The sequence below is a fragment of the Neobacillus sp. S1115 genome, assembly GCF_055385565.1.
The window spans coordinates 1,445,001-1,502,671 of sequence record NZ_AP038275.1 but is presented as its reverse complement, the minus strand read 5'-3'; the positions used below and the strand labels follow the sequence as shown (position 1 = coordinate 1,502,671).

General features: G+C 39.4%; 52 protein-coding genes, 1 tRNA gene and 2 pseudogenes (1 of these 55 only partly in view). 20 read left to right on the top strand and 35 right to left on the bottom strand.

What is annotated here, in order from left to right:
- Positions 1 to 520, bottom strand: the 5' portion of a protein-coding gene (gene nagA / locus ACZ5B7_RS07360) for an N-acetylglucosamine-6-phosphate deacetylase (RefSeq protein ID WP_464493272.1). The gene continues 680 nt to the left of window position 1, outside the view; 520 of the gene's 1,200 nt are visible here — the first part of the coding sequence; the start codon lies at positions 518 to 520; its stop codon lies beyond the left edge, outside the window.
- Between the two features lie 253 nt (positions 521 to 773).
- Here nagA and nagE point away from each other — a divergent pair, with 253 nt between their 5' ends.
- Complete coding sequence (gene nagE / locus ACZ5B7_RS07355) at positions 774 to 2,666, top strand: N-acetylglucosamine-specific PTS transporter subunit IIBC (RefSeq protein ID WP_464493271.1); 1,893 nt, start codon at positions 774 to 776, stop codon at positions 2,664 to 2,666.
- A 562-nt stretch (positions 2,667 to 3,228) separates the two neighbouring features.
- Here the strand turns inward: nagE and menC are convergent.
- The 9 genes from menC to queG all read right to left on the bottom strand — a co-directional run bounded on the left by menC (position 3,229) and on the right by queG (position 14,654).
- Entirely contained in the window at positions 3,229 to 4,335 is a 1,107-nt protein-coding gene (menC, locus tag ACZ5B7_RS07350) for an o-succinylbenzoate synthase (protein ID WP_464493270.1), read from the bottom strand.
- 95 nt (positions 4,336 to 4,430) lie between these two features.
- Complete coding sequence (locus ACZ5B7_RS07345) at positions 4,431 to 5,915, bottom strand: amino acid permease (protein ID WP_464493269.1); 1,485 nt, start codon at positions 5,913 to 5,915, stop codon at positions 4,431 to 4,433.
- Between the two features lie 15 nt (positions 5,916 to 5,930).
- Complete coding sequence (locus ACZ5B7_RS07340; protein ID WP_464493268.1) at positions 5,931 to 7,085, bottom strand: amidohydrolase; 1,155 nt, start codon at positions 7,083 to 7,085, stop codon at positions 5,931 to 5,933.
- 19 nt (positions 7,086 to 7,104) lie between these two features.
- Positions 7,105 to 7,953, bottom strand: a complete 849-nt coding sequence (locus ACZ5B7_RS07335) for a MurR/RpiR family transcriptional regulator (RefSeq protein ID WP_464493267.1) — start codon at positions 7,951 to 7,953, stop codon at positions 7,105 to 7,107.
- A 189-nt stretch (positions 7,954 to 8,142) separates the two neighbouring features.
- A complete protein-coding gene (yhbH, locus tag ACZ5B7_RS07330) occupies positions 8,143 to 9,312 on the bottom strand; it encodes a sporulation protein YhbH (protein WP_213116799.1) in 1,170 nt (389 codons plus the stop codon).
- Positions 9,313 to 9,574: 262 nt separating this feature from the next.
- Complete coding sequence (locus ACZ5B7_RS07325; RefSeq protein ID WP_423801349.1) at positions 9,575 to 11,470, bottom strand: PrkA family serine protein kinase; 1,896 nt, start codon at positions 11,468 to 11,470, stop codon at positions 9,575 to 9,577.
- A 319-nt stretch (positions 11,471 to 11,789) separates the two neighbouring features.
- Positions 11,790 to 12,263: a tRNA (uridine(34)/cytosine(34)/5-carboxymethylaminomethyluridine(34)-2'-O)-methyltransferase TrmL gene (trmL, locus tag ACZ5B7_RS07320; protein ID WP_464493266.1), complete on the bottom strand. Its 474-nt coding sequence runs from the start codon at positions 12,261 to 12,263 to the stop codon at positions 11,790 to 11,792.
- Between the two features lie 60 nt (positions 12,264 to 12,323).
- On the bottom strand, positions 12,324 to 13,217 hold the full coding sequence (locus ACZ5B7_RS07315) for an amidase domain-containing protein (protein WP_464493265.1): 894 nt from the start codon (positions 13,215 to 13,217) through the stop codon (positions 12,324 to 12,326).
- A gap of 306 nt (positions 13,218 to 13,523) precedes the next feature.
- Positions 13,524 to 14,654 (bottom strand): tRNA epoxyqueuosine(34) reductase QueG, encoded by a 1,131-nt coding sequence (gene queG / locus ACZ5B7_RS07310; protein WP_464493264.1) that lies wholly within the window; start codon positions 14,652 to 14,654, stop codon positions 13,524 to 13,526.
- A 107-nt stretch (positions 14,655 to 14,761) separates the two neighbouring features.
- Here queG and ACZ5B7_RS07305 point away from each other — a divergent pair, with 107 nt between their 5' ends.
- Positions 14,762 to 15,433 (top strand): B3/B4 domain-containing protein, encoded by a 672-nt coding sequence (locus ACZ5B7_RS07305; protein WP_423801345.1) that lies wholly within the window; start codon positions 14,762 to 14,764, stop codon positions 15,431 to 15,433.
- 63 nt (positions 15,434 to 15,496) lie between these two features.
- On the opposite strand, the gene ACZ5B7_RS07300 is transcribed toward ACZ5B7_RS07305, so the two are convergent.
- Positions 15,497 to 15,570 (bottom strand) — tRNA-Gly (locus ACZ5B7_RS07300).
- A gap of 263 nt (positions 15,571 to 15,833) precedes the next feature.
- On the opposite strand from ACZ5B7_RS07300, the gene ACZ5B7_RS07295 reads away from it, so the two are divergent.
- Positions 15,834 to 16,796 (top strand): NAD(P)H-dependent glycerol-3-phosphate dehydrogenase, encoded by a 963-nt coding sequence (locus ACZ5B7_RS07295; RefSeq protein WP_464493263.1) that lies wholly within the window; start codon positions 15,834 to 15,836, stop codon positions 16,794 to 16,796.
- A gap of 138 nt (positions 16,797 to 16,934) precedes the next feature.
- Here ACZ5B7_RS07295 and ACZ5B7_RS07290 read toward each other — a convergent pair whose 3' ends face one another.
- The 7 genes from ACZ5B7_RS07290 to ACZ5B7_RS07260 all read right to left on the bottom strand — a co-directional run bounded on the left by ACZ5B7_RS07290 (position 16,935) and on the right by ACZ5B7_RS07260 (position 24,665).
- Positions 16,935 to 17,867, bottom strand: a complete 933-nt coding sequence (locus ACZ5B7_RS07290; RefSeq protein WP_464493262.1) for an alpha/beta hydrolase — start codon at positions 17,865 to 17,867, stop codon at positions 16,935 to 16,937.
- 498 nt (positions 17,868 to 18,365) lie between these two features.
- A complete protein-coding gene (locus ACZ5B7_RS07285; protein ID WP_464494451.1) occupies positions 18,366 to 20,075 on the bottom strand; it encodes an FAD-binding dehydrogenase in 1,710 nt (569 codons plus the stop codon).
- 153 nt (positions 20,076 to 20,228) lie between these two features.
- Positions 20,229 to 21,644, bottom strand: a complete 1,416-nt coding sequence (locus ACZ5B7_RS07280; protein WP_464493261.1) for a DUF4179 domain-containing protein — start codon at positions 21,642 to 21,644, stop codon at positions 20,229 to 20,231.
- Positions 21,637 to 22,176: a sigma-70 family RNA polymerase sigma factor gene (locus tag ACZ5B7_RS07275; RefSeq protein ID WP_378585410.1), complete on the bottom strand. Its 540-nt coding sequence runs from the start codon at positions 22,174 to 22,176 to the stop codon at positions 21,637 to 21,639. Before ACZ5B7_RS07275 ends, ACZ5B7_RS07280 begins: the two co-directional genes overlap by 8 nt.
- 329 nt (positions 22,177 to 22,505) lie before the next feature.
- Positions 22,506 to 23,498: a zinc-dependent alcohol dehydrogenase family protein gene (locus ACZ5B7_RS07270; RefSeq protein ID WP_464493260.1), complete on the bottom strand. Its 993-nt coding sequence runs from the start codon at positions 23,496 to 23,498 to the stop codon at positions 22,506 to 22,508.
- A gap of 76 nt (positions 23,499 to 23,574) precedes the next feature.
- A complete protein-coding gene (locus tag ACZ5B7_RS07265; protein ID WP_464493259.1) occupies positions 23,575 to 23,955 on the bottom strand; it encodes a PaaI family thioesterase in 381 nt (126 codons plus the stop codon).
- 332 nt (positions 23,956 to 24,287) lie between these two features.
- Positions 24,288 to 24,665: a RidA family protein gene (locus ACZ5B7_RS07260; protein WP_464493258.1), complete on the bottom strand. Its 378-nt coding sequence runs from the start codon at positions 24,663 to 24,665 to the stop codon at positions 24,288 to 24,290.
- Between the two features lie 261 nt (positions 24,666 to 24,926).
- On the opposite strand from ACZ5B7_RS07260, the gene ACZ5B7_RS07255 reads away from it, so the two are divergent.
- The 4 genes from ACZ5B7_RS07255 (at position 24,927) to ACZ5B7_RS07240 (ending at position 26,659) form a co-directional block, all read left to right on the top strand.
- Positions 24,927 to 25,853 (top strand): EamA family transporter, encoded by a 927-nt coding sequence (locus ACZ5B7_RS07255; RefSeq protein WP_464493257.1) that lies wholly within the window; start codon positions 24,927 to 24,929, stop codon positions 25,851 to 25,853.
- Positions 25,854 to 25,943: 90 nt separating this feature from the next.
- The gene (locus ACZ5B7_RS07250; RefSeq protein ID WP_464493256.1) at positions 25,944 to 26,090 is read left to right on the top strand and encodes a hypothetical protein; all 147 of its coding nucleotides are present in this window, start codon (positions 25,944 to 25,946) and stop codon (positions 26,088 to 26,090) included.
- Positions 26,091 to 26,381: 291 nt separating this feature from the next.
- The gene (locus ACZ5B7_RS07245) at positions 26,382 to 26,504 is read left to right on the top strand and encodes a YjcZ family sporulation protein (RefSeq protein WP_213141186.1); all 123 of its coding nucleotides are present in this window, start codon (positions 26,382 to 26,384) and stop codon (positions 26,502 to 26,504) included.
- A 38-nt stretch (positions 26,505 to 26,542) separates the two neighbouring features.
- The gene (locus ACZ5B7_RS07240; protein WP_464493255.1) at positions 26,543 to 26,659 is read left to right on the top strand and encodes a YjcZ family sporulation protein; all 117 of its coding nucleotides are present in this window, start codon (positions 26,543 to 26,545) and stop codon (positions 26,657 to 26,659) included.
- A 184-nt stretch (positions 26,660 to 26,843) separates the two neighbouring features.
- Here ACZ5B7_RS07240 and ACZ5B7_RS07235 read toward each other — a convergent pair.
- Positions 26,844 to 26,948 (bottom strand): annotated as a pseudogene (locus tag ACZ5B7_RS07235) (LUD domain-containing protein); the annotation flags it as partial.
- Here ACZ5B7_RS07235 and ACZ5B7_RS07230 point away from each other — a divergent pair.
- Both ACZ5B7_RS07230 and ACZ5B7_RS07225 read left to right on the top strand, forming a co-directional pair.
- Positions 26,910 to 27,525 (top strand): annotated as a pseudogene (locus tag ACZ5B7_RS07230) (L-lactate permease); the annotation flags it as partial. The pseudogenes ACZ5B7_RS07235 and ACZ5B7_RS07230 overlap by 39 nt on opposite strands.
- Before the next feature lie 140 nt (positions 27,526 to 27,665).
- Entirely contained in the window at positions 27,666 to 28,823 is a 1,158-nt protein-coding gene (locus tag ACZ5B7_RS07225; RefSeq protein WP_464493254.1) for a pyridoxal-phosphate-dependent aminotransferase family protein, read from the top strand.
- Between the two features lie 194 nt (positions 28,824 to 29,017).
- Here the strand turns inward: ACZ5B7_RS07225 and ACZ5B7_RS07220 are convergent, their stop codons facing one another.
- From ACZ5B7_RS07220 to ACZ5B7_RS07205, 4 genes are all read right to left on the bottom strand, one after another.
- A complete protein-coding gene (locus tag ACZ5B7_RS07220; protein WP_464493253.1) occupies positions 29,018 to 29,647 on the bottom strand; it encodes a class I SAM-dependent methyltransferase in 630 nt (209 codons plus the stop codon).
- A gap of 194 nt (positions 29,648 to 29,841) precedes the next feature.
- Positions 29,842 to 31,011 carry a M20 aminoacylase family protein gene (locus ACZ5B7_RS07215; RefSeq protein ID WP_464493252.1) on the bottom strand — a complete coding sequence of 390 codons (1,170 nt, stop codon included), beginning with the start codon at positions 31,009 to 31,011 and terminating at the stop codon, positions 29,842 to 29,844.
- Positions 31,012 to 31,033: 22 nt separating this feature from the next.
- Positions 31,034 to 32,284 carry a diaminopropionate ammonia-lyase gene (gene dpaL / locus ACZ5B7_RS07210; protein ID WP_464493251.1) on the bottom strand — a complete coding sequence of 417 codons (1,251 nt, stop codon included), beginning with the start codon at positions 32,282 to 32,284 and terminating at the stop codon, positions 31,034 to 31,036.
- Positions 32,277 to 33,539, bottom strand: a complete 1,263-nt coding sequence (locus ACZ5B7_RS07205; RefSeq protein ID WP_464493250.1) for an allantoate amidohydrolase — start codon at positions 33,537 to 33,539, stop codon at positions 32,277 to 32,279. The genes dpaL and ACZ5B7_RS07205 overlap by 8 nt, the downstream gene beginning before the upstream one ends.
- Positions 33,540 to 33,720: 181 nt before the next feature.
- Between ACZ5B7_RS07205 and ACZ5B7_RS07200 the strand changes: the two genes are divergently transcribed.
- A complete protein-coding gene (locus ACZ5B7_RS07200) occupies positions 33,721 to 34,611 on the top strand; it encodes an AraC family transcriptional regulator (protein WP_464493249.1) in 891 nt (296 codons plus the stop codon).
- Positions 34,612 to 35,258: 647 nt separating this feature from the next.
- Here ACZ5B7_RS07200 and ACZ5B7_RS07195 read toward each other — a convergent pair.
- Together ACZ5B7_RS07195 and ACZ5B7_RS07190 are read right to left on the bottom strand one after the other, a co-directional pair.
- The gene (locus tag ACZ5B7_RS07195) at positions 35,259 to 35,708 is read right to left on the bottom strand and encodes a hypothetical protein (protein ID WP_464493248.1); all 450 of its coding nucleotides are present in this window, start codon (positions 35,706 to 35,708) and stop codon (positions 35,259 to 35,261) included.
- A 324-nt stretch (positions 35,709 to 36,032) separates the two neighbouring features.
- A complete protein-coding gene (locus ACZ5B7_RS07190; RefSeq protein WP_464494450.1) occupies positions 36,033 to 36,926 on the bottom strand; it encodes a DMT family transporter in 894 nt (297 codons plus the stop codon).
- A 214-nt stretch (positions 36,927 to 37,140) separates the two neighbouring features.
- Between ACZ5B7_RS07190 and ACZ5B7_RS07185 the strand changes: the two genes are divergently transcribed.
- The gene (locus ACZ5B7_RS07185) at positions 37,141 to 38,010 is read left to right on the top strand and encodes a LysR family transcriptional regulator (protein ID WP_464493247.1); all 870 of its coding nucleotides are present in this window, start codon (positions 37,141 to 37,143) and stop codon (positions 38,008 to 38,010) included.
- A gap of 199 nt (positions 38,011 to 38,209) precedes the next feature.
- Here the strand turns inward: ACZ5B7_RS07185 and ACZ5B7_RS07180 are convergent, their stop codons facing one another.
- Complete coding sequence (locus ACZ5B7_RS07180) at positions 38,210 to 38,710, bottom strand: arsinothricin resistance N-acetyltransferase ArsN1 family A (protein ID WP_464493246.1); 501 nt, start codon at positions 38,708 to 38,710, stop codon at positions 38,210 to 38,212.
- 118 nt (positions 38,711 to 38,828) lie between these two features.
- On the opposite strand from ACZ5B7_RS07180, the gene ACZ5B7_RS07175 reads away from it, so the two are divergent.
- The 3 genes from ACZ5B7_RS07175 (at position 38,829) to ACZ5B7_RS07165 (ending at position 40,453) form a co-directional block, all read left to right on the top strand.
- Complete coding sequence (locus ACZ5B7_RS07175; protein WP_213141197.1) at positions 38,829 to 39,275, top strand: MarR family winged helix-turn-helix transcriptional regulator; 447 nt, start codon at positions 38,829 to 38,831, stop codon at positions 39,273 to 39,275.
- Between the two features lie 68 nt (positions 39,276 to 39,343).
- Complete coding sequence (locus ACZ5B7_RS07170; protein WP_464493245.1) at positions 39,344 to 39,553, top strand: hypothetical protein; 210 nt, start codon at positions 39,344 to 39,346, stop codon at positions 39,551 to 39,553.
- Between the two features lie 33 nt (positions 39,554 to 39,586).
- Positions 39,587 to 40,453, top strand: coding sequence for a permease (locus tag ACZ5B7_RS07165; RefSeq protein WP_464493244.1), 867 nt, complete (start codon positions 39,587 to 39,589; stop codon positions 40,451 to 40,453).
- A gap of 231 nt (positions 40,454 to 40,684) precedes the next feature.
- Here the strand turns inward: ACZ5B7_RS07165 and arsC are convergent, their stop codons facing one another.
- The 3 genes from arsC to ACZ5B7_RS07150 are packed head-to-tail and all read right to left on the bottom strand — an operon-like array spanning position 40,685 to position 42,565.
- Positions 40,685 to 41,107 (bottom strand): arsenate reductase (thioredoxin), encoded by a 423-nt coding sequence (arsC, locus tag ACZ5B7_RS07160; RefSeq protein WP_464493243.1) that lies wholly within the window; start codon positions 41,105 to 41,107, stop codon positions 40,685 to 40,687.
- 26 nt (positions 41,108 to 41,133) lie between these two features.
- The gene (arsB, locus tag ACZ5B7_RS07155) at positions 41,134 to 42,189 is read right to left on the bottom strand and encodes an ACR3 family arsenite efflux transporter (protein WP_464493242.1); all 1,056 of its coding nucleotides are present in this window, start codon (positions 42,187 to 42,189) and stop codon (positions 41,134 to 41,136) included.
- A gap of 28 nt (positions 42,190 to 42,217) precedes the next feature.
- Positions 42,218 to 42,565 (bottom strand): ArsR/SmtB family transcription factor, encoded by a 348-nt coding sequence (locus tag ACZ5B7_RS07150; protein ID WP_464493241.1) that lies wholly within the window; start codon positions 42,563 to 42,565, stop codon positions 42,218 to 42,220.
- Between the two features lie 372 nt (positions 42,566 to 42,937).
- Between ACZ5B7_RS07150 and ppsA the strand changes: the two genes are divergently transcribed.
- On the top strand, positions 42,938 to 45,538 hold the full coding sequence (gene ppsA, locus ACZ5B7_RS07145; protein ID WP_464493240.1) for a phosphoenolpyruvate synthase: 2,601 nt from the start codon (positions 42,938 to 42,940) through the stop codon (positions 45,536 to 45,538).
- A 29-nt stretch (positions 45,539 to 45,567) separates the two neighbouring features.
- On the opposite strand, the gene ACZ5B7_RS07140 is transcribed toward ppsA, so the two are convergent.
- Entirely contained in the window at positions 45,568 to 46,032 is a 465-nt protein-coding gene (locus tag ACZ5B7_RS07140) for a hypothetical protein (protein WP_464493239.1), read from the bottom strand.
- A 140-nt stretch (positions 46,033 to 46,172) separates the two neighbouring features.
- On the opposite strand from ACZ5B7_RS07140, the gene ACZ5B7_RS07135 reads away from it, so the two are divergent.
- The 3 genes from ACZ5B7_RS07135 (at position 46,173) to ACZ5B7_RS07125 (ending at position 49,177) form a co-directional block, all read left to right on the top strand.
- The gene (locus tag ACZ5B7_RS07135) at positions 46,173 to 46,601 is read left to right on the top strand and encodes a VOC family protein (protein ID WP_464493238.1); all 429 of its coding nucleotides are present in this window, start codon (positions 46,173 to 46,175) and stop codon (positions 46,599 to 46,601) included.
- Between the two features lie 1,116 nt (positions 46,602 to 47,717).
- Entirely contained in the window at positions 47,718 to 47,900 is a 183-nt protein-coding gene (locus ACZ5B7_RS07130) for a hypothetical protein (protein ID WP_464493237.1), read from the top strand.
- Between the two features lie 107 nt (positions 47,901 to 48,007).
- Positions 48,008 to 49,177 carry an MFS transporter gene (locus tag ACZ5B7_RS07125; RefSeq protein ID WP_464493236.1) on the top strand — a complete coding sequence of 390 codons (1,170 nt, stop codon included), beginning with the start codon at positions 48,008 to 48,010 and terminating at the stop codon, positions 49,175 to 49,177.
- Positions 49,178 to 49,488: 311 nt separating this feature from the next.
- On the opposite strand, the gene ACZ5B7_RS07120 is transcribed toward ACZ5B7_RS07125, so the two are convergent.
- On the bottom strand, positions 49,489 to 50,370 hold the full coding sequence (locus tag ACZ5B7_RS07120) for a LysR family transcriptional regulator (RefSeq protein WP_464493235.1): 882 nt from the start codon (positions 50,368 to 50,370) through the stop codon (positions 49,489 to 49,491).
- Between the two features lie 130 nt (positions 50,371 to 50,500).
- Between ACZ5B7_RS07120 and ACZ5B7_RS07115 the strand changes: the two genes are divergently transcribed.
- Positions 50,501 to 51,724 (top strand): YbfB/YjiJ family MFS transporter, encoded by a 1,224-nt coding sequence (locus tag ACZ5B7_RS07115; RefSeq protein WP_464493234.1) that lies wholly within the window; start codon positions 50,501 to 50,503, stop codon positions 51,722 to 51,724.
- Positions 51,725 to 52,378: 654 nt separating this feature from the next.
- On the opposite strand, the gene nadR is transcribed toward ACZ5B7_RS07115, so the two are convergent.
- Genes nadR through ACZ5B7_RS07100 form a run of 3 tightly spaced genes read right to left on the bottom strand, consistent with a single transcriptional unit; the run spans position 52,379 to position 54,933 of the window.
- Positions 52,379 to 53,407 (bottom strand): multifunctional transcriptional regulator/nicotinamide-nucleotide adenylyltransferase/ribosylnicotinamide kinase NadR, encoded by a 1,029-nt coding sequence (nadR, locus tag ACZ5B7_RS07110; protein WP_464493233.1) that lies wholly within the window; start codon positions 53,405 to 53,407, stop codon positions 52,379 to 52,381.
- Positions 53,404 to 54,102, bottom strand: a complete 699-nt coding sequence (gene pnuC, locus ACZ5B7_RS07105) for a nicotinamide riboside transporter PnuC (RefSeq protein ID WP_464493232.1) — start codon at positions 54,100 to 54,102, stop codon at positions 53,404 to 53,406. Before pnuC ends, nadR begins: the two co-directional genes overlap by 4 nt.
- 60 nt (positions 54,103 to 54,162) lie before the next feature.
- Positions 54,163 to 54,933: an NUDIX domain-containing protein gene (locus ACZ5B7_RS07100; RefSeq protein ID WP_464493231.1), complete on the bottom strand. Its 771-nt coding sequence runs from the start codon at positions 54,931 to 54,933 to the stop codon at positions 54,163 to 54,165.
- A 202-nt stretch (positions 54,934 to 55,135) separates the two neighbouring features.
- Here ACZ5B7_RS07100 and ACZ5B7_RS07095 point away from each other — a divergent pair, with 202 nt between their 5' ends.
- Positions 55,136 to 55,891 carry a vWA domain-containing protein gene (locus ACZ5B7_RS07095; protein ID WP_464493230.1) on the top strand — a complete coding sequence of 252 codons (756 nt, stop codon included), beginning with the start codon at positions 55,136 to 55,138 and terminating at the stop codon, positions 55,889 to 55,891.
- 82 nt (positions 55,892 to 55,973) lie between these two features.
- Here ACZ5B7_RS07095 and ACZ5B7_RS07090 read toward each other — a convergent pair whose 3' ends face one another.
- Entirely contained in the window at positions 55,974 to 57,155 is a 1,182-nt protein-coding gene (locus ACZ5B7_RS07090) for a NupC/NupG family nucleoside CNT transporter (RefSeq protein WP_464493229.1), read from the bottom strand.
- Positions 57,156 to 57,671 lie beyond the last annotated feature (516 nt).

Here is a 57,671-nt window from a genome sequence, read left to right as displayed (position 1 = left end):
CATTGGATTGTTCTTGCCACTCTCTTAATAATGAGAGATTTGGATCTATGATGTATTGGGTAGGCTGTGCTCCTGCCCGGCTAGCATTGACAAACGGCCCTTCCAAATGGATCCCAAGAATTTCTGCCTGGCCTTTATCCGGTTGATTGGAAATATAATCACCAGCATTGATAACGGCTTTTTCAATTTGTTCTGGTTCCTGAGTCATGGTGGTGGCTAAGAAGCTTGTTGTTCCTTCACCAGGCAAAGACGACGCCATGTTGTCCAAGGCTTCTTTTGTTGCATCCATCGTATCGGCACCGTTCACTCCATGGATATGGACATCAATGAATCCCGGTACCGCAATATAATTGGCTGGAACCTCAATTATTTCAAAGTTTTCTTCATTGGAAAGATCCTCTAATCTCCCAACTTCGATGATGTGGTTATTTTCAATTTTTATATATCCTTTTTCAATAATGCGATCTTCTGTATAGATTTTTATATCTTTAATTAAGATAAGATTATCTATTGGGTTCATTTTCATTACTTCCTTTCAGATTCTCACTTAATATTAGCATTACTTTTTTCTAGTTGTCTATACCAATTTTTATTAAGGAAATAAACCAGAACGTACCCATCCTTTATAAACATTGATTTATCAAGTATTTTAATAATTTTAAAAAATAACACTTTTAAATTGGTATAGACATCTATAATCAACCGGTGGTATATTTGTACACGAAAAGCGCTTTCAGCTAAGATTATCTTTTGACAAAAGGAGAGAAAACATCATGTTAGGCTTTTTACAACGAATTGGTAAAGCACTCATGCTCCCTATCGCCGTATTGCCGGCAGCGGGATTGCTGCTCCGTTTTGGGCAGCCGGATTTATTGGATATACCGTTCATTGCAAATGCAGGGAATGCCATCTTTGCTAACCTTGCTTTGATATTTGCGATTGGGGTCGCAATGGGATTTGCTAAAGATAATAACGGCGCCGCAGCATTGGCTGGTGCCATTGGGTATTTAGTTTTAACAGAAGGAACAAAAGCAATCGATAAAACCATAAATATGGGTGTCCTTGGAGGGATTCTCACAGGGATTATCGCGGGACTGCTTTACAATCGCTACCGTGATGTGAAGCTTCCTGAGTGGTTAGGATTCTTTAGTGGCAGACGTTTTGTTCCGATTATTACATCCGTAGCGATGGTCATTTTAGCGGGAATTGCTGGGTTTGTTTGGCCGCCGATCCAGGATGCGATTAATGGCGTGGGCAACTGGATTATTGGCTTAGGCGCTGTTGGTTCCGGTATTTTCGGATTCTTAAACCGCCTGCTTATTCCTTTAGGTTTGCACCATGTATTAAATAGCTTATTCTGGTTCCAGTTTGGCGAGTTTCAAGGCAAGGCCGGGGATATTGCCCGCTTCTTCGCAGGCGACCCAACAGCTGGGGGATACATGACCGGATTCTTCCCAATTATGATGTTTGGACTTCCTGCAGCAGCATTTGCCATTATTGCTGCGGCTAAACCGGAAAAGCGAAAAGCAACTTCCGGGATGTTTATCGGCCTGGCGTTGACTTCATTCTTAACTGGTATTACCGAACCAATAGAATTTTCTTTCATGTTTATCGCACCACTTCTTTACGGAATTCACGCTGTCTTAACAGGGTTGTCCATGTGGATTACTTCCCTTTTAGGAATTAGGGATGGGTTTACTTTTTCAGCAGGTGCGATCGACTATTTGTTAAATTTCAATATCGCTGAAAAACCTATCTTGTTATTAGTTGTCGGCCTTGTTTATGCTGTTATTTATTTCGCCATTTTCTATTTCTTAATTAAGGCACTTGATATTAAAACACCAGGACGTGAGGACGAAGCTGCGGAAGAAATTTCAGAAGCCCCAACTGTCACAACTGCTCGCGGCGACAAATATGAAACAATGGCCTACCATTTCATCAATGATATCGGCGGCCGCGAAAACATTACAACGATTGATAACTGTACAACCCGCCTCCGCTTAAATGTGAAGGATATGGATAAAGTTAACGATTCTGCCTTGAAGGTGCATGGTGCTAAAGGGATCATGAAATTGAATAAAACGAACCTTCAGGTTGTTGTCGGCACCGAGGTTGAATTTGTGGCTGATGCCATGAAGAAAATGGATATGAATGTGGTAAATATCGATAAAAACGTTGATGATAATACACCAGTAGTTTCAAACGGTCACCAGCCGCTGACTGATAAAGACTTTGTGATGCCAATTGAAGGGGAAATCATCCCGCTATCCGAGGTTCCTGATCAGGTATTCTCGCAAAAAATGATGGGTGACGGCTTTGGCATTGTGCCTGCCAACGGGGTTGTTGTTTCACCTGTAGACGGGAAAATCATGAATGTGTTTCCAACCAAACATGCGATTGGCATCAAATCGAAGCAAGGTTATGAAATCCTTATTCATGTCGGTTTAGACACGGTAAATTTAAAAGGTGAAGGATTTAACGTACTAGTTCACGAGGGCCAGCAAGTAGTAAATGGTCAAGAGATTCTGAAGTTTGATTTGGATTTTGTTAAGAAATCCGTACCATCTGTTGTAACACCAGTTATCTTTACAAATTTAACAAAATTAAATGTGAAGAAGCTTGGAAAAGCAGAACAAGGTAAGAGCGGGATCTTATCAATTGAATAGAAAATAAAAGGCTGTCGAAAAACTTTCGATGGCTTTTTATTTTTGGCTTTTCAATATATTGATTTCTCGATTCTTTTTAAAAAGTTCGGATGATGGCGGCCCATCTTATCCCCTCATTCTATTAAGCCCCTCATGAGGATATGAAGGACATAATCGAAGCAATCTTAGAGGGAAATGTCCTCGCATTACCACTTATTTGGATATACTTTCCGATTTGGTGTGGTTACTTTCCAAATGGGGAGAAATACTTGCCATATTCATGATTTTATTTACACTTTTTAGCCATATACTTACCGGAATACCTGATTTACTTTCCAAACTTATTTTTCAGGGGGAATTCACCTCAAAAAGCCAGGCGGTGAGCCTCGCTCAGGTAACATATGAGATCTTAAAAATACCTTTTTAAAATTTAATCGCTTGATTTGAGGATATACTAGCCAACTTGTGACTTTTACTCGCCCAAATCAAGATTTTACTCGCCAACCCCTAACTCCTTTAAATAAAAAATTGCCGAGAAAAATCTCGACAATCTGAATCGCCAGCCCAAACCTATCGATTTCTATCATCGATATGTCTTGCTATATAAAGTATATTTTTTAACTTTATCCATGCTAACTTCATATCCCATTCCAGGTGTAGTTGGTACGGTGATCGTTCCATTTTCAGCAATGACCTCCGGCTCAATGATATCTTCTGCCCAGTAAAGGGATGAACCGGCTGTATCCCCAGGAAGGGTAAATCCAGGCATGGAGGTCATAGCGATATTGTGGGCCCTGCCGACACCTGCTTCGAGCATACCGCCGCACCAAAGCGGGACATTCCGCTCTAGGCAGTAGTCATGGATTTTCTTAGCCTCCGTTAAACCGCCGACACGGCCGACCTTTACATTAATAATTTTACAGCTTCCTAATTTCAAAGCCTTCTTTGTATCCTCGAGTGAATGGATGCTTTCATCAAGGCAAATTGGCGTTTTTAAGTTGGCCTGCAATTCAGCATGGTCAATAATATCATTGTACGCCAAAGGCTGCTCAATCATCATAAGATTATAGTCATCCAGAGCTTTTAGTAAATTCATATCCTCTAATGTGTAAGCGGAATTCGCGTCCGCCATGAGCGGGATCTCCGGGAAAACTTTACGAACCTTATCAATTAATTCAACATCCCAGCCCGGCTTAATTTTTAACTTAAAGCGTTTGTAGCCTTCCGCACGCCGCTGTTCAATGACATCCAATGTTGCCTCAATGGAATCCTTGATGCCGATACTCACGCCCACATCGATTGTTTTTTTCGTTCCTCCGAGCACACTTGCCAGCGATGCATTTTGCTCTCTAGCATATAAATCCCAAACAGCCATATTCAAGCATGCCTTCGCCATATAGTTACCACGAATATGAGCAAATTTCTCAGAAAGTTCATCTGGATGGTGAATTTCACTATTTAATAAAATCGGAATCAGAAAATCCTCCAGCATGTGCCAGTTGGTTTTGACTGTTTCTTCATTATAATAAGGAGTCGGCATAGCCACATTCTCAGCCCAGCCAACAAGCCCATCCTCATTCATGATTTCAACAAGGATAAAATCTTTATCATACTCAGCCCCGAAACTTGTTACAAATGGATAAAGAAGATCCATTTTTAAATGACGCAGGATTACTTGTTTTATTTTCACCTAGTGCCCCTCCTCCATTGATATGTATATCCTTCATTATTTCATAATTTTTCAAAAAGCCAAACCGCCGGAATCCGGCAGTTTGGCAAGCAAATTTATTCGCGGCTGAAATCACACTCTTGAAGTGGAACCATTTTCGATTTCTTCGTGATTTTATAACTTAAATAACCCAGGATAAATAATGGCAATCCAATGTAGGAAACAGCAATTCCATACCAGTCAATCTTGTCGCCAATAAAGGCGCCATAGTTGGTGCCGAGCATCGCGACTAAACATAATGCTGTCGCCAAAATTGGGCCTAATGGGAACCATTTGGCGATATAAGGCAAGTCTTTCATATCTCTGCCTTGGGCTTTATAAGCTTTTCTAAACCGGTAGTGAGTTATGGAAATAGCTAACCATGAAAGATATCCTGCCAAACCTGCAGCATTTAATAACCAATTATAAACCGTTCCGTCGCCAAACAGGGACGTAAGGAAGCATAACATTCCGACTAACGTAGTCAAATAAATGGCGTTAACCGGTACGCCGCCTTTATTTACTTTTTTCAAAAATTTTGGTGCTTTGCCTTCCTCAGCAAGCGTCCAAAGGACACGAGAGCCTACATATAAAGAAGAATTTCCTGCTGATAAAACTGAAGTTAGAATAACAGCATTCATAGCCGCAGCAGCAAACGCAAATCCAGCGTGTTTAAACACTAGTGTAAACGGACTGACTGCAATATTTTCCAAATCGCCGCCTAATAAATTTGGATCTTTGTAACTGATTAAAGCACCAATAACAAAAATCGCGAGAACATAGAACAAAAGAATCCGCCAAAAGATTTGTTTGATGGAACGCGGCATATCTCTTTCCGGATTTTCACTTTCACCCGCAGCAACACCGACCATTTCCGTTCCTTGGAAGGCAAAACCGACTACCATGAAAACACTGAAGATGGCAAACAGGCCGCCTTTAAATGGTGCTTCCCCTTTTGTGAAGTTTTCAAATCCGCCAGTATGACCGCTCATGATTCCAAAAATCATTAATAAACCAATGGCGATGAATACAATAATCGTGACAACCTTGATTAGTGAAAACCAGAATTCTGCTTCTCCATATCCTTTAACAGATAAAATATTTAAGGCAAAAATAATAGCTAGAAAACTTGCACTCCATACGATTCCCGGTGTATTAGGAAACCAGTATTTCATGATTAATGCAGAGGCAGATAACTCCAAGGCAAGAATGATTGCGTTATTGTACCAATAGTTCCAGCCGACCGCAAAGCCAAGAGCGGGGTCCACAAACCTTGCTGAATAGGTCGAAAACGATCCGGAAATCGGAATAAGGGCTGCCATTTCAGCCAAGCTGGTCATTAGGAAATAAACCATAATTCCAGCAATCATATAGGCTGCAAGCGCACCGCCAGGACCAGCATCATGTATGGTTGCACCACTTGCTAGGAACAGGCCGGTACCAATCGTCCCGCCGATGGCAATCATCGTTAAATGTCTGGTTTTGAGCTTACGTTCTAAATGTTCTTTTCCTCGGGGTGAAGTTTGAACAACAGCATCTACTTTACGAGCAGTATTTTGCATAAAACACCTCTTTTTTTAGTATTCTTCTAAAGCAAGCATTATGGTTCTTGTTAAGATTTTCGCTCCATAATGCAGTGCATCTAATTGAAAAGTCATCTTTGGATGATGCAGGCCGGGAGCAAGGCCACAGCCCAATCCAATCATTGTAGCAGGAAGCCCTGGATTTTTCACTGTGTAAAAATGGAAGTCCTCACCCCCTTGAGAAACACAGACAGGCACAACCTGATGTTCCCCGAGAATATCCTTGATAGCGTTTTCAGCAAACTTCATAGCTTGATCATTCTTAATAGCTGCAGGAACATACTCTTCCATCTTCCACTGAACAAAAGCACCTGTTTCCTCCATTACTTGCTCCATGATTTCATGAGTCCGTTGTGTTAGTATATCCATAACCTCATTGGACTGGGCTCTGGCATCAATGGTAAAGCCCGCCGTTTCCGGAATTACATTAGATGATTCGTTATCAGTGTGAAGCTGTGTCATTTTGATGGAATAAGGCAGCTTTGTTTCAATCTTAATCTCCTTAAGCTTCTGGACTATCAGCGCCGCAGCTTCAATGACATTGATCCCGTCTTGCGGACGTGCCGCATGGGCTTGTCTGCCTTTAATCGTCCCTTTCACTGTCCCCGCAGAACCGTGGATAATCACAGGTGATGCATGCGAATAAGGAACCTCAAATTGCGGGCGCAGGTGAACGCCAAATAACAATTTAACCTGTTCCAGTGCACCGTCCTCCATCATCTGAAGGGCACCTTCTCCTTTTTCTTCAGCAGGCTGAAAAATAAATCTTAGCGTATGCTTCGGTTTCATACCACTCGCAGCTAACGCCAAGGCAGAATAAAGAACCATCGTACTATGGGCATCATGTCCGCATGAATGATTGGCCTTTACCACACCATCCACTTCCTGCAGAAGCGCGTCCAGATCTGCTCTTAAAGCGATTATTTCGTCCGATTGTCCGGGAATCTCGGCGACAATTCCGTAATGAGTAGGAAACGTCTTGACGAGAAGGCCTGCATTTTTCAGGCGGTTCACTAAATATTGTGATGTTTTTTGCTCTTCCCAGCTCGGCTCCGCCACTATATGTAAATCGTGATAGGTTTGAACTAGTAATTCTTTGTTCTGTTCAATATAATCTATTGGATTCATGATCGACATCTCATTTCTCATTTCTGTTTCTGCTCGTGAATTATTCACTAAAAACATTAAAATTTGAATACATTTCTTCCAATTTTTGCTGATGGGCCCGAATCCGCTCCTGGTCTTTTTCATGAATGCCTTCAATAATTAAATCAACTAAGCTAATGACCGATGCAATCGAATTGCTTCCCGTCTGGACATTTTCTTCAGTGGTCAAGACAATATCGGAAATTCTTCCAATTGGGGAAAGCATCCGGTCTGTCACCGTAATTAAGCATATTCCTTTTTCCGCCACATACTCAGCCAACTTTATGGTTTGAGTGGAGTACCTTGAGAAGGAAAATACGACAACAACAGAATCTTTGGTCAGATTAGATAATTTCTCGATAAAATCCCCTGTTGGAGAGCATAAGTTTACATGGTCTCTAATTGAACCAAGCATATAGGAAAACCAATAGGCCGCAGCATGGGAAAGCATATGCCCGGCGATTAACACTTGATCTGCCTTTATAAGCGCATCAACCGCTTTCCAAATCTCCTGGACATTTCTTCTATTAATCAATTGTTTTAAAATCTGAATCTCGTTTAAGATGACTCTCTTAAAAGGGTCACTAGAGCCAATCGGCATAATGGTCTGCTCGCCAATGGCAGCTTGATTTTCGCGGAGCAGCTCTTCTTGAATGACAGCCTGCATCTCACTAAAGCTTTCAAAGCCCAATGCATATGAAAGGCGAATCACTGTGGTTTCACTCACTGCTGCTTGACGGCCGATTTGAAAGGCCGTTTTAAAGGCAGCTTGGTTAAGATGTTCAATCAGGTAGTTAGCCACTTTTTTTTGACCTGTCGACAAATCAGGGAATTTTTCTTTAAGCCTTTGTTGAAATGATTGTGAGTCCATTTCATCACCTCACTGGAAAATGAAGGTAATCCTTCATTTATATTATTTGTTGCAGGAAATCCTTTATTTAAGATTACACTATCACAAATTCGTCAAAATTCAAAGAAGAATTTCAATTGTTTAGATAATTCAAAAACCCACAATATCTCGTTGCATAACAAAAGGCAGGTGTCTGGCACCTGCCTTTTGTTATGCAAATACTTCGTTCTCCTCTTTTTGGAAGAAACTTTTCATCGCGTGGAATACGTCTGCTTTCTGCTTGAGGATATAGTGGCGGAAATGCTCATCTTTGATGTTTTTGTAGGCGGACATTAGAGTAGAGTGACGGTTGTATTGATTAACTTCTCCATAGCCAAACATATTGGATACTTTCATTAATTCCTCCACCAGCTTTACGCAGCGCGCGTTATCTGATGTGAGATTATCTCCGTCTGAAAAGTGGAATGGATAAATATTATATTTGCGTGGATTGTATTTCGTTTCAATAATCTCAAGAGCTTTCCTGTATGCAGAGGAGCAGATTGTACCGCCGCTTTCCCCTTTTGAGAAGAAGTCTTCCTCAGATACCACCTTCGCCTCGGTATGGTGGGCAATAAATTCAATTTCAACCGTTTCATATTTTGTCCGTAAGAAACGGGTCATCCAGAAGAAGAAACTGCGTGCCATATACTTTTCCCATATTCCCATCGATCCGCTTGTATCCATCATCGCTAGCACCACAGCCTTAGAATCCGGCTTCACCACTTCATTCCAAGTTTTAAATTTCAGATCTTCCTTATAAATAGGATGGAATGCCGGTTTCCCGCTCATCGCATTTCTCTTAAAAGCAGTCATCATCGTCCGCTTTTTATCGATATTGCCCATCAGCCCTGTTTTTCGGATATCGTTGAATTCAATATTTTCAACGAGATGTTCCTGGTCTTCTTTTTTCTTTAAATTAGGCAGCTCCAATTGCTTGAAAAGGGCTTCTTCAAGCTCCATTAGAGAAACCTCCGCCTCGAAATAGTCCTCTCCCGCTTGGTCTCCGGCACCCTGCCCTTTGCCTGGACCTTTTTGGCCACTGTTTGATCCGTCACGCGCCACAACGTCCCCTACTTGACTCTCACCGTCACCTTGGCCCACGTGTTTGTTTTTATCATAATTATATCGAATTTTATATTCGTCCAAAGAACGTATCGGAATTTTTACCACATCTCGACCGTTAGACATGATAATACTCTCTTCTGTAATAAGATCTGGTAAATTATTGCGAATAGCCTCTTGGACTTTTTCTTGATGGCGCTGCTGGTCATCGTGGCCTTTACGGTGGAGGGACCAATCTTCTTTCGAAATCACAAATTGATGGTTATTGACTGACATTGAAAACCCCTCCTTAATGAAATCTTTCAATTAATCACACATTTTTATCAAATAACATACAATAACGCGAATGAAAAAATGAAGAGAAATATGGATTACTTTATCCTATGCAGAAAAGGAGAATAATTTACAAATTATTTTGACAATTGGTTCATTCGCCTATGAAAATGGACGAGCTACTTGTTCCCATCGTCTTCTCTGGGACTTTTCTATGAAGTGAAAAAAACAGACTGGCAGAATAACATCCACCAGTCTTTTACCCCTACCTATTTAACAAACTGCCGACATACCGTAATAGTTCATTTGCGGATGTTGAATTGTAGCCATGCTCATCAATCAAGCGGGCAACAACCTCGTTAATTTTCTTCAGCTGCTGCTCATCCGGCGTTTTGGTTGAAGTCGTAATCTTCACGACATCCTTCAGGTCGGCAAACAGCTTCTTCTGGATCGCTTCACGGAGACGGTCATGGGAATTATAATCGAACCGTTTCCCCTTCCTTGCAAAAGCAGAAATACGAATTAAGATTTCCTCACGGAAGGCCTTCTTTGCATTCTCCGAAATGCCAATTTGTTCTTCAATCGAACGCATCAGCTTTTCATCCGGATTGATTTCTTCCCCGGTTAATGGATCGCGCAGCTTGGCTTTGTTGCAATAAGCCTCGACGTTGTCGAGATAATTATCCATCAGCGTTTTCGCAGACTCTTCATAAGAATAAACGAATGCTTTTTGAACTTCCTTCTTCGCAATATTATCATACTCTTTACGTGCTAAAGAGATATAATTCATATATCGCTCGCGCAGTTCAGCGGTAATCGATGGATGCTGGTCAAGACCATCCTTTAATGACCTTAACACATCCAAGGCATTTATTGATGGCACTTCTTTTCTTATAATGGTGGAGGAAATTCGGTTGATGACGTAACGAGGGTCAATTCCGCTCATTCCTTCATCCGGATATTCCTTCTTAAGTTCATCCACATCGGCGGAATTAAAGCCTTCGACACTTTGGCCGTCGTAAAGGCGCATTTTCTTAATGAGATCAATATCGCCTTTTTTCGGTTCCTTTAATCGGGTAAGAATCGTAAACATGGATGCTACCTTTAACGTATGCGGTGCAATATGAACATCGGAAACATCACTTTCGCGGATCATTTTTTCATAAATACGCTCTTCCTGGGAAGCCTTTAAGTTATACGGAATTGGCATGACGATAATCCGTGAATGCAAGGCCTCGTTTTTCTTGTTCGAGATGAAGGAGCGGTATTCGGTTTCGTTAGTATGGGCGACAATAAGCTCATCGGCACTGATGAGCGCAAATCTTCCCGCTTTGAAATTCCCCTCTTGTGTTAACGATAATAAATGCCAGAGGAATTTCTCATCACATTTCAGCATTTCCTGGAATTCCATCATCCCGCGGTTAGCCTTATTTAATTCCCCATCAAAACGGTAAGCACGCGGGTCAGACTCTGAACCAAATTCAGCGATTGTTGAAAAATCAATGCTTCCTGTTAAGTCGGCAATATCCTGAGACTTTGGATCAGATGGACTGAAGGTTCCAATCCCGGTTCGCTTATCTTCGGAGAAAAAGATTCTTTCTACCTGAACATCTTCAATCCGGCCGCCGTACTCCTGCTCCAAACGCATCATATTGAGCGGCGATAGATTTCCTTCAATCCTGATTCCATATTCATCAAAGAAATCCTGCCGTAGATGATGAGGAATTAAATGGAGCGGATCCTCATGCATCGGGCAGCCTTTAATGGCAAATACCGAACCGCGATCGCTATGGGAGTATTTTTCTAATCCTCTTTTTAACATCGTTACAAGAGTAGATTTTCCTCCACTTACCGGTCCCATTAACAGTAAGATCCGTTTCCTGACATCGAGCCTTTTGGCAGCTGGATGGAAGTATTCCTCCACCAATCGCTCTAAGGCTTCTTCCAAACCGAATAACTCATTGCTAAAGAAATTATATTTCTTCGTCCCGCTAACTTCTTCAATTCCTGCATCCTTAATCATATTATAAACTCGAGAATGCGCAGACTGTGCAACCCATGGCTTTTCCTTTAACAATTCCAAATAATCAGCAAACGTTCCTTCCCAGCGAAGTTTCTCTTCTTCTTCTCGGTACCTCTCGATTTTTTTTAGAATGTCCATAAGGCCCTCCCCCTGTAGTTGATCAGAGACGATTAATATACTCTATGCACCTTAACAATCGAACATGCGTAACCAAGACGTATTACTCTTTTCTTTTTCTTTTTTTTCATGAACTTGCCCTTTTCATTTTTAGAAGTTAGGCTATAATAATTATATGTGTATAAAATGAAAACTTGATTAAAGAAGGGGGATATACATAATGGGTACTTTTCTAATCATTTTAGTTATGATCGCATTTTTGTCAGCTATTTTCACTGCAGGATTCAACGATAAACCAGGCTCGAATAAATAAAAAAGACTGCTGCGGCAGTCTTTTTTTTTATTTAAGGTTTGGATAAATTTGCTGGCGCAGTGCTTCATAAATGAGGATCGCTGCGGTATTGGACAGATTTAATGAACGAACCTTGTCATTCATCGGAATCCTTAAGGTTGCGTCCTTATTTTTTTCAATGACCTCTTTTGGGAGACCGATTGTTTCACTGCCAAAAATAAAATAATAATCTTTAGTGGTGTCGCTATAGTCAAAGGTTGTATGCGGCTTCGTTCCGAATTTCGTTACATAATAAAATTCGCCGCAGGCATTTTTTTCATAAAATTCATCTAAAGAATCGTAGTAAACCATGTTAACAAATCCCCAATAGTCTAGCCCCGCTCTTTTCAGCATTTTGTCTTCTAAAGAAAAACCTAATGGCCCGATTAAGTGTAAGTTAGTATTGGTGGCAGCACAACTGCGTGCAATATTCCCGGTGTTGGATGGGTTTTCTGGCTGGTATAGGACAACGTGCACTGACATGAATTTCACCTCTTAAAAAAACTCTAAAAGGTATTATACCACTTTTTCAAGAATTAGACCTTAGCCGTCAATGATGGCATAAAACTTATACTTAATATTTGGCGTATAGGCGGAGGAATCTTCATATGCCCAGTACCGCATCCGGCTGTTGTACGTATGAGCATTCACGAGTGGCATCCCGTACGCATCCCTGCCGGTTACAATCGTATTATGATTAAACCTGCCGTCTCCTTCAAAATCATAACAAATGATATCTCCCAATGTTAGTTGATCGGGGCTTGATACCTCTTGTGCTCTTAACCCAAGCTTGGATTGCGCGAAATACATTTTGAGCGAGTGGGCCACTGCCCAGCTGTAGCTCCAATTTTGATTTCTTAGCCACCAGCCTGTGCCGCGGTTTGGAAAGCCCCGCATTGGCGCTTCCCCGGCATGAAGGCATTGCGAGATAAAGTTGGTACAGTCGTTTTCAAATTTTTTATAGGCGGGATTGTAGCTGTTCCACCAGCGCTCCGCGTATTGGACAGCTTGGAGTCGGTTGTATTGGTAGCTGATTCGTTCTTCATTGGGTTCAGGGAGCTCGGCTTCGGATGGGGGCGGGTTTTCGTGTTGGTACTCCTGGTATAATGGCGGGTGGATTTCTTCATCCATAATTAAGGCCCCGTGATAAAACTTTGCCATTCTTTCTTCTGTCTCTTCCTCTAGATATAGACTTCCTTTTTGTTTGATTAAATATTGATAATGGGCAAGGTATTTCACCTGCTGGAAATCGTCTTCATCGGCGGTGGTAAGAATTTTTCCGGACGCTTTCACCTTGACGATTTCCGCTGACCTTTTCGAAATAGTTTCCCGTTTCTGCTCAGCTTTTGAAAAAAAGTCTTTGGCATTTCGTTGGTTCGGATTGGCAACGAATTGCTGGACCCTGAACTCAAAAAGCTGCTGAAGGGCATCTCGCATTTGGCTGTTCATCTCCTTTCACTTTCATACATATGAAAGGAAGCGGGATTTAACATCAAAAAGAGCGAAACCGGTATTTGGTCCCGCTCTTTTTATTGTTACTGTTTTGGTACATATTGTTGTTTTTGCTCCTCTGCGACTAGTCGCATACTTTTTTCGATCGTTGGGGCTCATAGAAAGGATATATGCGACCGAACCACTGATTTGTTCATGTGTTCGGTCGCATACAGCGAGGCAATAAGTTATTCCTTCTTACTTGGAGCAGTTTTTATATTCGGGAAGCAACAATCTTTTAGAAAAGAGCCTTTATTTTAAAATATTCAACCCTTTTTCAATCTCACACCGCACTTCGATATCTTCTTCCTGATCAAACGCTTTTACTAATGCTGCCTCTGCAGCGTCCCCGCCAATTTTACCAAGCGCCCAGGCCGCAGTCCCTCTTGCAACGGAACTCGCCTCGTTTTCTAGAACCTCAATTAGGTCGGCAACTGCGGTCTCATCCTTAAAATGGGCCAGCGCAATCATGGCATTCCGTTGAATCGGCTTCTTCCCTCTCCAGGATCCTGCCAGATAGCCAAAGCGATTTTTAAATTCGCGATTGCTTAATTTTAAAATTGGCTTCAACAAAGGTTTAACCGCCTCTGGGTCCGGCTCCATTTCAACATGAAAATGAAAGTTCTTACCTTTGTTATGCGGGCACGCGGTCTGACAGGAATCGCAACCGTAAATACGATTGCCGATTTTGTCGCGGAACTCATCAGGAATAAACCCCTTCGTCTGCGTTAAAAAAGAAACACAACGCTGCGCGTTAATCTGTCCGCCTTGAATCAATGCTCCAGTCGGACATGCCTCCAAACACTTCGTGCAGGAACCGCATTGATCTTCGACAAGAGAATCCGGTTCAAATGGAATACTCGTAATCATTTCGCCTAAATAAACATACGAGCCGAACTCTGGGGTAATAATGGCACAGTTTTTTCCGCTCCAGCCAATTCCCGCCCGCTCGGCGACAGCACGGTCGGAGAGCTCGCCTGTATCGACCATCGATTTCAGCTGCGCTTCCGGTAGCTTCATTAAAATAAACTCCTCAAGCTTCTGAAGTCGGTCTTTAATAATATGATGATAATCTTGACCCCACGAAGCGCGGGCATAAATCCCTCGCCGTTCTCCCTTTTTACTCTCCACACGGTTTGTCATCTTTGAAGGGTAAGCTAACGCGATTGAAATAATCGACTGAGCACCATCCATAATTAATGCAGGAGTGGTCCGTTTTTCAATATCCGGCTCTTCAAAGCCTGATTGATAGCCCAGTTCCTGCTGGCGGATTAATCGGTTTTTCAATTCCGTGAATGGGTCAGCAGTAGTAAAACCAATTTTATCGATACCGATTTCTTTGCTGTAAGCTATGACTTCTTGCTTAAATTTTCGAACGTCCATTGGTTTAACCTCCCTTCACACGTTTTGATCTATAAAAAAGTTGTTTAATTATTATCAGCCATCTATCTATGATAAACTATTTTAAGGAAATTTTGGAGGTGGAAACGTTGGAAATTCAGGTTTCAACAGAGTTAACAGAACTGATACCCAATTTTAAAGTCGGGGTAATTGAATATAGCAATATAACAGTAGGCGAATCACCACAGATGTTAAAGGGGCGGCTTCAGCTTTTTCAGGAATCGATTTTCTTTGAGTTGGAAGAAAAGAATGTCACTGACCTTCCCGGAATCCAGGAATGGCGGAATGTTTTTAAGAAGACTGGGAAGGATCCGAACCGTTATCGCCATTCGGCAGAAGCTTTGTTCAGGAGAGTAAAAAAGCAAAATTACTTTGCGTCCGGTCAGAGTGCGGTTGATTTATATAATTTTTTCTCACTGCAATATCAAGTGCCGATTGGCCTTTATGATAGGGATTTATTGGAGGAACCGGTAGAAATTCGTATCGGAAGAGCGGGCGAGGAATATATAGGATTAAACGGCAGAAGCAATTCTCTCGAGCGGCTTATTTTAACATCTGATGCAAACGGACCGTTTGGAAGTCCTTTTGTCGATTCTGAGAGAAGCGCAGTCACCACTGCAACTAAAAATGCTGTGCAAATCATTTACCTAAGACCATCAACAGATATGGAAAACGCCAAAAAGCTGACGGAGTCCTTAATGAACATGTTTGTCCAAATCCATGGCGGAGAAGCTTTCTATCGGATTCTTGGGAATTCTTGAGGAAAAAATAAAACGCAGCGCAACGTTCTTTGTGAAACGGTACACTGCGTTGGCTACTATGTATGGAGCGGGTGATGAGAATCGAACTCACAACAACAGCTTGGAAGGCTGTGGTTTTACCACTAAACTACACCCGCATATCAAAAAGTGTGAAATATTTATTAACAAATCCGACCTTTATAATATTACATATTTCACAAACTATCGTCAAGAGAAAAACACGAATTTTGTCGAATTTTTTTCAAAGGTGATGAATAGAGACTCTGCTTAGCCAGTGCTAGGCGATTCAAATCTTGCCTTCGCATGGGCTTTGAGATGATGAAGAGTAATGATGATTCAAGAGATAGAAGGGCAATTTTAAAAGAGAAAATGATGAATTTAAAAAAATGAGGGTGAAATATTGAATATCACAGTTTTAGGTTGTGGACGTTGGGGGACCTTTTTGGCTTGGTATGCTAATAAAGTTGGACACAATGTTATGTTATGGGGGAGAGAAAGCTCCAGAAATTTTATAGGATTAAAAGAAACTCGAAGAAATGATTATCTTTCTTTACCAGAAGATTTAGAACTAACTAATTCATTAGAAAAAGCAATATCATTTGCAGAAATCATAATTATTTCCATTAGTGCACAAGAATTACGTTCATTTGCAAATCAATTAAGTACATTAAATACAATACAAGGTAAAACAGCTATTTTGTGTATGAAGGGTTTAGAAGCTAATAGTGGAAAAAGACTTTCCCAAGTATTTGGAGAAGAGGTTGGAAGAAATGTAAATACTGCAGTATGGGTTGGACCTGGGCACGTACAAGATTTCGTGAGTAATATACCAAACTGTATGGTTATCGGTTCTGACAATATTGAAGTAACCAAAAAAATTGTCCAAGAGTTAAATAGTGATTTAATTAGGTTCTACTATGGGCAAGACCTTATTGGGAATGAGATTGGCGCTGCAGCAAAAAATGTGATGGGTATAGCAGCAGGAATGTTAGATGGGTTAAATTATAGCAGTTTAAAAGGTTCACTTATGGCAAGGGGAACAAGGGAAATCTCTCGGCTTGTTAGAGCAATGGGAGGAAATGATGTAACTGTATATGGATTAAGTCATCTCGGAGATTTTGAAGCAACGTTATTTTCTGAACATAGTCAAAATAGAAAATTCGGTCAGTCATTAGTAGAAGGAAAAGAGTTTGGAAAATTAGCAGAAGGTGTTGCAACTGTAAGGGCATTGATAGAATTATCCAAGCAGTATGACGTTCAACTCCCAATTTGTAACGCGCTATTTGAGATCATATTTGAGAATAAAAATGCAGAAGAAACATTAAAAGATTTATTTTTAAGACCTGTAAAATTTGAGTTTTAGAGAATGCGAAATGGCTCAGTATAGTTGGACTGAGCCATTTCTTTTAGTACAAAACACGGTACAAATTGGTTTACATATTCGGCTGGATTTTCAGGTTTTGCGATAGGGAACGGAACCCGTTACTATATTGTGGGCCATTTAAATATGTTCATTAATCCAGTTCACAACGTCCGCGTAAACTTCGTCCCTATTGAGCTCATTCAGAAGTTCATGACGGGCATCTTCATATAATTTATAGCTTACATCAGCCATACCGGCCTGTTTATAGGCATGATAAGTTTTGATTACACCTTTAGAATTCGCACCAACCGGGTCCTTACTTCCGGAAATAAGGAAAATTGGCAGCCACGACGGAACAGACCTAATGTTTTCGGGTTTGTTGATAGTTTCCAAGCCGAGAAGCAGATCATGGAAAAAGCCGCTTGAAAAAACACCGCCGCAATACGGATCAGCCAAATATAGATCAACCTCTTGTTCATCCCTGCTTAACCAATCAAACTCGGTCCTGGCTGGACGAAACGCTTTATTATAGCTTCCGAAGGTTAAATTATTCATCAGAGGACTAGGCGCCCTATCACCTTTCGTTCTTTTCTCCCTGGAAGCAACCATTTTGCCGATTTTCCCAAGAAGACCTGGGTCTCCGCCTGTGCCGGAAAGAATCACGCCAGCAAGTCTATCCCCCAATATTTGAATATAGCGTCTTGATAGAAAAGAACCCATACTATGCCCGAATAAAAAAATCGGCACATCAGGATTTTCTTTTTTGATGATGGTTGTCAGGGTTTGGATATCTTGAACAACCTTTTCAAACCCCTGCTCTTCGGCAAAATATCCGATACTGTTTGTCTTATTACCGGTTCTGCCGTGGCCGCGGTGATCGTTTCCGTAGACAAATATATTGTTGGAAACCAATTCCCTTGCAAACCTGTCGTATCGCATAATATGCTCGGCCATACCATGTGCCAGCTGCACGATGGCTCGAGGCTTATCCTCGCTCCCCTTCACCCACTTACTTGCAAAGATTTCCACGCCATCAGTTGATTGAAAAGAAAAACCTGTCTGCACAACCACCACAACCACTTCCATTCTTACAATAATGATAAAAAAAGAGACCCACCCAATTACAGCATAGCAATTGTGTGAATCTCCAGTTCTCCGACACTTTGATTAACTTAACAAGAATATATAAGAGGATTTAAAATTTGTCAACGCTTTCTTTAATTTAACATGCAATCGTCAATTCAGTTATATGAACCAGCTCCACGTTATATAAAGAGTCTATTTCTTTAATTTCGCAATAACCGGAAGTATACCTGTAGATAATCTCATAATCTTTTCCCTTATATCTAACATGCGTATTTTGATTCAATAGACTCACCTCAATAAAATTTATTAATTTAGTTATATAACTTTTTTAGAGAAGAAACTATGAGCCATTTTTACAAATTTTTTAATGCAGCTATTACTTTTGTAGTATTTTTGGTGAAAAATAATTGAACATGTCGTTGTTCATGCAAAAAACGACTCTACTTTTCAGTAAAGACGTTCCTATCCTTCTATTCTATTAATCTATTTCAATTCTGCAGCAATGGATCTTCCCGCAACACGGCCGGTGAACAGACACCCACCCAAAAAAGTCCCTTCAAGGGCACGATAGCCGTGGACACCACCGCCGCCGAATCCGGATACCTCACCGGCAGCATATAGGCCGGGAACAGGATTGCCCAATTCATTCAATACCCTTCCTGATAAATCCGTCTGCAAGCCGCCAAGTGTTTTCCGGCTGACGATATTCAAACGGACGGCAATCAGCGGGCCGTTTTTCGGGTCAAGGATTTTGTGCGGCGGTGCCACACGGATTAACTTATCACCAATATAATGACGCGCTCCGCGCATTGCTGTAATCTGAAGGTCTTTGGTAAATTTATTATCGATTTCCCTGTCACGTGCTTTTATTTGGCGTTCGATATCCGCGAAATTCAATAAATTTTCTCCTGTCAGGTTATTCATCCCTTTGACCAGGTCAGCCAAGTTATCTGCGATGACAAAGTCCTCCCCTTTGTCCATAAATGCTTTAACTGGAGCAGGCGCATCGCCAATTGCTCTCCCTAACACCTTACGAATGCTTTTTCCCGTTAAATCTGGATTTTGTTCCGAGCCGGATAGGGCAAATTCCTTTTTAATGATTTTTTTCGTTAAAATAAACCAAGAGTAGTCATAGCCTGTCTTTTTGATGGCTTCAAGGGTGCCCAATGTGTCAAATCCCGGAAAGTTTGGTGCCTGAAAACGCTGACCGCGAGCGTCCAGCCAAATGGAGGAAGGCCCCGGCAGAATCCGAATACCATGCTTGTTCCAAATCGGATTCCAATTCTTGATGCCCTCCGTATAATGCCACATGCGGTCGCGGTTGACAATGCGGCCGCCCGCTTCCTCGGTAATGGCGAGCATTCGGCCGTCAACATACGCCGGGACGCCTGAAAGCATTTGTTGAGGAGGCTCGCCAAGCCTGCTTGGCCAATTTTTCCGAATCAAATCATGGTTGCCACCAATTCCTCCGCTTGAAACTAATATGGCTTTGGCTCTGTATTCAAAGCTGCCTGCAACTTCCCTGCTACTGTCCTCCCCGCGGGCGGCGGAACTAGGGACAAGAACAGACCCACTTACGCCTGTAACAGCACCATTACTTGTAATCAGATCGTCTACCCGGTGGCGCGGCTGGAACTCCACTAGCCCATTTTTCATGTGCACACGGACACGGCGTTCAAATGGCTCGACAATACCGGGACCGGTTCCCCAGACGATATGGAAGCGCGGCACGGAGTTCCCATGCCCATCTGCAAGGTAGCCGCCGCGTTCGGCCCAGCCAACAACCGGAAAGAAGCGAACCCCCATTCTGTGTAGCCAAGCGCGCTTTTCCCCCGCCGCAAAATCAATGTAAGCTTCTGCCCATTTTCGTCCCCAATAATCTTCATCGTCTTCCCGGTCGAATCCCGCCGCTCCCAGCCAATCCTGCCGGGCTAGCTCTTTAGAATCCTTGATCCCCATCCGTCGCTGCTCAGGGGAATCGACCAAAAATAAACCACCGAACGACCACCAAGCCTGTCCACCCATCGAGGTATCGGGCTCTTGGTCCAAGAGCAGCACTTTTTTCCCGGCATCAGCGATTTCCGCCGTTGCTACTAGTCCGGCAAGTCCGGCCCCTACCACAATTACGTCGAACTCCATTCCGCTTTCCTCCATCTCCATCCAACGCCTATTTAAATTTTCAGATAATGATATGTTACCACCTTTTTATCATTTTTTTAATCATCATCAGAAAATTTGTGGAGATGATAACTTAATAGAGAGATCTTACTGTTAATTCTATTTGGCTATCAATGTAGAATTCCACTCGTCAACTATCTGTTCCACAAAATGAGTTACTTTCATTGTTTATTCATTCCCCACTGGAAGTACAACAGTAAATGGTTTTAAATCCTTAGATGGGACAAAGCTTGAAAAATCAAATAGCAACATTGTGTTTTCCAGTTTAAAGTTCTCAATCTTTTCTTCTCCATTTAAGTCGAATGTGGATTGGAAGTGTGCTGTTGCCTTATCAACCATTTTTACTTTATTAAAGGGAATACCATGGTTTTTAGGAGGCCAAGGATTTTCCGGGTCAATCTTGGTTAAATATTCTTTATCCACCAACCAAAAAAGGTACTCCAAATTATGGTTAATTGTTTCAAGTTGACCTTGACTCAAATTCTTCGGAAGCCCTGTAAATTGATAATCGATTACCAATTTCTCACCTTTTTGAGTAATATCATTTACCTGCAGGCCAAAATTGAACCGTGTGCTTTTTAAGGTGAAAGATTTACTATTCAAAAGATGTTGTACTTTTGGATCTGCTGCCGATAACCGAGGATAAAAGGTAAGTGAAGTAATATCTGAATGGAGTTTGGTCATCTCTGTCCGAACGGTACTATGATATCCATCTTCTTGTTTCGATTCCTCGAGATATGTTGGGTTTTCAAACCTATATACTTTTCCTTTATTATCAACTGCTTTTGATAGATTAATTACATCACCCTTGTATTTCTCCACGGTCTCATAAATAAGCGAAGATGATGCTTTTGCGGTAAGAATCTCCTTTATACGGATTTTGACCTCATCTTTCGGGTAACCTTGCTCATGATTAATAACAAGTGTACGATTTTTTTCTTGTTGAATGGGAATTTCAAAATTCCATTCACCTTTTATCCCATTGATATTATGAATCGTTATGGGAAGAGTAAAATTCTCCTTCAATGATTTATATGGATAGTCCATTTTCCATTGAAAGTTATATCCATTTTTCACTTTCTTAATGTTATTTGACCCTCCACGCAGCCAAGGGTCATGATCCCCTTTATAGTGCTCGAAGTTCATATCAAAGCTTACTTCCCCTTTTTCGTTCCCCCCCTTTTCAACATCTTCATCTACAAATCCTGTAATTGATACCACATTGCCATCAAAGTAAGCGCTGGTCAGTTTTACAGTTACCCCATTTTTTGTAAGTGATTGGTTTAGTTCAGTAACTGCATCCTGGTTAGCTAATTCCACGCCGGTGGAATCATTAAATTCTTGAAAAATCCCACCAATTAAAGGAGTTTTAGCTAATACTCTATTCATGGTAGGATTAACAAATCCTGAGGCAACGGTGATTCCAAGAAGAGCAGCAGCTGTCGCCACACCTGCAAGAACCCTCTTTTTCTTTGCCTTTTCCCTATTGCCCTCCTTGTTTATCCCTTTGGAAATGGCGCTAAATACTTTTTCTTTGGGCACAGGTATTTTCTCTATTGCTGTTTTGAGTTCCTTGTTATCCATGGCATTGGTCCTCCTCATTTTTAAAGGATTTTTTTAACTCCGCTTTGCCTCTGCTTAAATAGGTTTTTACAGTACTCTCTGGAATTTCCATGACACTGCTAATCGCTTTTATCGAGTAATCGTAATAGTAAAATAAGATAATCACAGTACGGTAATTCTCTCTCAGCTGCTGAATGGCGTTAAGCAGCTGTATTGATTCTTCAATGTTTGGATGTACCTGCCCCGGCAGGTTTGACAATATCTCATCACTCAAAGGAACAACATTGCTTTTTCTCTTTAGGACATGTCCCGAACATCGTATGACAATCCTGGTTAGCCAGGTCATAAAATACTCCGGATTTTTTAACGAATGGATAGATGTAAAGGCCTGATAGGTTGCTTCTTGGACAACATCCAACGCATCTTCTTCGTTATGTACATAAAGATAGGCAGTACGGTAGATTCTTTCATAATGTTGTTGAACTAACTTTTCAAAGGCGCTTTTATTACCTTTGATTGCTTTTTTAACTAGCCGGTGGCTTTCTATTTCCATCTTATTTAACCCCCTTTACTAATTAGTGGAATCTATAAACAAGAAAAGTTTCAAAAAGTTAAAGTATTTTCCAAGAAAAGCATATCATGCAATTAAAATCCTACGTTCAAAACAAATAAACAGAAACCATTTTGGGTTTCCGCCTTCTATCGCAAAACGGGAATTTACTGCTTAAAATGTAAAGTAAAATGAATATCCATTTGCACCGTATTTGCGGTGCTTTTTGTTTTCAAAAAAATAGCCCAGCTCCATATGGAACTAAGCTATTCCCTGTATTTCTTTTGGAGTTTATTTAACCAAAGCTACCCTTATAATGAACAAGAATGAACTCAGTAACTTGTTAAAAATACTTTCCCTTTTGTCTTATTAGAAGATTCAACAGCGTCAATTGCCTTTTTGACATCCGACAAGTCATACTTAGAATCGACCATCATCAAACATAACTTTTTTCCATCTATTAGCCGGATTAAATGATTAAACGTTTCTTGCCATTTTTTTGCTGAGACATTTTTATTCCAATTCCGTAAATGAAACATATTCGCATTCACTTTTGCTTGGTTTACAATATCGGCCCAATTTACTTGTATCCCCGATAAAAGACCGATTGTTAAAAACTGTCCATTAGGGCGGATACTAAAAGCTAATTCATTACCATCCGTACCCCCAACAGAATCAATGGCAGCATCTGCACCCATTCCACTTGTTAATTCCATAACGGTTTCATTTAGATGACTTATAGAGGTATCGATCACATTAGAAGCACCGAGATGAAGTAATTCCTCTGTATACTTATTATTTCTAGTCACTGCAATCAATTGAAAACCTAAAATCTTTGATAATTGAGCAAAAATATGCCCAATAGAAGAACCACATGCGTTAACCAATAAAACATCATTTGGTTTTAATTTTAAAACTTCCGTACAAACCACCCACGCTGTAACGGGATTGATATACATTTGTGATGCAGTAAAATCATCAATAGAATCAGGTATAGGAACGGCAAATTCTGCTGTTGTCTTAACAAACTCTTGCCATGTACCTTCCCCACGCAAAGGTAAAACCCGTTTACCAATAAGGTTTTTTGAAACTAAAGGACCCACATTCTGTACAATCCCAACTCCTTCATAACCAGGAATATTTGGTAAAGAAATTCGATGAGAATACGCCCCTCTTATTGGAATTAAATCAGAAGGATTGATAGGTCGTGCCAACATTCGAACAAGAACCTCATTATCTTTTGGTGGTTCAATGGTTCTATATTCGATTTTTAACACATCTTTAGGACTGCCGAATTCGTAGAAATTAATATATTTTGCCTCCAAAACAATATAGGCTCCTTATATAAATTAGAATTATTTAATTATAGTTTTTTGTTGGAACCCGTTAGCCACAGCAAGCTTATTTTAGGTTTGAACGAAATAGGATTGCTCTAGATTTAGCTACAATTTCTTGTTTATCGTTATAAATCGAACACTCCGTATGAATTAAAGTTTTGCCCTGTTTTTCAATTTTGGCATTTGCCATCAAGTATGTACCAGTGGCGGGTTTCATAAAAGAAACATTTAAATCAACGGTGACAGCTTGTTGTATCCCGTCTTCAGTTGCTGGTATCAAGTTTGATACGGCTACATCAGCCAAAGAAGAAATGATACCACCATGTATAACCCCCGCACTATTAATGAATAGATCCTGAACCGGCAATATGATTTGCAAATTATTATCATCAATCTTTTCGTATTTCAAGCCTAAAAATTCGTCAAATGGCTGTCTTATAAACATCTGGTACACCTCTTGAATTAAACTGAATATTAATTTCACTGTGTTTGAAAAATAACCGGAAAAATTCCTCTTAAATCTGGAAATACCCGTATTTCCCTAAAAATAAAGGAAGTTTTTCCGGTTATTTTATACTAATCTTTGAATTTTGTCTTATTTGGAGCAGTTAACCGGAATTTCTCCGCTTATATCTCCTTCTTAAGCCTCCACTATATACATTAGCCGGAAATTCTCCGCCTATAAATCTCATACCTACACGAAAACCAAAAATGAATAATAACGAGTCATTTTTAAAAAAATACACACTTGATAACACACTTTTAACTCTAGAAATCTTATCTTCTAGCTATCATCTCGATTTCAATTTGTGCACCAAGAGGCAGGGATGACACACCTATAGTTGTACGAGCGGGATACGGCTCAGAAAATTGTTTAGCATAAACTTCATTCATTGCTGTGAAATTATTCATATCCGTTAAGAAAACATTCACTTTTTCAACATGATCTGGAGTTAAACCTGCTGCTTCCAATACATTGAAAAGATTTCTAAAACATTGATTTGTCTGTTCAATAATATCACCTTCTACAAGCTTTCCAGTCTGTGAATCTACTGGGGTTTGCCCAGATAAAAAGATTAAATCACCTGCTTCAATTGCATGTGAGTATGGACCAACAGCAACCGCTCCAGATGCACTAAAAGCCTTTCTTGACATACAAAACTCCTCCTTTAGATAAAAAGAAAAAATAAGTATATGAAGAAATTGTAAGTTATATGGAAGATATAAGCAATAAAACCGTCCTTCCAAGCAATGTCTGCAAATGCCCATTTGGCATTATAAAACAAGTGTTAAAAACAACCTCAACCTTTTTAAACAATAGTTTCTATAATAAACAAACGTTTGTAAACTATTCCATTATATACTATACTTTTAAAAAGTAATCTTATAGATTACAAAAATTGGAGGAGGTAGAATATGAGGAAGTATCTGCACCCTCTCTTGGTTATAATAGCCGCGAGTAGTTATGGTGTCGTTTCAACAATTATAAAACTGGCAATGAACAGCGGTTTCTCAGCCTCGGAAGCTGTTACAAGTCAATTCTTTATCGGTTTTTGCATTGCTGTGAGTATTTATTTCCTGACAAGCAGAACAAAAATAAGCTTTAAAGGTATTAAAATGCTTATCTTTGCAGGCATTTTAACTGGGTTGACAAATATTGTATATGGACATTCTCTTAACTATTTACCAGCTTCTTTGGCAGTTGTTCTCCTATTTCAATTTACATGGATCGGTATGCTGATTTCCTGTATAACAAAGCGTCAGCTGCCCACTCGAATTGAATTTATTTCTATACTATTATTGGTTTTGGGGACCATACCGGCAGCCGGTTTAATTGATGTTGATTTAACGAAAATACCTTTACAAGGGTGGATATGGGGGTTAGCAGCAGCCTTTTGTTATTCACTATTTTTATATGTAAACGGCCGGACAACCGCAAGGATGAATACCTCAGGCCGTTTGGTGTTTGTTTCTTTCTTTGCTTTTATGATGTCTGCTGCATTTCAATCTCCAGAGATTATTTGGAATGGTACTTTGTTTAACGAAGGACTTTGGATTTATGGTTTGGCACTAGGGTTATTTGGCATGATTATTCCGGTGTTTTTATTTACTATTGCCGTTCCTAAAGTTGGATTAGGCATGACATCCCTTTTGAGTGCTATTGAATTGCCAATCGCCGTGATGGTATCAGTGATCTTACTAAGCGAAACTGTGAGCACGATACAGATAGCGGGGATCGTAATTATCTTTCTTGGTATAAGTTTACCAACCATGTTAACTGGAAAATTATTGTTAATGAAAAATAAAATTGCAAAACAAAAGCAAAAAATAAATCTTACTTGACTGGTGAATTAAAAAAACACATTAGTTAAGGTAAATCGATTTTTATTTTCAAGGGAAAAGTTGGACATATTATCCCTAGGAGGTGATAAGGTGGCTGACAATAAGAAAACTTCCAAACACCTAGAAAGTGACAGTAAATTAGATCGATACGAAAACGACGATCGACATAATGATAATGCTAGGACAGCAACAGCTTTTGAACCAGTAATCCCAAGAATTGATACAGAAAATCTTTAACAGTAAGTTTCAAACATTTGAAATGGCATACCGAATAACAAATTAAAACTACACCTATCAACGCTTGGCTCTAGACCCAAGCGTTATTCATTCCCCAGTTAATCCAATATTTGTCCATGGTTCTGCCAAAACATGGACAAACACGACCATAAATTTTGGGATATTTTAAGTTCACTAAAGCACTCTTTCCCTTTCTTAATAACAATTTCAGAAAAAAATGGATGAAAGCCTTTCCCGCTTTTTTATTTTCAACATACCTTATTACTACCGAAAAGTAAGGGAGGTATTAGGATGGCTGATGGTGCAGGATACGGCGGAGGGTTTGCGCTGATTGTGGTATTGTTTATCCTTTTAATTATCGTCGGTGCTTCTTTTGTCGGCGGATACGGTGGCTATGGCGGCTTTTATTACTAAGTCCGTTTATTAATTTCTATGAAAGGGGGAATTTTATAATGTTAGGATATGGAGGATATGGCTATGGCGGTTATGGTTACGGAGGCGGCAGCTTTGTTTTAATCGTTGTATTGTTCATTCTTTTAATCATTGTTGGCGCATCTTGCTTTTATTAATTAGATTAGAACTCCCCTAAAAAAATTTAGGGGTTTCTAAAAATACAAAAGGTCAACTCTCCGGACGAATCGAAGAAGTTGACCTTTTGTTTGCTATTTTATTTTGTCAAATAGACATTTGCACCTATTACATAGAAAACAAATAGGAGCCGTGTCCATCTAATGAACGACCCCTCATCAAAAATTATAAATCATTAATCACAATATAAGTAGCCTTTATCGGACCATGTACGCCGACAACCAGATTCAACTCAATATCGGCCGAGTTACTTGGGCCGGGGCTCCAGTTGCTGCTGTTTACAAGCTGGAAATTCTCGGGGCAGCAGGAACGGCCATTTTAATAGCAGCTATTCTTACTAAATTTATTGTTGGAATCTCATGGAAAAACTGGATTCTAACATTCGGTGAAACTTTAAATGAATTAAAGTATCCAATTCTGAGAATGCTTCTGTTGTCGGATTTGCCTATATTACTAATGCATCCGGAATGACCACAGCGCTAGGAATGTCTTTGGCCAAAACTGGATCGGTTTTGTTCCTTTCTTCTCACCATTCCTTGGCTGGCTGGGAGTGATTATAACAGGTTCGGATACATCAGCCAACCTGCTGTTTGGGAATCTGCAAAAGATTACAGCTACTTCTATTGGAATGGATCCTGTGCTTGCACTTGCCGCGAATTCGTCCGGGGGAGTAACCGGTAAAATAATATCGCCGCAATCAATAGCAGTTGCCTGTGCAGTTGTTGGACTAGCCGGAAAAGAACCAGATTTGTTCCGTTTTACAATCAAACATAGTATTTTCCTAGTCGTTATTATTGGAATCAACGTTTGGCTGCAAAATTCAGTTCTATCCTTTATGATTCCTTAAATATTGAAAATGCTCGAAAGGCTCTTCCCTTATAGGAAGCAGCCTTTCGAGCATTTTCAAAAGAAAAAGACTTTCATATTTGCTTTATTTTAATTGGAGTACTATTAATATTTATATAAGGTTATATTGGAGGAAAATGTATGTATTCAAATATTTTAAGACATCCTGGACCAACTCCTATTCCGAAGAAAGTACAGCTTGCGATGAGCCAAGATATGATGAGCCACCGCAGTCAAGAATTTGTACAGCTATATCGGGAAACAACAAAACGTGTGAAGCCTGTTTTTGGAACAAAGCAGGATATTTTACTCATCCCATCGGGTGGTGCCGCGGCATTAGAAGCTTCAGCTGTAAATACTGTCTCTACTGGTGAAGAAGTGGTTGTTATTACCGTCGGCGCTTTTGGAAATTATTTCGTTTCTATTTGTGAAAAATTTGGCTTTCATGTACATAAGCTGGAAAAACCTTGGGGTGAAGCTTGTACACCGGAAGAACTTGCTGAGTTTCTAAAGCCCCTATCCAATATTAAAGCTGTCTTCGCTACTTATAACGAAACTTCTACAGGGATTTTAAACCCAATTGACAAATTAGCAAAGATTGTACGTTCCCGAACTGACGCGCTATTTATTGTTGATGGCGTCAGCTGTATTGGCGGAGCACCTGCGGAAATGGATCAATGGGGTGTTGATATTTTAGTAACAGGGTCACAAAAAGCAATGATGCTGCCTCCTGGGCTCGCTCTTTTAAGTATTAGTGACCGTGCATGGAAAGTAATTGAAGAGAATAATACACCTTCATATTACTTAAATTTATTGAGCTATCGTGAATGGGCAGAGAAAGGGATGACACCTAATACGCCTGCTGTTTCATTAATTTACGGTCTTTCTGCTGTATGTGATTTGATTGAGGAGGAAGGCGGATTTGCGCAAACAGTGGCACGGCATGAACTTATGAAAAACATGGTTCGCGAATCTATGAAGGCTCTTTCTATTGGCTTGTTGACGTCCGATGAGTATGCTTCGCCGACGATTACAGCTATTCTTACTCCAGAAGGATTGGATCTCGGGACATTTTTAGGCCATCTGAAGAAGAAATACCATCTTGATTTTGCTGGAGGGCTTGGTCACCTGCAAGGTAAGCTGTTCCGATTTGGGCATATGGGTTACTGTTTCCCAAGCGATATTCTTCAAGCGGTTTCTCTATTGGAAGCAGGATTGCAGGATTTCAACTACACCTTTGAACCAGGCGCTGGAGTTATTGCTGCACAAAAAGTGTTCTTGGCTGCCAATTTGAAATAAAAGTTGACTAAAATTAAATTTAGCCTTGTCAGAAAAAACAGTCAAGCATATCTTAATGTATGCCATAGCTTTACAAGCATATGAATTACCTACCCATTAAGAAGGAAGTCTCCGCCCAAGACTTCCTTCTTTTTATATTTTTCCTAAGGAAATTTTTTCACTTTGTCTTCTAAAAATATAACATCTTGCTCTAATTATAGTCCTTTTTGACATTTAACCATTATAAATTTAAATGGAGGCTTGTTTTCCATCTTCTTATGTGGCTCAACAATTTCTGAAGTTTCTATCAGTCCATATTTTCCAAACTCTTGTTTGACCGAGTCAGCATCATAAAAAAACATTTTTACCCCATCTTTTGTCTCGAAATAATCTTTACCTAGTTGTTGACCCTTTCCATACATGGGGGCTTCTTTGGAAATCGTGGTAAAAATCATATATCCGTTTGGCTTTAACTGATTATAGCAATCATTAATAAACTTCTCTCTCTCACTTTGATTCAATAAGTGAATAAGGGCATAACAAAATATACCATCATAAAGTTTGTTTTCAAAAGGCATATCAGTTACTGAACCATGAAAAATGCTAAAATGAAGCCCATTTTTCCTTGCCAAATCAATAGCTGTTTTTGAAATCTCAATACCTGTTACATTTATTCCGTTATCAATAAAAACCTTTGCATTCCTGCCATATCCAATACCGGGAATCAATATATCCTTCACTTTCTTTTCAAGGAAGAAGTCCTTTGTCACGATGGCGGAGTCTGCAGGTTCAAATCCCCACATCATTTGATTTTCTATAAAACTTGATTCCCAAAATTCTGTCATACCTCAGGTCTCCTTTACAAATATTGACCATTCATATATTCTCGAAATTATATCAAATTTCGACATTAATTTAAAATATAGCCAATTCAATATGGCCAATGCTTGATTTTATTGAATCGGAACCCCTTGAGCGATTTCAAAAAATGCAAAAGGTCAACTCTCCGGACCATTCCGAGAAGTTGACCTTTTGTTTGCTATTTTACTTTTGGCAAGCGGACTTTAATTAACTCTGCAAAATATTCCGCTCCAATTGTAAGGATCTTATCATTGAAGTCATAGCTTGAGTTATGAAGTGGAACATTGCCGATTCCTTCAGAATCGTCACCATTTCCTATAAATACAAAACAGCCAGGGATTTTCTGCAAAAACGCACCAAAGTCTTCAGAAGCCGTCCACGGTTGACAATTTTCATCCACTTTATTTTCGCCAACCACATTTCGAGCTGCTCTTACCGCAACATCAACGCACTCTGCCCAGTTAACCGTCGGTGCGAATTCATGGGTATATTCAAATTGGCATTCTGCCCCATTCATTTTGCAAATCCCCTCACTAATCGTCCGCATCCGTTCTTCCAGCAACTTTTGAACCTCTGGCGTATAACTTCTAGTATCGCCCTTAATCACTACATTTGTAGGAATTGCATTTCGAATCCCGTCCGTTATAAATTCAGTACATGAAATGACAGCAGGAACATTTGGGTTCATATTTCGGGAGATAATGGTTTGCAAAGCAAGAACAATTTCAGACGCAATGACGATTGGATCTTTACCCATATGCGGACTTGAAGCATGTGAGCCTTGTCCCTTAATACGGATGACAAAGTTATCCTCACTTGCCATAATTCCGCCCGCACGTGTTGAAATGGAACCCACAGGCATGCCTGGCATATTGTGCATGCCATAAATCTCATCTACTGGAAAACGTTCAAAAAGTCCGTCTTGCATCATGGCAAAAGCACCTTTACCAATTTCCTCCGCAGGCTGAAAAATAAACCGAACTGTCCCGTTAAAATTTTTGCGCTCCGTTAATAACTTGGCTGCACCCAATACTGTGGCCATATGTCCATCATGACCACACGCATGCATTTTACCCGGATTCTGGGAGGTATATGAGTGTTGCCCCACTTCAGTTAGATTAAGAGCATCTATATCTGAGCGAATACCGATAATACCTTTCCCATCGCCCACTGTATGATTAGCAACGATTCCAGTACCGCCAATATTTCTATGAACCTCTAATCCCATATCTGTTAGTACTTTAGCAAGAAATTCAGAAGTATGTTTTTCTTCAAAAGCACTTTCAGGATACGTATGAAGATAGTGCCTCCACTCAGTAAGCTGTTTTTCAAAATTTCCATTCATCATATTCATTTCACCCTCTCAATCATTAAACCGATGGATAGGCCCCATCCCATACTACTTTTCTATAATGATCTGGATCCGTGTCACCTTCTGTGCTGATAATAAGAATTTTCGAATTTTGATTCAGATTCAATGTTTCTTTCATAGCATTGAGCGTTAAATTAACAGCCACTAGACTAACTAATCCCATACCAACTGCACCAGATTCGCCTGAAACAATATGAGGGTCACCACCCAACGGATTTGCAAGAATTCGCATTCCTCGTGCGGCCACATGATCCGGACATGAGACAAAGATTTCAGCATAATCTTTTAAAACACCCCAAGAAGTGGTACTTGGTTCCCCACACGCTAAACCTGCCATAATCGTATACAAAGCTCCGGTTACGGAATGTGGTTTCCCATCACCCACATTAATAGATTGGTATAGACAATCAGCTTTATCTGGTTCGACTATAACTGTAATAGGGCGTTCCTCTCCAAATTTCTCTACTAGATATCCGAGCATACTGCCAGCAAAAGAACCCACTCCAGCTTGTAATAACACATGGGTCGGGCGGTCTTGACCAGCTTCAGCAATCTGCTCCACTGCTTCATCCAGGAGCGTTCCATACCCCTGCATAATCCAAGTTGGAATCTTTTCATATCCATCCCAGGCCGTATCCTGTACCAAAACCCAGCCATTTTCTTCCGCTTTCTGGCGTGCCAGCCTAACTGTATCATCATAGTTAAGATCCGTTATAAAGGCCTCTGCTCCTTCTTTCCTAATATTGTTTAATCTAATTTCTGAAGACCCTTTTGGCATCAATACGACTGATTTTTGTCCTAGCTGGTTAGCAGCCCAAGCAATTCCTCTGCCATGATTCCCATCCGTTGCTGTTACAAACGTAATACTCCCGAGTTTCTCTTTCACTTCATTACTTCTTAGTTTTTCAAAAGAAAGCTCTGAGATATCGACATTTAATTTCTCTGCTAAATATTTACCAACTGAATAGGAACCACCTAGCACTTTAAAAGCATTAAGTCCAAATCTATAGGATTCATCCTTCACCCATATATGGCTTACACCTAATTGTTTGGACAACTTATCTAAGCTGTGAAGTGGAGTTACTTTATACTCTGGGAAACTCTTATGAAAGTTTCTTACCTTTTCCACAACTTCAGGGTTCATAAATGCTGCAGATGCCTTCTCAGTATCTGTTTTTCTCGCATTTTCATTTAGAATATATTTAATCTCTCCAGGTGCGTTTTTTGTTGTAATTACTTCTTTAACCATTTATAAGTTCCTCCTTTACTGCAAGATTACTAACTACGTCGAACAAAACATTAGTTCCAGCAACCAAATCAGTATCTTTTGTATACTCCTTAGGATTATGACTAATACCGTCGATGCTCGGAACGAAAATCATGGCTGTAGGGCAAATGCGAGCCATCATTTGAGCATCATGTCCCGCGCCGGATGTCATTCGTCTTGATCCGAGTCCGCGTCCGCCTGCAGATTGCTCTATCAATTTAACGATTGTTTCATCAAAAGTTACTGGTTGAAAACGTACCAATTGATCAGATGTAATGGATACTTCTTCCGATGCCGCCAGTTCTTTGAGATAGCTGGCAAGCTCTTGCTCTTCCTCTTTCAATCGTTGCTCGTTTGGATCACGCAAATCCACAGTGAAGGTGGCCAATGATGGAATGACATTAACAGCATTTGGCTTAAATTCAATAGTTCCAACCGTTGCAACAGTTTGCCCATTTGAAGCGATCGCCCGATCACGTAAATAAGTGATTACACGCGCGGCCGCAAGTCCTGCATCACGCCGCATATCCGTTGGCGTAGTGCCAGCGTGATTGGCAACACCTTCAATCGTAATCCGCTGCCAAGAAATGCCTTGAAGATTCTCGACCGCACCAATTGGAATCCCCACTTTATCAAGAATTGGACCTTGTTCGATATGAAGCTCAATGTAAGAGTGTGGCGTTAAAAAGCCAGGCTCCTTCGTACCAGCATAGCCAATACGTTCAAGTTCCTCCCCCAAAATGGTGCCATCCGTACCTACCTGTGCAAGCGCCTCATCTGCTGAGAGCCCGCCAGCATACACAAGAGATCCCATCATGTCCGGCTGATAGCGCACTCCTTCCTCATTGGTAAATGCTGCGACTGCAATTGGACGAGATGGAATAAAACCTGTCTCCTGTAAAGTGTTTATTACTTCAAGCCCAGAAAGAACTCCATAGCATCCATCGTACATCCCTGCATTAATGACTGTGTCAATGTGCGAACCTAGCATAATGGGTGCTTCATTTCTATTTTCGGTACCACACCAGATACCAAAGATATTGCCGATTCTGTCGATTTCAACTTCCAATCCAGCTTCCTTCATCCAAGTGACTAATTGGTCACGGCCAGCCTTATCTGTGTCTGAAGCAGCTAATCTTGTTCGTTTGTTATCATCGTCCAGACCAGTTCGGCCAAGTTCTTGTAAGCGGTTAAGTAAACGTTCACTATTGATTGATAGATTTAACTTTGAAATCATGTTCATTTCCCCTTTTCAACATGTAAAGTTTGTTTAGAAACAACTTAAAACATATTGGCAATTTTGCTGATGTTTGGTGAATCACATTTTAAAATATAATTATAATCATATGGTAATTGAATATTTGCTATAAAAATACTAAAATTGAATAGAAAAATATAAGAATATTGAGGTGTTTGCTATGCAAATGAAAAACTTCATGATTGATGAAAGCTTAAAAGAGCTAACCAAACACCATACAGTCGTTATGCCAATTGCATGTTATAAAACCACAATTAATCAAAATATCCATGGCTATATTCCTCTTCATTGGCATGACGAGATTCAGTTTGTGTTAATCGTAAAAGGGGAAGCAACTTTCCTGGTGAATGAAGATTGGATAGAGGTTCGAGAAGGTGATGGACTGTTTATCAATAGTGGATGCCTGCACATGGCACAGGAAAAGGATCGCTCGGGTTGTGTCTATATTTGCTTAAATCTGTCACCCTATTTTGTTTTGTCACAAGAACTCTATCCTACTTATGTAAAACCTTATATTCAAGCGACTAATTTACCCTACTTATATATAGATGCAAATGAGATTTGGGGAAAAAACATTTTAGATGCCATTTTAAAAATCTATCAATGTATTGAGCAAAAGTCCCAATACTATGAAATAGATATATCATTAAGGCTGCCATTCATTTGGAAAAATTTAATCGATAATGGTTTTAAACTAGAATTTGTTCAGACAGAAATAGTAAAGAGTCAAAGAATGAAGCAAATGTTAAGCTGGATTCAACAGCATTATACAGAAAAAATTATGTTAGAGGATATTGCAAGGGCAGGTCAGCTGAGCCGTTCTGAATGCTGTCGATATTTCAAGCGATTTCTAAAATGTACACCATTAAATTATGTGATCGATTATCGTATTCAAAAAAGCTTATATCTACTGCAGCAAGATGATTCGAATATTACGGAAGTTGCCTATCAAGTTGGTTTTAATAGTACAAGTTACTTTATAAATAAATTCAGAGATTCGATGAACATGACTCCTTTAGCATACAAGAAAAATAAAATGCATAATGACTAAGCATGCTAGTACTTAAAAAGGAATTCTCTGCCCAAAACTTTCCTTCTTCAATATTGTGTATACCGACCTAGGCTCTGGCTTTCCTCGTTATTCGGGTGTTATGAACTTTTCATAACGACCGGGACTCTGACTTTCCTCGTCGTTCGGGTGTTATGAGCATTTTATAACGACCGGGACTCTAGCTTTTCAAACCGTTCGGGTGTTATAAGCCTTTTATAACGACCGAGACTCTGACTTTCCTCGTCGTTCGGGCGTTATGAAGCCTTTTATAACGACCGGAACTCTAGTTTTTCATACCATTCGGGTGTTATGAGCCTTTTATAATGACCGGGGCTCTAGCTTTTCAAACCGTTCGGGTGTTATGAACCTTTTATAACGACCGGGACTCTGACTTTCCTCGCCATTCGGGCGTTATGAAGCCTTTTATAACAACCGGGACCCGGCTTTCCTCGCCGTTCGGGTGTTATGAGCCTTTCATAACGACCGGTGCTCTGACTTTCCATGTTGTTCGGGTGTTATGAAGGCTACATGCGACTGGACCACTGATTTTTTCAAGATTTGGAGCTCATAGAAAGACTGCTTAGAAAAGAGCCTTTTTTATAGTCTGCGCTTCATCAGGCTTCCTAAGAACACTCTTTCAGCCATACTCATTGCTCTCCAATAAACAATTCTTCTTGTTCACAAAAAGATTCATAGAGGCTGCTAATTTCCGGTTTGGTAATGGCTTCCGAGTCATATTGGATAAGCGGGCGAACCTCGACCTCTTTTAGTTCGGAAAAAAGACAGTCTATGATTGGTTTCCCGCTTTTTTGCAGGTTATATTTCCCCCAGTTTTTAATCGCGAGTTCTCTTGTTTCCGGATTGTAGCGAATCAACTTGTGATGCTTGATAAATCGTTCCATTAATGAATGAACACTCTCAATCGAATAGCCCAAATAAAAAGCCATTTGTTTTTTCGTAATGCGATAGATGCCAATTTGAGTCGTTTGCGGATTTGTCAGAAGATATAAATAGAAGTATTTGTCCTCCGGTGTCATCTCTTCCATTACAACCGGATTGTTCCAAAAATCAATACGCACCATTCTATACTTTCCCATCAACAACCACCATCCTTGCTTTTCATAAAATCCAATATCTATTTAGGGTTTTATGAGGAAGCCGGATAGGATGTTTTTTATAACTATGTGAATGTTTTATGACTTCTGGGTTAAATCTTTGCTGGGTTCTGTTTCCCATCGAAAACTTAAAAATTCAAATCAAAATGTATACGAATTTGTACTATGTTTTGCATCTGTATTTGTTAATAAAAAGAAAATGGCCCAAGTACGTTTAAACCGAGCCATTTTCTTTATTTTAATTTAATTTGCTTTTCCAACTAAAGGTGACGTTACTTTAAGTACACTTCTACACAATTTTTAACTTTATTCAGCCGGTGTTTTCAATAATTGATTTGAACAGTTGGTTGATCTAATTTCACTAACAAATGTAGAGCCTAATAGCAGTACACCACCAAGCATTTGAACAATTGTCATTTGTTCTTGCAGGATAATGGCAGAAATCAATATAGCTACAAATGGATCGACATAACTGAGCATAGCTATACTCTGTCCTTTCAATCCTTCCATACCAGAGAAAAATAACCAAAACCCGATTCCTGTATTGATAATCCCTAAAATTAAAATAAAAGGAATGGAAGAGCTTGATACTTCAAAGATACCAAAGCCGGAAGTCCAGAAAACATATGGCATTAGAAGTAAAGTGGTTGTTCCAAGCTGAATGATGGTCAGCTCTAACTTTCCCATATCTTTAATAAATTTATTTAGCAGCAATAACGCAGCATAAAATGCAGCTGCGATTAATCCAAAGGAAAGTCCAAGAAAGTCGTCTGCTCTCGATGCTCTCAGGCCTTCTACTACAATCATTAACATTCCTATGATCGCTACACCAATACACACAGTTTTCTTGATGGATAATGGTTCCCGAAGTACAAAGGGAGAAAGAATCATCACAAATACAGGTGCAAAGTAATAACCTAGCGTTGCATTGGCAATTGTCGTATGGTCATATGATTGATAAAGAAAAATCCAATTTCCTCCCAATGCAATACCTGAAAGAATCAAAAATAAAGCATTAGATTTAACAAAATTCCATGATATTTTTTTCTTAATCACGAACAATATTAACAGTAAAAATAAACTTCCTATGAAACTGCTTAGTAAAGCTCTTTCGCTCGAAGATAGATCAATGTTTCGAACAACCAAACCAATTGTCCCGAAAATAATCATTGATAATATAAACTGAATTTTAGATTTCATCATCTACTCCTACGAAACATAATTCGCAGATTCTGAGACTTGTAGCTGTCTGGTGCTTTTTCCATAACATCACTCATAAAAAACATCGTTCAACACCTTTCCCTTTCCTAACTTGAATAATGAATAGGAAAAATATATCATAATCACAAACATTACAAAAACGAATGTTTATCATGATATATATGACAAAATCAGATGGGACGAGGAAAAAGATATGAATATCCAAAAATATATGGCATTTATTAAAGCAGTAGAATTGGGTAGTTTTACAAAAGCTGCCGAAATATTGGACTATTCACAGTCTGGGATTAGCCGTATGATTAACGATTTAGAAAAGGAATGGGGGATTTCTCTTTTTGAAAGGGGACGTGCCGGTATCAATTTAACCTCGGATGGTTTAAAGTTGCTGCCCCAATTAAAGCGGATTTGCAATGAGTATGAAATCTTAATGAGGCAGATCGAAGAACTAAATAATATGGAATCTGGGATGATTCGAATTGGGACATTTTCCAGCGTAGCATCTCATTGGCTCCCTAATATTATTAAAATTTTTAAGAAGGATTACCCAATGATAGATTTTGAATTTCTGCTTGGTGATTATACAGAAATTGAGAGCTGGATCCTAAATGGGCGTGTTGACTTTGGATTTTTGCGGCTTCCAACAAAAGCAGAACTAGAAACAATCTTTTTGGAACAAGATCGTTTGCTGGTAGTAATACCACATAATCATCCTTTTGCTAATTGCGAAAAGTTTCCCATCAACGGCTTACTGAACAGTCCGTTTATGCTGTTAGAAAAGGGGGCAAAAGCAGAAATCTCCGAAATTTTTGAGAGACACGATATTTCACCAAATGTTAATTTTACAACATGGGATGACTATGCCATTATGTCTATGGTGGAAAATGGGCTAGGTATCAGTATATTACCAGAATTGATATTACAGCGTATTCCTCACAAGATTATAGCAAAAGAGCTGGAGGTTCCTGCTTTCAGGAATATTGGTGTTGCTATGAGAGAACAAAAATCACTTTCCCTTGCGTCCAAGAAATTTTTAGACTATTTATCATATAGGAACATCAAGTGAATGAGTATGATGGACTCAAATTGTTAAAACACACTTGACAGCCTGTTTGAAATATTTCAAATCATGGGTTCGCACCTTTACGCTGGTCCGAACCCTTTTATGATACTGAAGAAAATATTCAGACAGACATCAATGCATGTTTGTTTCTGAAAATCCAAATCATAATTCCCAGGCACCGGTATTTGATAAACTTACAGTTTTACTCAAAAACCTTTTCCATGATCATCACATCCACAAAACGACCATCTAATTTCCCCTGATTCTTAAATACACCAACTTCGCGATAACCTTTTTTTCTATAAAGCCCTTGCCCAAGATTATTAAAGGGAAATGTGAATAAAACAATTTTGTTAAAGTCATTTTTAATCGCAGCCTGTTCAATTTCATTAAGCAATACGGAACCAACCCCTTTTCCCCTGTAATCCCGTCTAATATAAATGGATAAATCAGCGACACCAGCATAAGCACACCGGTTGGAATAAGGATTTAATGATGCCCAGCCAATAACCTCATCGGCTTGTTCCGCAACTATTACTGAAAAACGTTCGGTATGATTTTTAAACCATTCCCTCATATATTCAATATCTTTCTGGTCTTCTTCTAAGGTTGCAATCCTGTCCTCAATACCCTGATTATAGATATTTAATATCGATTCTAAGTCACTTACTGCTGCCAGCCTTGTCTTTAACCCTGTTTTCATGATAATCCCCCTAGAAATGAATGGCTAAAACCATTATATAAAAAATTTTCCATTTTTAAAAGAAAATTAGTTGCAAATTGCAAATTATTAGTATATAAATAAATCAGAGGTGAAAATTATGGAAAATGTTAGAGAACTGTTCCAGGTTATGACAAGGCGGTTTGGTCTTTTAAATAAAAACTGTTGTCAGGTAGGCGGAGCTGAGATATCCCTCGTCCAAAGCCATATCCTTTATGAATTACTTCGCCGGGAAAAGCCTTCGATGCAACAGGTTGCGGATACGTTAGGGATGGATATAACCACCTTTAGCCGGCAAATACAAACGCTAGTAAAAATGGAACTGGTTGTGAAATCACCTCTACCTGAAGATAGACGTGTTTCTCAACTAACCCTAACAACACAGGGAAAGTATGTTGCTGCGAAGATTGATGCAGACATGAACCAATATCTTAGCGAAGTATTTTCAAATATGAGCGAGTTTGAACAAGAAATGGTCATCAAATCAGTTAAACTGTTAAATGAAGCAATGTCACAATCTACTGTTTGTTGTAAACCGTTAATTTGAGCAAGATCCACTTGCTCTTTTATTAAAAATTAATACTTGCAATTTGCAAGTAAAAAGGAGATGGCAATATGTATTTCAATGAAATGGAATTAAAAGTTTATTATGAAATGAAAAAAGAAGAGATGGAGAAAGCTGTGCTGGCTAGCCGGTATTCGAAAAATAGTCCAACGTCAAAACTCTATAGAAATTTCTTAAATATGTTTAAGAAAAACCAAAAGGCTGTGCCAAAACGAGATTGCTGTGAAATTAAAATCCAAGAAGTATGCTGCGGAAATTAAAAAGAATGCTGTTTATAAATAAGGAGGTTGCTTATGTGGTCCGAAGTGTTTCATAGTTTTCTATCCATTGCATTAGAATTAACTTTATTGTTTATTGGAATCTCTTTTCTCATCAACCTATTACAGGGGTTCATTCCCTATAAAAAGATGGAACAGTTGATGGAAAAAAGCCACCCATTGGTAAGTGCTTTTGTCGCACTAGGGTTCGCCTTTATCACGCCGTTTTGTTCCTGTTCAACCATACCAGTTGTTGTTAATCTACTCAATAAAAAAGTGCGATTTGGTATTGTCATGATATTCTTATTTTCCTCCCCAGTTCTTGACCCGACCATCATCACATTGATGACAGCTGTACTCGGAGTAAAAGTTGCCTTTGCTTACACAGTCATAACATCCATCCTCTCCGTCATTATTGGTTTCACTTTAGAAAAGTTTGGTTTTGAAGAACAGATAAAAAATGTCGTAGTAAAAGGATACCAGGAACCGGATAAGAAATTTCAGCTAAAAGCGGCTATAGTTGAAACGCTGCACCTTATGAAAAGCGTGTATCCTTATTTGCTAATTGGTGCATTTATAGGGGCATTCATTCATAGCGCCGTTCCAACAGGTTGGATCTCTACATTTATGGGAGGTGATAAGTGGTGGCTCGTACCGATTGCTGCGATTATTGGTATTCCACTCTATATAAGACTTTCAACTATGATCCCAATATCCCAAATCATGATTGCCAAAGGGATGGCTTTGGGGCCAGTGATGGCTCTCATGATCAGTTCAGCAGGTGCAAGTCTACCAGAGCTAACTTTATTAAATAGCATCTTCAAAAAGAAACTCGTATTTGCCTTCGTTGGTTCAGTCTTTACGATGTCTACTTTATCAGGATTTCTATTTTACATTATTTAAGGGGGATATTTAAACATGAGTATTTTTAAAAGTCTTTTTCAAAAGAAAGAAAGTTCCTGCTGCAATGTTAAGATTGAGGAAGTCAAAGAAGACACTAATGTTCAATCACAAGATGTACAAAAAAGCAGTTGCTGTAAATAAGCTAAGTTAAAAATTGCTTGCAGACAGAATACGGCATTCACACACATTTTAAAGCCAGGAAGGTAAATCCCTCCTGGCTTTTATTCAATCTTACTCCCCTGTTTCGGAAAAACGCTTAATTCTATCACCGATTTCATCACGTACTCTTTGGAAAAATGCCCACTTTTCTTCATCTGTTCCTTGTGCTTTTGCTGGGTCATCAAATCCCCAATGTACTCGTTTGACGCTTGGTGGTGTTACAGGGCATTTATCAGCAGCATCACCACACAGGGTTACGACTAAATCCGCACTGTTTAGATAATTAGGTTCGATTATGTCAGAAGTATGCTTGGAAATGTCAATCCCAGCTTCCTTCATGGCTTTTACAGCATTTGGGTTTAATCCGTGCGCTTCTATACCAGCACTACGTACTTCCCACTCTTCACCTAAATAATTTTTTGCCCACCCTTCTGCCATTTGGCTGCGGCAAGAGTTTCCTGTACATAAGAAGTAAAGTTTCTTTTTATTTTCCATGTTGAAAGCCACCTTTATTATTATTGTTAGGCTGCGTGTTCTTTAAAATATTTTCGTTTAAACCATAATGCCACATTGACTAACGCAATCATGACCGGCACTTCCACAAGTGGTCCGATTACTGCTGCAAAGGCTGCGCCAGAATGGATCCCGAAAACACCAACCGCCACAGCTATTGCTAATTCAAAGTTATTGCTTCCGGCTGTAAACGCAAGTGTTGTTGTAACGGGATAGCTCGCGCCAATTTTTCTTCCCATGAAAAAGGAAACAAAGAACATCACAACAAAGTAGATTAATAATGGGATTGCTATCCGAACCACATCCAGCGGCAGACTTACAATAACGTCACCTTTTAAAGAGAACATAAGAATGATCGTAAATAGCAATGCAATTAATGTGATGGGACTAATCTTTGGAATAAACACTTTTTCATACCATTGTCTTCCTTTAGCTTTAACTAATGTGAAGCGAGTAATCATACCAGCAATAAATGGAATTCCAAGATAAATGAAGACGGATTTCGCTACCTCTGCAATCGTAATGTCAACAACCGCCCCTTGTATTCCAAACCACTCAGGAATAACGGTCACAAACACATAGGCATAAACAGAGAAGAATAGCATTTGGAAAATAGAATTGAATGCCACTAAACCAGCTGCATATTCTGTGTCCCCTTTTGCAAGGTCATTCCATACGATAACCATGGCAATACACCTGGCTAAACCAATCATGATAAGTCCTACCATATACTCTGGCTTATCCGGCAGAAAGATAATGGCCAGCAAAAACATAAGAATGGGTCCAATAATCCAGTTTTGAACAAGCGATAAAGATAGTACCTTCACATCTTTAAAGACCCGGCCAATCTCTTCATACCTAACTTTTGCTAACGGTGGATACATCATTAAAATTAAGCCAATCGCTAATGGAATGGATGTAGTCCCTACCTGCAAATTATTCAAACTGTCTGCAAATCCTGGAAAAATGAATCCTAATCCAATTCCTAATGCCATCGCAATAAAAATCCACAGCGTTAGGTATCGATCCAAAAAGGAAAGACGTTTTTTCCCCGTGTTACTCATGATCTACACTTCCTTATTTAATTAAATGTTAACAACCACAACGAAGTGTGGGATTGCTTTTTTTAATAATTTCAATTTTATCTTTCAGGTCTGGTACATGTTGCAAAATATTTTCTATAAGTCCATAAAGCTCATTTTCTGGGTTCAAGGAATAATAAATCCATTGACCTCTTCGTTCTTCTTTAACAAGTCCTGCATCCTTTAATTTGCGTAGATGCTGGCTGATGGATGGTTGACTCGTGTCAAATACTTCTTGCAATTCACAAACACAACACTCCCGTTGTTTTAAAATCCCAACAATGGTTAACCGTGTTTTATCCCCTAATATTTTTAAAAAGTTGGCAGTTTGTTCAATTCCAATAGTTGATTGTAACATTAAATACACCTCCTAATTTTTTATATAGGTAAATAACTATTTACTTATTTATTGGTTAAATTGATATATAACTATTCGCTTATATATTAGATTAATAAACATGTTAATTCAAGTGGTTAATTGTAAAGTTATTGTAAATATCTTATATTGATACAAGGTTTTTTTGGGAAAAAAGCAGATTTTAGTCAAGTGCTAAAAGGTATATAACTACTTTCGAGGGGATGAACCGGGGCATTAGGTTACTGGGTATTTTTTAAATATAAACTCTCCCTAATTTAATTATAACATCTAAAAAATGGTTATTATAGACTGTTTATTCTTATTTATGACTGCTAAAATCAATAGAACATTACTGGTTGGGAGAGATGTAGAATGAATTCTTTGGTTCTCGGTTTTCAGGAAATGGACAAAACGCAGCATTTGCTCGTTGGCGGTAAAGGAGTAAATTTAGGGGAATTATCAAAAATTCAAGGAATACAAGTACCCGAAGGATTTTGTGTGACAACAATTGCCTATCAAAAAGCCATCGAACAAAACGAAACGTTTCAAGCATTGTTGGATCAACTAACACGGCTAAAAGTAGAGGATCGAAAACAAATTGGAGAAATCAGCATGAAGATACGACAAATCCTTATGGAAGTTGAAATTCCTTTCGATGTTGCGTCCGCCGTTGCTCACTATCTCTCCCAGTTTGGCGAAGAACATGCTTATGCAGTTCGTTCTAGTGCGACTGCTGAAGATTTACCACATGCCTCCTTTGCCGGACAACAAGACACCTATTTAAATATCATTGGAAAAGAAGCCATCCTGCATCATATCAGCAAATGTTGGGCTTCCCTATTTACAGATCGTGCGGTAATCTACCGGATGCAAAACGGATTTGACCACAAACAAGTTTATATATCCGTTATCATTCAACGGATGGTATTCCCACAGGCTTCAGGGATATTATTTACCGCTGATCCGATTACTTCTAACCGAAAGCTTCTGTCTATCGATGCCAGTTTTGGACTCGGAGAAGCACTGGTCTCTGGCTTGGTATCTGCGGATTGTTATAAAGTACAGGAAGATAAAATCGCAGATAAGATGATTGCAACGAAAAAACTGGCTATCTATGGACGAAAAGAAGGCGGAACAGAGACACAGCCAATCGGTCCTAAGCAGCAAAGGACGCAAACACTTACTGACCAACAAATTTTACAACTGGCACGCATTGGAAGACAGATCGAAGCTTATTTTGGTTGTCCGCAAGATATCGAATGGTGTTTGGTTGATGATACCTTTTATATTGTCCAAAGCCGTCCAGTCACGACTCTTTTTCCCATCCCTGAAACGAATGATCAAGAAAACCACGTCTTTATATCTGTCGGCCATCAGCAAATGATGACAGACCCCATCAAACCATTGGGATTGTCTTTTTTCCTGTTCACAACTAATGCACCGATGCGGAAAGCTGGTGGAAGGTTGTTTGTTGATATCGCACGTCAATTGGCTTCGCCTGCTAGTAGAAACATGTTATTAAATATGATGGGACAACACGATCCACTCATGAAAGACGCCATTATGAACATCATTGAGCGTGGAGATTTTATAAAATTATTACCAAATGAAAATGAAGCACCGAGGCCCGTTAGTGGCAATACCGATAGGCTGGCACAAATCGAAAACAATCCAACAATCGTTTCTGATTTGATTAAGAAAAATCAAACATCCATAGAAGAGTTAAAACAAAACATCCAAACGAAATCAGGATCTGATTTATTTGATTTTATTCTAGAAGATATACAGGAATTAAAGAAGATTTTATTTGACCCACAAAGTACAGCAGTATTTATGGCTGCTATGAATGCTTCAACATGGATCAATGAAAAAATGAACGAGTGGTTAGGTGAAAAAAACGCAGCGGACCCGGTTTCTCAATCTGTACCAAACAATATTACTTCGGAAATGGGTCTTGCACTTTTGGATGTCGCAGATGTGATTCGTCCTTATCCAGAAGTAATTGATTATTTACACCATGTAAAAGATGATCACTTTTTGGATGAACTGGTTAAGTTTGATGGTGGACAGGAAGCTAGAGACGCCTTCTTCGCTTTTCTCAACAAATATGGAATGCGATGTGCCGGAGAAATCGATATGACCAGAAGCCGTTGGACTGAAAAACCAACTACTCTTATTCCCTTGATTCTCAGCAATATCAAAAACTTTGAGCCTAATACCAGCAAGCGGAAATTTGAGCAAGGCCGGCAGGAAGCGTTGAAAAAAGAACAAGAGCTATTAGAACGATTGAAGCAATTACCAGATGGTGAACAAAAGGCCAAAGAAACAAAACGAATGATTGACCTAATCCGGAATTTCATCGGTTATAGGGAATATCCGAAATACGGCATGATCAATCGCTACTTCGTTTATAAGCAGGCTTTACTGAAAGAAGCCGAACAACTCGTGAAAGCGGGCGTAATTCATGAAAAGGAAGATATATACTACCTCACTTTTGAAGAACTTCTTGATGTCGTACGCACAAATGAACTGGATTACCATATTATCAGCAAACGAATAGACGAGTACAAATTATATGAAAAACTGACTCCTCCGCGTGTTATTACATCCGATGGTGAAATCATTACAGGTAAGTACAAACGAGAAAATCTCCCAGCCGAAGCAATTGTAGGCCTGCCTGTTTCTTCCGGAGTGATAGAGGGACGCGCTCGTGTCATCTTAAACATGGAAGATGCCGATCTAGAAGATGGAGATATATTAATCACCACCTTTACAGACCCTAGCTGGACACCATTGTTTGTCTCCATAAAAGGCCTCGTCACCGAAGTTGGCGGCCTGATGACCCATGGAGCAGTCATCGCACGGGAATATGGCTTACCAGCTGTTGTCGGGGTGGACAATGCGACCAAACTGATCAAGGATGGGCAACGAATTCGTGTGCATGGAACAGAAGGGTATATAGAAATATTGTAATGGCTTAAATAAAAAACCAAAGGAGTCAACTACTCCTTTGGTAAATCCTTATGTTCATATTTTAAAAGCTTACTGATAATGGAGGGGTTTTCTGGTTTGTCGGGATGGCTATCGACGATTATACCGAAGGTTAGAGTATCAGTCCCTAAGGGTTTCTCGTTGGCAGGAATGACATTTACTTTAACTATAAATGGATATTCCGTATTTTCACCTGTTACTTGAGGCTCTGTTACCTCAACAACATTGTAGTTTTTCTCCCAGTCAAATGCCATACTAGAAATGTTTTGATCTTTATAATAGTCTCTTGTAGCTAGAATGATTTCCTTGTTAATTAAATTCAGTAGAAAATGTTTTAAATGTTGTTCTTGAGTTAAATCATTCGTTACGTTATATAAATCATCTTGTAAACTTTTTTTATTGTATTCTTCTCCTTGGACAACACTTGGTATAGTTAAAAAGAAAAACATGAAAGCTAACATTAAGATATTTCTCACATAGATCGCCTCTTTTTTTCAGCCCTTTTTGACATCTTTATATTTTGTTTAAAATAGGAATATATACATTTGAGTGAATCTTCTAATTGAACATTTGGATTGTCTTATTGCAAAATAACAGGAACATAGGAGGATGAAATATGAAGATCCACAGAATGGATCATGTAGGTATAATCGTAAATGATCTCTCTGCTGCTATAGAGTTTTTTTTCGATTTTGGCCTTGAAGTGCAAGGGGAATGGGAAGGAAAGTGGATAGATCAGGTAGTTGGGCTTAATGACGTTAAAGTAGCATGTGTAGGATTGCGGACGCCAGACGGTCAGGCATGGATAGAGCTAATCAAATTTTATTCGTCATCAGACGAAAGGGAAATTCAGCAACCTTTTGCAAATAATTTGGGAACCCATATTGCCTTTGCTGTTGAAGATATTGAAGCTATTGTTGCCAAATTGAAAAAGAACGGTACAGAAATCCTTAGTGAAATACAACAATATGAAGATAGTTATAAGTTATGCTTCGTTCGTGGGCCGGGGGGAATTATTCTAGAGTTGGCCGAGAAAATCAAATAAATTAAGAGTAATTCATAAGTATCCGGCCGATAAGTAATGAGCTTTGGCATGCCGCTAGCCCAAATATATAATCACGTCGATAAAGTTGTTCCCCAAGCGGGCGCTTTTATGAAGCAACTAAAGCCTAATTCCTCCCTTGAGTTTCGAGAAATTAGGCCTTTTATTGTAATCCTTATTGTGTTAAAGCACCCTTTAGTTTAAGTGAAAATGTTCACAATTTTTTTACCATAACAAAATCTAATCCCTTTATGTGTAGGGACATATCAAAAAGACGCTTTCTTACTAAAGAAAAGCACCCTTTAATGGAATAATTAAATATGATCTTTTAATCATAAAATCAATTTTTTCTACTTTTACTAAAGCACCTGTTCGTTGATGATTAACTTCTCTTTTCAAAAGCTAACCAAGTTCCTAAACCAATTAAAGTAAATCCACTAACCTTTTTCTGCCATTGCCTTACAGTTTTATTATTCGCTAAAACATTTCTAATCGAGCTCGCAATAATTGAATAGCAAACATCAATTATTAAACAAAGCAATCCAAAAACAATAAAGTTTTATTGTCTGGGCAACATTCCTTTAAATTTAGCAGCATTTTAATATGGATTGTCTATTTTACTCTTTAATCTCATGTAAATAGATGTGGGATTCCAGCTCAACGGCAAGATATAATCTATATGATGAGAATCATCACGGGTTGGTGAAAAAATGCAAAGAAACAGGTTGTTATATTTATCAATATTCAGCAGTGTTTTAGTCATTCTATATATGTTTTTCAAATGGAAAATAATTGATATTATTACGGTATTTCTAATGTTCCCTGTTCTTTTATTGGTGTTTGGATTCTTTATTTTTATAACAGTACTAGCAATAATAACATTGTTTAAAAATAAAGATTGGAAGCCTATAGTCATCCAAGTTATCACAATTCTATTGCTATTGATCGTTCCTTTCAATCAAATCATATTGGATATTGATTTTAAACTAAACAAATCCGAAAGAGAGCAAGTAGTTAAAATGGTTGAGAACGGAGAACTCAAGCCAAATATTTCACACGATTCTTCGCTCATAATTACCTAAGAAATACGAACATCTTTCCAGTGGTGGCGGTGAGATAGTGGTGGAGAAATCGGGCGATGGTTTTAACATTCTCTTTTTTACCTATCGTGGGATACTGGATAACTTTTCAGGATTCGTATATACGCCTAACGACCAAAAGCCTTTTAAAAATGCGTTCGATGGCGATTTCAAAGAAATAGATAAAAGGGAGAAAAACTGGTATTTTGTCGGTTCTTACTAGTAAAAATGTTAGAACGGCAGCGAAATGGCATTTATTATCTTATTCTTGAGTAAACATTCATCAAAAGATAGTATATAGTGTGGAAACTAATTAGGAAGGAAGACAACATGGATAAGCGTATTTATTTTTTAATGATCATATCCTTTGTTATAGGGATGGTTGAGCTGATCATTAGCGGCATTTTAGATTTAATTGCAGAGGATTTACATGTAAGCATCGGGCAAGCCGGTTTGCTGATCACTGTTTTTGCTGTCATTTTTGCCGTTGCATCGCCAATTTTACTTGTTATGACAGCTAAAATAGAAAGAAAACGGCTCACATTAGTTTGCTTATACATCTTTTTAATTGGTTGTATCGTAACAGTATTTGCACCTACTTTTTCTATTTTGTTTTTAGGAAGAATTATTTTAGGGTTAAGTGGAGCGCTATTAATTATATTGTGTTTAGTTATGGCTCCTAGCTTAGCAGGAGAACAGTATAAAGGCAGGGCGATTGGGATTGTCTCTGTGGGAGTAAGTGCTTCATTAGTTTTAGGGGTACCAATCGGGCTTATAATGGGAACTAGTTTTGGCTGGAGAGCACCATTTGTCCTTATAACTGTATTGACAGCATTATCCATTATTGGTGTTCATCTATTAATGGGACGTGTAGAACCAAAACCTCAAATTCCGTTAAGGCAACAGCTTGCAGCATTTAAAAATCACAAAATCACATTAGGGCTGACGACGACATTCCTGTATATGACAGGCCATTCTATTATGTATGCCTATTTTAAGCCATATTTAGAAGCAACCACTGATTTTAACGCTAATTGGGTTAGTGTCATCTATTTAATTTTTGGTTTTGCTGCTGTATGCGGTGGAGGAATTGGCGGACTACTGGCAGATTTATTGGGCTCACGAAAAACAATGGTAATTGCTCTTGCAGTTTTTAGTGTTTTATTCTTTGTATTTCCATATACAACAGAATTCTATCCAATATTTTTCCTTATCTTGATCTTATGGGGGATGCTCAGTTGGGCGATTTCACCGGCAATGCAATCTTATTTGATCGAAACAGCGCCTGAATCATCGGAAATTCAGCAAAGCTTGAATAATTCATCTCTTCATTTAGGTGTCGCTGCCGGTTCAGTTATTGGAGCTGGAATAGTTGATACACTTTCAGTCAATGTAATTCCATTTGCAGGCGGAATATTCATCATCTTATCATTCATTACTGTAGTCATTTCTGTTCGCAGTAAGAAACAGTTTTCTTATAAACCAAAGAGCGCAATTTAAGTTATTTCAACTAAAGGTGCCAGGTAGCTTCCAAATAATTGTTTGCTACCTGGCACTTTTCTATTAAAATAAACTTCCAAACAAAATTAAAACGCCAGATGCCACCAATACACCGATTCCCGTAAAAATAAACTTGACCCGTTCCATTTAAAATTCCTCCTTTTGATTTCTTAATTACAATTTAACGATCAAAAATGAAATCTTTATGAAAGTTATTATTTTTTAGGCTAGTAATTTTAAAATAAAAAAAAGGCCAATGCTTTGACAAAACATTGACCTGTCTAATATCGTTTACTTGTTTTTAAATCATTTTAAACTTTGATTGTTGTATTTTCATTACTCAACATTTCTATAAAAACCTTCAAAGAAGCTGACATATATTTATCTTTACGATAGACGAAAATGGTTTTGACTTTCCCGAATCTATTAGGAATGGGATGTTGGATAAGTTGATTGTCCTTCATATGTTTATCAACCACACTTCGAGGGAGTAAACTTATCCCCAGTCCCGCGGAGACACAGCCAATAATTCCATCAAGTGTTCCAAATTCCATTATTTTTTCGGGAATCACTCCTTCATGTTGTAACCATTCTTCAAACCTTGCCCGATACGAACAGCCATTACGAAACACCAATATTGTTCGATTTTGTATTTCTTTTATAGAAGAAATAGGATGATGTAACGTGTCCGTTATCAGTACCAACTCTTCCTCTATAACTGTTTTAAATGTGAGTTCTGGATGCTCAATAGGTCCAGCAACAAAAGCTCCATCTAATTCATATTGTAGAACACCCTGGACATTTTGCTCAGTTGGCCCTGTTTTTAACGTAAGGTCAACAGCAGGATATTCACGATGGAATTTTGAAAGTATTGTTGGTAAACGAACCGCAGCAGTCGTTTCCATTGACCCTATTAATAAAGGACCTTTAGGTGTTTGATCATCACTCATTGCGTTTTGAATTTCATCTAAAAGTTGAAATACTTCATATGTATACGAAAGTAATGCATTACCTTTGTCTGTTAAAGTAGTCCCCCGGTTATGTCGATAAAATAGCGTTGTTTGAAGATCTGATTCCAATTGTTGAATTCTTGCAGTGAGATTAGATTGTGCGTAGTTCATTTCCCTCGCTGCCTTCGAAATGCTTCCTAACTCTGCAACAGCTTGAAAAAATCTCAATGCTTGCAAATCCATAGTTATCGCCTCTTCCTGTTTTGATATATAGAAAAGTGATATCGGTACATCATTTTTTAGTATTATAGCATATGGCAAAAAACAGATAAGATAAAAATATAATAAAATTATTATAATAGAAGGTGAAAATTTGAATAAAAGCCCTTTTTTATTTTTGATTGGGGGAATTTTTTCATTAATGATTGCGATGGGAATCGGAAGGTTTGCTTATACTCCAATCTTACCGCTCATGCAGAAGGCTCTTGCCTTTACTGATGCTATTTCGGGCTACCTCGCTTCCAGCAATTATGCAGGGTACTTTGCCGGGGCCATTTTAGCAGGAGTTCTCCCTTTGAAAAAGCATAGAACATTTTATTTAAGAATTAGTCTTGCTGTAAGTATTATTACCACTTGCTTGATGGGGCTGGCTCACTCCTACACAGGGATGCTCATCATTCGCTTTATTTCAGGAGTGTCTAGTGCATTCATTTTTGTAATAGCTTCCAGTATTGTTCTAGATAAACTGGCTTTTGTAGGAAAAACAAATTGGGCAGGCTATTTTTATTCAGGGGTAGGCTTTGGAATCTTTTTTTCGACGCTCTTTATACCGAGTTTTAACGATTTATTTATGTGGGAAGGTGTATGGATAGGACTAGCCATTATAAGCGGTATCCTTACGATCTTCGTATGGTTTTGGCTTAAAGATTCCCCAAGCTCGAAGGTACAAAAGGATAAACAAATGGTTACTATACAGGCTCCACCCCTAAAATGGCTTCCTTGGTTAATTATTGCCTATGGACTAGAAGGATTAGGCTATATTGTAACAGGGACATTTATTGTGTCAATTGTTGAAAAGACCTCAATCTTTAGCATTGACCCTGCAATTGTATGGATGGTTGTTGGCTTAGGTGCAATTCCATCCTGTATCGTATGGTCAACCCTCGCAAAAAAGTGGGGATTTGTAAGATCATTAGTCATTGCGATGGTTCTTCAATCAATCGGAATTGCACTGCCTGTCTTCTGGTTGACCCAATCCAGTTTAATGATAAGTGCTTTCTTATTTGGAGCAACTTTTATGGGTATTACCACACTTGCCACAACATTGGCACGCCAAATGAGTCCATCAAATAGCAGTCGAATGATTGGTTCTCTAACCGCTATCTATGCTGCTGGTCAAATGATAGGTCCAACAATCGCCGGAATTCTATTATCTTATACTCAAAGTTTTAATATAGCGTTGATTGGAGCTGCTAGCGTAGTATTCATTGGATCTATGTTACTTGTAAGTGGTATTCGATTTGACCGAATGCCAAACTTAGAAACATCGTTCATAACTCCCGAACGAGAAAGCGGCCCTCCATTCAGGGAGTTATAAAAGGTTCTTAACTCCCGAACGGGAATGCGGCCCTCCATTCAGGGAGTTATAAAAGGTTCTTAACTCCCGAACGGATATGTGGCCCTCTTTTCAGGGAGTTATAAAAGGTTCATAACTCCCGAACGGGTATGTGGCCCTCTTTTCAGGGAGTTATAAAAGGTTCTTAACTCCCGAACGGGTATGTAGCCCTCCATTCAGGGAGTTATAAAAGGTTCATAACTCCCGAACGGGTATATGGCCCTCCATTCAGGGAGTTATAAAAGGTTCATAACTCCCGAACGGGTATGTAGCCCTCTGGTCAGGGAGTTATAAAAGGTTCATAACTCCCGAACGGGTATGTGGCCCTCCATTCAGGGAGTTATAAAAGGTTCATAACTCCCGAACGAGAAAGTGCCCCTCCATTCAGGGAGTTATAAAAAGGTTCATAACTCCCGAACGGGTATGTGGCCCTCCATTCAGGGAGTTATAAAAGGTTCATAACTCCCGAACGGGAAAGCTGCCCTCCATTCAGGTAGTTATAAAAGCTCCATAACTCCCGAACGGGAAAGCTGCCCTCCATTCAGGTAGTTATAAAAGCTCCATAACGCCTAAACCAGAGGAGTCCCTCAACAGATGATACTTCACCAAAATAGCTTTCCTAATTCAAATAAGTAACTAAACTCCCTCAAACATTCCCCCTATCTCCTCAATTGCTTTTTCCAGCCGTTCCTGATAGGTCCCGCTAATACTTACGAACTCGATTCCATTTTCCTTCAATAATTCCTTCAACCGCTGATTATTTTCTTCTCGGACCTGTTGTGCTCCATGCACCCTTAATCCGTCATCTACCCATTTGACGTCAGGCTCTAAAAATAAGCATAAATGATACTGTTGAATCCGGGCGACTTCATCTAAGACCCGTTGGTGTTTCTGATTATACAGTTCTGAGTAAAATTGAGTGACCGCTGCTTCAGTGTCAATAAAAACGATTTTATTCGCCTGTTTAATAGCTTCATATTCTTTCAGTTTATGGCCATAGGCAATGATCGGGTAATCCTCCTCTAAAATAATCCCATCACAGCCTCCCAAATCTTCACAGTACTCTCTGCCGTATTCTCTCACATAAGTCGTGTTATAGATGAGTGCTAGATTCCTTGTAAGCGTCGATTTTCCACAGCTTTCCGTCCCTAAAATGACTACCTTTTTGTTAAAATAAGGTCTCGCTACCTCGGGAATGTAGTCCCAATAATGAAAGACTCCTTTATTCCTAATCTCCGTTGCTGAAATGGGGCATTGTTTCCTTTTTGCATCAATCAAGATGTGTTTTGCTTTAGGATAAAGCTCTTTAAAAATCGGGTCATAGTCGATTTCTGAGCTAAACACCACATCAATTCCCTTCCCAATCGCCTTTCTTATTTTCAAGGCCCCTTCCTTCCAATTGTAATCCTCATCACCGTCATGATCTTCCACCTCCACGATCTTGACGTGTTCGATCTCCTTCGTCAGTTGAGAAAGCCAACGGAGCCGGATCCGACTTGGAATATAGGGAAGCTTGCTCCCCTTGCACAATGCCTGATCCCTTTTTTCACTATGTGACAAGACCACATACAATTCATCGACCATCGTAGAAGCTTTGATGATGGCGTACACATGACCTTGATGCAAAGGCAAAAACTTTCCACCGTAAAAGCCAATCTTCTTCATGACCTCGTCTCTCCCTTCTGCTGTTTATAAACTTTAGACCAGTTGTAATAGCCGTATATACTGTTGATCAGAAAAGCCGACCACATCACAAGCATGGAGACATCGTTTCCATCCTGTAAAATTAAGGCCTTTACCCAAAGGGCAATCGAAAGCACATTGACCGCAATCCAAAATAACCACTGTTCCGTTAATCTTTTTAGCATCAGTATTTGGGCAATCACTGATAATGTCGTTGAAGCGGAATCGATCCAGACGACATTGCCTCCTAATTTTTCGAGCAGGTAAGCGTTTAGAACAAAGATGACCAGAAATACCGAAAGCGTAATGCCCCACCCTTTTTTCGTCAAAGAACTGATTTGAATTTCTTCCCCTTTTACGGTGTGTTCCGTTTTATGATTCTTCCATAAATAGATGCCAACGAACTGGAGTGGAAAATAAATCAAGGCATTCAGCATGACCTCACCGTATAGGCCATAACCGTATGAGATGTAGGCATAGGTTCCGGTTTGGATAATGCCGAAATAGTAATTACTCACCTTCCCTTTGGCAACCAGCACGACACAAAGCATGCCTGAAATCGAGGTGATTAACCCAAGAATCGTATCGTCCCAGGCAAAAAACAAATACACATTCACAAGCGTAAACGTAACAAGCCAAAGCTTTTCAAACAAGGTCCAGTCTTTGAGGATCTTCATTTTCAATCGCTCCCTTATAATTATCAATTAACAAATTGTTAATTGTAATGATGAAAAAAATTAGTATTTGGCATTATAAATGGATACATAAGGATTAAAATCATTGAATCGGTACAGCTGTGCTTTATTCTTTGACCAACGATTGGTTTTTTGCGGCTCTCCATCCTTCTCTACTTTTTCAATAAAAGGGAGCGTTGGAGCTTTTCTAAAAAATTGAGAATCAAGCTTTAGCCAAGGTTCATCCATGACGGTTAGCAACACACCCTGCAGCTCGGAAAGAACAAATTCCTTTGGCAAAAAGTTTTTGGCGAGCGTTGTTAAAGACATATCCTTTTTGATAAACCACAAAGCGTCATCAATACTTTGCTTGTGATCGAAAGCGAGGTCCAGCTGAAACACTTCATCCATCGAGAATAGCTTTACCTCCGCCGCATCGTCTGCTGCCTTCCTTTTAACCAGCTTATTTTCTGGTACAATCGCATAATGGGCGTTCGAGATAATCCAGCCCCGCTTGTCACGACCAAATTTGTCATATACGCCATAGTGCTTGATTTTTAGCCCTTCTACCCCCGTTTCTTCTCTTAACTCGCGAACGGCTGCATCAAATGCAGTTTCCTCTGGCTTAATAAAGCCGCCAGGCAGCGCCCATTTCCCCCCCTCAATATTGGGGTCACCTTCTTTTGTCCGCTCCGCTCGTTTAATCAGCATGATTTTTAACGTTTTTTGAGGCGGCTTATAAGGGCCCACTTCTGTTGAAATAATCGTAAAAACGGCAATATCACTCGTATATCCATCAGGAGTTCGATATTTACTGACATCATAATTTTCCATAGCCTTGCTCACCTATTTCTGTTGTCTCTTATAATTAACATTTTGTTAATTATTATTAGTATTATATCACTTGTTTACACTCCATGTTACATAAATTGTTCGACAAAATGCGATACTTATTAGGTAAGGATAATATTGGAAATTTATATTGATAGAATAATATAATAGAAGTGGATATGAATTTGAGACAAGGAGGCTAGTTATGGCGACAATCGATTTACAAAAGAAATCTGTCAAAGTTGTTTTGGAAAAAAAGAATTTAGTAAAGGTAACCGCTCGAGTTGGGCTGGTCCTCGATATTACCGGTTCCATGAGGAACTTGTATAAAAACGGGACGGTACAGAGAGTTGTCGAGCGGATTTTGGCGATCGCCGCTCAGTTTGATAATGATGGCGTGTTGGATGTTTGGGTTTATGATAATGAATTCTCCCGGTTAAAGCCTGTGACTGAAAGGGATTTTGAAGGCTACGTTAATCGCATTATCCTTGAGGATGATTTAGTACATAAATTTGGAAGAAATGAAGAACTGCCTGTTATGAAGAACGTGTTGAAAAAGTATCTTGAAGAAGATCCGTCACAAGATCCAGCCTATATTGTGTTTATCAATGACGGTGGCTGCAAAAAATCGATTAAGCCATTAATCGAAAGCTCGTCCAAGTATCCGGTCTTTTGGCAATTTGTCGGTATCGGAAATGGCAACTTTGATTTTCTAAGGACACTCGATACATTGGAAGGTCGAATTGTCGACAACGCCAATTTCTTTCATATTGAAGATATCGATAAAATTTCAGATAACCAACTTTATGAAGCATTGTTAAATGAGTTCCCAAGCTGGCTTCAAGAAGCACGGCAAAAAGGAATCCTTAAAGTGTCAGAAGCAAAGCAGCCATCAATCGCGCCATCTGAACAACAGGAAGAAAGGAAATCTGGCTTTTGGAATAAGGTTTTTGGACGGTAAGGAGTCAGGAGCAAAAAAACCCCAGCGCAACTATGACAAGCGCTGGGGGGTTTCATTTATGCCTAAAACTCTAAACCGTTCTTTATAAAATAATACTTACAATCGTCCCCGAAAGGATGCTGACAAGTGTAGCTCCATAAAGCAGCTTTAAGCCGAAGCGGGCAACCACATTCCCCTGCTTTTCATTCAAACTCTTGACCGCCCCGGTAATAATGCCGATCGATGAGAAGTTGGCGAAGGAAACAAGGAATACTGACAGAATCCCAAGTGTACGGTCACTGAAGTGATGGGTGCCTTTGGACAAATCCAACATCGCGACGAATTCGTTGGTCACCAGCTTCGTCGCCATAATCCCCCCGGCACTGACTGCCTCAGATAATGGAATCCCCATCATAAAGGCGATAGGGGCAAAGAGATACCCTAATAACTGCTGAAAAGAAATGCTGAACAATAACTCGAACACATGATTGATGGCCGCCATTAGAGCAATAAACCCAATCAGCATCGCACCAACAATAACGGCAACCTTAAAGCCATCCAGGATATACTCTCCCAACATCTCAAAAAAAGACTGTTTTTCCGCATTTTGAATCTCCAAAATATCTTCGCTTGGCTTTACCTCGTACGGATTAATTATCGAAGCAATGATAAAACCGCCAAATAAATTAAGAACTAATGCTGTGACGACATATTTGGGATCCAGCATCGTCATATAGGCGCCTACAATCGACATCGATACTGTAGACATTGCCGATGCACAGAGCGTATACAGACGCTTTTTTGAAAGCATGCCCAGCTGTTTTTTTACCGTAATGAAAACCTCAGATTGCCCGACCATTAACGACGCAACTGCATTATACGATTCCAGCTTTCCCATGCCATTCACTTTACTTAACAGCCATCCGATTCCTCTCATTAGGAGCGGGAGAATTTTCAAATATTGCAGGATTCCTATTAATACAGAAATGAAGACAATTGGCAGCAGCACAGTTAAGAAAAATGGTGCCTCCCCTTTATTCGCCATTCCGCCAAACACAAAGGTAACACCTTCATTTGCATAATCGAGCAATTTGCTGAATACCTTTGAAATCCCTTGGATAATGATAAGGCCAAACTCTGTATTTAACAGCAATATGGATAAGGTTATTTGAATAGCAATCATCACAATAATGGGCATAAATTTTACCTCTTTTCGATTGGAGCTAGCCAACCAAGCGGCAAACACGACAATTAGAATACCTAAGATTGAAATAACATAGTGCATTTTTTACCTCCTGATGCGTTGAAACATTATGTACGGGTTCCCTTCTTTGCCTATGGTATGGTAACCTTGCATGGCCGCAGAAGGCATTGGTATATTTTGTCCATATTTTATTTAAAAAATTAATGGAACCATTAGAGTAGAATTGATATTAGCTTAAAAAAAGAGGAGTGATTTTGTGGTTAATAGAATGAAAGGAAAGCTTTTTCAAGCGTAGAGAAGCATAGATAGGTTATATACGACTGGTCCGCTGATCCTTTCAAGAGTTGAGGCGCATAGATAGGCTATATGCTACCGGTCCGCTGATTTTTTCAAGAGTTGGGGAGTATAGAAAGGCTATATGCTACCGGTTCGCTGATTTTTTCAAAAGTTGGGGCGCATAGAAAGGCTATATATTACCGGTTCGCTGATTTTTTCAAAAGTTGGGGCGCATAGAAAAGCCATATGCCACCAAACCGCTCATTTTTTCATGCGTTGGGGCGCATAGAAAGGCTATATGCTACCGGTCCGCTAATTTTT

Excerpts from the sequence above, each read along its gene's own strand:
- ACZ5B7_RS07100 (WP_464493231.1), bottom strand. The coding sequence starts at position 54,933 with ATGGAAAATTATGATGTCAGTAAATATCGAACTCCTGATGGATATACG.
- ACZ5B7_RS07215 (WP_464493252.1), bottom strand. The coding sequence starts at position 31,011 with ATGATGAATGGAAATTTTGAAAAACAGCTTACTGAGTGGAGGCACTAT.
- arsB (WP_464493242.1), bottom strand. The coding sequence starts at position 42,189 with ATGAGTAACACGGGGAAAAAACGTCTTTCCTTTTTGGATCGATACCTA.
- queG (WP_464493264.1), bottom strand. The coding sequence starts at position 14,654 with ATGGACGTTCGAAAATTTAAGCAAGAAGTCATAGCTTACAGCAAAGAA.
- ppsA (WP_464493240.1), top strand. The coding sequence starts at position 42,938 with ATGAATTCTTTGGTTCTCGGTTTTCAGGAAATGGACAAAACGCAGCAT.
- ACZ5B7_RS07265 (WP_464493259.1), bottom strand. The coding sequence starts at position 23,955 with ATGTTTATAAGACAGCCATTTGACGAATTTTTAGGCTTGAAATACGAA.
- ACZ5B7_RS07185 (WP_464493247.1), top strand. The coding sequence starts at position 37,141 with ATGAATATCCAAAAATATATGGCATTTATTAAAGCAGTAGAATTGGGT.
- ACZ5B7_RS07200 (WP_464493249.1), top strand. The coding sequence starts at position 33,721 with ATGCAAATGAAAAACTTCATGATTGATGAAAGCTTAAAAGAGCTAACC.
- ACZ5B7_RS07280 (WP_464493261.1), bottom strand. The coding sequence starts at position 21,644 with ATGGATAACAAGGAACTCAAAACAGCAATAGAGAAAATACCTGTGCCC.
- ACZ5B7_RS07345 (WP_464493269.1), bottom strand. The coding sequence starts at position 5,915 with ATGCAAAATACTGCTCGTAAAGTAGATGCTGTTGTTCAAACTTCACCC.
- ACZ5B7_RS07340 (WP_464493268.1), bottom strand. The coding sequence starts at position 7,085 with ATGAGAAATGAGATGTCGATCATGAATCCAATAGATTATATTGAACAG.
- ACZ5B7_RS07260 (WP_464493258.1), bottom strand. The coding sequence starts at position 24,665 with ATGTCAAGAAAGGCTTTTAGTGCATCTGGAGCGGTTGCTGTTGGTCCA.
- ACZ5B7_RS07090 (WP_464493229.1), bottom strand. The coding sequence starts at position 57,155 with ATGCACTATGTTATTTCAATCTTAGGTATTCTAATTGTCGTGTTTGCC.
- ACZ5B7_RS07240 (WP_464493255.1), top strand. The coding sequence starts at position 26,543 with ATGTTAGGATATGGAGGATATGGCTATGGCGGTTATGGTTACGGAGGC.
- ACZ5B7_RS07175 (WP_213141197.1), top strand. The coding sequence starts at position 38,829 with ATGGAAAATGTTAGAGAACTGTTCCAGGTTATGACAAGGCGGTTTGGT.
- ACZ5B7_RS07275 (WP_378585410.1), bottom strand. The coding sequence starts at position 22,176 with ATGGAAATAGAAAGCCACCGGCTAGTTAAAAAAGCAATCAAAGGTAAT.
- ACZ5B7_RS07325 (WP_423801349.1), bottom strand. The coding sequence starts at position 11,470 with ATGGACATTCTAAAAAAAATCGAGAGGTACCGAGAAGAAGAAGAGAAA.
- ACZ5B7_RS07195 (WP_464493248.1), bottom strand. The coding sequence starts at position 35,708 with ATGGGAAAGTATAGAATGGTGCGTATTGATTTTTGGAACAATCCGGTT.
- dpaL (WP_464493251.1), bottom strand. The coding sequence starts at position 32,284 with ATGGTTAAAGAAGTAATTACAACAAAAAACGCACCTGGAGAGATTAAA.
- ACZ5B7_RS07220 (WP_464493253.1), bottom strand. The coding sequence starts at position 29,647 with ATGACAGAATTTTGGGAATCAAGTTTTATAGAAAATCAAATGATGTGG.
- ACZ5B7_RS07245 (WP_213141186.1), top strand. The coding sequence starts at position 26,382 with ATGGCTGATGGTGCAGGATACGGCGGAGGGTTTGCGCTGATTGTGGTA.
- pnuC (WP_464493232.1), bottom strand. The coding sequence starts at position 54,102 with ATGAAGATCCTCAAAGACTGGACCTTGTTTGAAAAGCTTTGGCTTGTT.
- yhbH (WP_213116799.1), bottom strand. The coding sequence starts at position 9,312 with ATGTCAGTCAATAACCATCAATTTGTGATTTCGAAAGAAGATTGGTCC.
- ACZ5B7_RS07125 (WP_464493236.1), top strand. The coding sequence starts at position 48,008 with ATGGATAAGCGTATTTATTTTTTAATGATCATATCCTTTGTTATAGGG.
- ACZ5B7_RS07170 (WP_464493245.1), top strand. The coding sequence starts at position 39,344 with ATGTATTTCAATGAAATGGAATTAAAAGTTTATTATGAAATGAAAAAA.
- ACZ5B7_RS07120 (WP_464493235.1), bottom strand. The coding sequence starts at position 50,370 with ATGGATTTGCAAGCATTGAGATTTTTTCAAGCTGTTGCAGAGTTAGGA.
- ACZ5B7_RS07165 (WP_464493244.1), top strand. The coding sequence starts at position 39,587 with ATGTGGTCCGAAGTGTTTCATAGTTTTCTATCCATTGCATTAGAATTA.
- nadR (WP_464493233.1), bottom strand. The coding sequence starts at position 53,407 with ATGAAGAAGATTGGCTTTTACGGTGGAAAGTTTTTGCCTTTGCATCAA.
- ACZ5B7_RS07205 (WP_464493250.1), bottom strand. The coding sequence starts at position 33,539 with ATGATTTCAAAGTTAAATCTATCAATCAATAGTGAACGTTTACTTAAC.
- ACZ5B7_RS07150 (WP_464493241.1), bottom strand. The coding sequence starts at position 42,565 with ATGTTACAATCAACTATTGGAATTGAACAAACTGCCAACTTTTTAAAA.
- nagE (WP_464493271.1), top strand. The coding sequence starts at position 774 with ATGTTAGGCTTTTTACAACGAATTGGTAAAGCACTCATGCTCCCTATC.
- ACZ5B7_RS07315 (WP_464493265.1), bottom strand. The coding sequence starts at position 13,217 with ATGCGAGATGCCCTTCAGCAGCTTTTTGAGTTCAGGGTCCAGCAATTC.
- arsC (WP_464493243.1), bottom strand. The coding sequence starts at position 41,107 with ATGGAAAATAAAAAGAAACTTTACTTCTTATGTACAGGAAACTCTTGC.
- ACZ5B7_RS07335 (WP_464493267.1), bottom strand. The coding sequence starts at position 7,953 with ATGGACTCACAATCATTTCAACAAAGGCTTAAAGAAAAATTCCCTGAT.
- trmL (WP_464493266.1), bottom strand. The coding sequence starts at position 12,263 with ATGTCAGTGCACGTTGTCCTATACCAGCCAGAAAACCCATCCAACACC.
- ACZ5B7_RS07255 (WP_464493257.1), top strand. The coding sequence starts at position 24,927 with ATGAGGAAGTATCTGCACCCTCTCTTGGTTATAATAGCCGCGAGTAGT.
- ACZ5B7_RS07180 (WP_464493246.1), bottom strand. The coding sequence starts at position 38,710 with ATGAAAACAGGGTTAAAGACAAGGCTGGCAGCAGTAAGTGACTTAGAA.
- ACZ5B7_RS07225 (WP_464493254.1), top strand. The coding sequence starts at position 27,666 with ATGTATTCAAATATTTTAAGACATCCTGGACCAACTCCTATTCCGAAG.
- ACZ5B7_RS07135 (WP_464493238.1), top strand. The coding sequence starts at position 46,173 with ATGAAGATCCACAGAATGGATCATGTAGGTATAATCGTAAATGATCTC.
- ACZ5B7_RS07095 (WP_464493230.1), top strand. The coding sequence starts at position 55,136 with ATGGCGACAATCGATTTACAAAAGAAATCTGTCAAAGTTGTTTTGGAA.
- ACZ5B7_RS07190 (WP_464494450.1), bottom strand. The coding sequence starts at position 36,926 with ATGAAATCTAAAATTCAGTTTATATTATCAATGATTATTTTCGGGACA.